Origin of the sequence: Rhizobium sp. BK275 (assembly GCF_014193555.1) — a bacterium.
Classification (GTDB): domain Bacteria; phylum Pseudomonadota; class Alphaproteobacteria; order Rhizobiales; family Rhizobiaceae; genus Rhizobium.
On the sequence record NZ_JACHZL010000008.1, the window covers coordinates 343016 to 400686 of the forward strand.

50 protein-coding genes and 1 riboswitch (2 of these 51 running past the window's edge) are annotated in these 57671 nt (G+C 60.4%); of the genes, 22 read left to right on the forward strand and 28 right to left on the reverse strand.

What is annotated here, in order from left to right; genetic code table 11:
* On the forward strand, positions 1-516 hold the 3' portion of the coding sequence (locus tag FHT82_RS25130) for an ROK family protein (protein WP_183735408.1). The gene continues 396 nt to the left of window position 1, outside the view; only the last 516 of its 912 coding nucleotides appear in the window; the start codon falls outside the window, past its left edge; it ends in the stop codon at positions 514-516.
* 58 nt (positions 517-574) lie between these two features.
* On the opposite strand, the gene FHT82_RS25135 is transcribed toward FHT82_RS25130, so the two are convergent.
* The 5 genes from FHT82_RS25135 to FHT82_RS25155 all read right to left on the reverse strand — a co-directional run bounded on the left by FHT82_RS25135 (position 575) and on the right by FHT82_RS25155 (position 8266).
* A complete protein-coding gene (locus tag FHT82_RS25135; RefSeq protein WP_183735474.1) occupies positions 575-2488 on the reverse strand; it encodes a family 20 glycosylhydrolase in 1914 nt (637 codons plus the stop codon).
* Between the two features lie 227 nt (positions 2489-2715).
* Entirely contained in the window at positions 2716-5862 is a 3147-nt protein-coding gene (locus tag FHT82_RS25140; RefSeq protein WP_183735409.1) for an efflux RND transporter permease subunit, read from the reverse strand.
* Positions 5863-5887: 25 nt separating this feature from the next.
* The gene (locus FHT82_RS25145) at positions 5888-7027 is read right to left on the reverse strand and encodes an efflux RND transporter periplasmic adaptor subunit (protein ID WP_183735410.1); all 1140 of its coding nucleotides are present in this window, start codon (positions 7025-7027) and stop codon (positions 5888-5890) included.
* Positions 7028-7076: 49 nt separating this feature from the next.
* Positions 7077-7685 (reverse strand): TetR family transcriptional regulator, encoded by a 609-nt coding sequence (locus FHT82_RS25150; RefSeq protein ID WP_183735411.1) that lies wholly within the window; start codon positions 7683-7685, stop codon positions 7077-7079.
* 149 nt (positions 7686-7834) lie between these two features.
* A complete protein-coding gene (locus FHT82_RS25155; protein ID WP_007820406.1) occupies positions 7835-8266 on the reverse strand; it encodes an OsmC family protein in 432 nt (143 codons plus the stop codon).
* A 189-nt stretch (positions 8267-8455) separates the two neighbouring features.
* Here FHT82_RS25155 and FHT82_RS25160 point away from each other — a divergent pair, with 189 nt between their 5' ends.
* The 4 genes from FHT82_RS25160 to FHT82_RS25175 all read left to right on the forward strand — a co-directional run bounded on the left by FHT82_RS25160 (position 8456) and on the right by FHT82_RS25175 (position 11762).
* Positions 8456-9196 (forward strand): FadR/GntR family transcriptional regulator, encoded by a 741-nt coding sequence (locus FHT82_RS25160; protein WP_183735412.1) that lies wholly within the window; start codon positions 8456-8458, stop codon positions 9194-9196.
* 70 nt (positions 9197-9266) lie between these two features.
* Positions 9267-10415: a galactonate dehydratase gene (gene dgoD / locus FHT82_RS25165; RefSeq protein WP_183735413.1), complete on the forward strand. Its 1149-nt coding sequence runs from the start codon at positions 9267-9269 to the stop codon at positions 10413-10415.
* Between the two features lie 94 nt (positions 10416-10509).
* On the forward strand, positions 10510-10905 hold the full coding sequence (locus FHT82_RS25170) for a DoxX family protein (RefSeq protein WP_183735414.1): 396 nt from the start codon (positions 10510-10512) through the stop codon (positions 10903-10905).
* A gap of 77 nt (positions 10906-10982) precedes the next feature.
* A complete protein-coding gene (locus FHT82_RS25175; RefSeq protein WP_183735415.1) occupies positions 10983-11762 on the forward strand; it encodes an SDR family NAD(P)-dependent oxidoreductase in 780 nt (259 codons plus the stop codon).
* 341 nt (positions 11763-12103) lie between these two features.
* Here the strand turns inward: FHT82_RS25175 and FHT82_RS25180 are convergent, their stop codons facing one another.
* On the reverse strand, positions 12104-13321 hold the full coding sequence (locus tag FHT82_RS25180; protein ID WP_183735416.1) for an adenylate/guanylate cyclase domain-containing protein: 1218 nt from the start codon (positions 13319-13321) through the stop codon (positions 12104-12106).
* A gap of 71 nt (positions 13322-13392) precedes the next feature.
* Complete coding sequence (locus tag FHT82_RS25185; RefSeq protein ID WP_183735417.1) at positions 13393-14415, reverse strand: LacI family DNA-binding transcriptional regulator; 1023 nt, start codon at positions 14413-14415, stop codon at positions 13393-13395.
* Between the two features lie 107 nt (positions 14416-14522).
* Here FHT82_RS25185 and FHT82_RS25190 point away from each other — a divergent pair, with 107 nt between their 5' ends.
* The 3 genes from FHT82_RS25190 (at position 14523) to FHT82_RS25200 (ending at position 17622) form a co-directional block, all read left to right on the forward strand.
* Positions 14523-15710: a phytanoyl-CoA dioxygenase family protein gene (locus FHT82_RS25190; protein ID WP_183735418.1), complete on the forward strand. Its 1188-nt coding sequence runs from the start codon at positions 14523-14525 to the stop codon at positions 15708-15710.
* Between the two features lie 82 nt (positions 15711-15792).
* On the forward strand, positions 15793-16614 hold the full coding sequence (locus FHT82_RS25195) for an SDR family oxidoreductase (protein WP_183735419.1): 822 nt from the start codon (positions 15793-15795) through the stop codon (positions 16612-16614).
* 96 nt (positions 16615-16710) lie between these two features.
* Complete coding sequence (locus FHT82_RS25200; protein WP_183735420.1) at positions 16711-17622, forward strand: SMP-30/gluconolactonase/LRE family protein; 912 nt, start codon at positions 16711-16713, stop codon at positions 17620-17622.
* 10 nt (positions 17623-17632) lie between these two features.
* Here FHT82_RS25200 and FHT82_RS25205 read toward each other — a convergent pair whose 3' ends face one another.
* The 6 genes from FHT82_RS25205 to FHT82_RS25230 form a co-directional block, all read right to left on the reverse strand.
* Positions 17633-17911, reverse strand: coding sequence for a MurR/RpiR family transcriptional regulator (locus FHT82_RS25205; RefSeq protein WP_183735421.1), 279 nt, complete (start codon positions 17909-17911; stop codon positions 17633-17635).
* A 69-nt stretch (positions 17912-17980) separates the two neighbouring features.
* Complete coding sequence (locus FHT82_RS25210) at positions 17981-18730, reverse strand: ThuA domain-containing protein (RefSeq protein ID WP_183735422.1); 750 nt, start codon at positions 18728-18730, stop codon at positions 17981-17983.
* A 16-nt stretch (positions 18731-18746) separates the two neighbouring features.
* Positions 18747-19829, reverse strand: coding sequence for a sn-glycerol-3-phosphate ABC transporter ATP-binding protein UgpC (gene ugpC / locus FHT82_RS25215; RefSeq protein WP_183735423.1), 1083 nt, complete (start codon positions 19827-19829; stop codon positions 18747-18749).
* 19 nt (positions 19830-19848) lie between these two features.
* Complete coding sequence (locus FHT82_RS25220; RefSeq protein ID WP_183735424.1) at positions 19849-20760, reverse strand: carbohydrate ABC transporter permease; 912 nt, start codon at positions 20758-20760, stop codon at positions 19849-19851.
* 1 nt (position 20761) lies between these two features.
* The gene (locus FHT82_RS25225) at positions 20762-21649 is read right to left on the reverse strand and encodes a sugar ABC transporter permease (RefSeq protein ID WP_183735425.1); all 888 of its coding nucleotides are present in this window, start codon (positions 21647-21649) and stop codon (positions 20762-20764) included.
* Positions 21650-21734: 85 nt separating this feature from the next.
* Positions 21735-23027: an extracellular solute-binding protein gene (locus FHT82_RS25230; RefSeq protein ID WP_183735426.1), complete on the reverse strand. Its 1293-nt coding sequence runs from the start codon at positions 23025-23027 to the stop codon at positions 21735-21737.
* A 202-nt stretch (positions 23028-23229) separates the two neighbouring features.
* Here FHT82_RS25230 and FHT82_RS25235 point away from each other — a divergent pair, with 202 nt between their 5' ends.
* The 3 genes from FHT82_RS25235 to FHT82_RS25245 all read left to right on the forward strand — a co-directional run bounded on the left by FHT82_RS25235 (position 23230) and on the right by FHT82_RS25245 (position 27589).
* Entirely contained in the window at positions 23230-24234 is a 1005-nt protein-coding gene (locus FHT82_RS25235) for a Gfo/Idh/MocA family oxidoreductase (RefSeq protein ID WP_183735427.1), read from the forward strand.
* A 10-nt stretch (positions 24235-24244) separates the two neighbouring features.
* A complete protein-coding gene (locus tag FHT82_RS25240; protein WP_183735428.1) occupies positions 24245-25243 on the forward strand; it encodes a LacI family DNA-binding transcriptional regulator in 999 nt (332 codons plus the stop codon).
* A gap of 102 nt (positions 25244-25345) precedes the next feature.
* The gene (locus tag FHT82_RS25245; protein WP_183735429.1) at positions 25346-27589 is read left to right on the forward strand and encodes a glycoside hydrolase family 2 protein; all 2244 of its coding nucleotides are present in this window, start codon (positions 25346-25348) and stop codon (positions 27587-27589) included.
* Positions 27590-27614: 25 nt separating this feature from the next.
* Here the strand turns inward: FHT82_RS25245 and FHT82_RS25250 are convergent, their stop codons facing one another.
* The 4 genes from FHT82_RS25250 to FHT82_RS25265 all read right to left on the reverse strand — a co-directional run bounded on the left by FHT82_RS25250 (position 27615) and on the right by FHT82_RS25265 (position 31965).
* A complete protein-coding gene (locus tag FHT82_RS25250) occupies positions 27615-28730 on the reverse strand; it encodes an ABC transporter ATP-binding protein (protein WP_183735430.1) in 1116 nt (371 codons plus the stop codon).
* A gap of 3 nt (positions 28731-28733) precedes the next feature.
* Positions 28734-29681, reverse strand: a complete 948-nt coding sequence (locus FHT82_RS25255) for a carbohydrate ABC transporter permease (RefSeq protein WP_183735431.1) — start codon at positions 29679-29681, stop codon at positions 28734-28736.
* A complete protein-coding gene (locus tag FHT82_RS25260; RefSeq protein WP_183735432.1) occupies positions 29678-30631 on the reverse strand; it encodes a sugar ABC transporter permease in 954 nt (317 codons plus the stop codon). Before FHT82_RS25260 ends, FHT82_RS25255 begins: the two co-directional genes overlap by 4 nt.
* A 74-nt stretch (positions 30632-30705) precedes the next feature.
* Entirely contained in the window at positions 30706-31965 is a 1260-nt protein-coding gene (locus tag FHT82_RS25265; RefSeq protein WP_183735433.1) for an ABC transporter substrate-binding protein, read from the reverse strand.
* A 312-nt stretch (positions 31966-32277) separates the two neighbouring features.
* Between FHT82_RS25265 and FHT82_RS25270 the strand changes: the two genes are divergently transcribed.
* On the forward strand, positions 32278-33330 hold the full coding sequence (locus FHT82_RS25270) for a substrate-binding domain-containing protein (protein WP_183735434.1): 1053 nt from the start codon (positions 32278-32280) through the stop codon (positions 33328-33330).
* On the opposite strand, the gene FHT82_RS25275 is transcribed toward FHT82_RS25270, so the two are convergent.
* The 6 genes from FHT82_RS25275 to FHT82_RS25300 all read right to left on the reverse strand — a co-directional run bounded on the left by FHT82_RS25275 (position 33327) and on the right by FHT82_RS25300 (position 41537).
* Positions 33327-34574: an adenylate/guanylate cyclase domain-containing protein gene (locus FHT82_RS25275; RefSeq protein WP_183735435.1), complete on the reverse strand. Its 1248-nt coding sequence runs from the start codon at positions 34572-34574 to the stop codon at positions 33327-33329. The two genes, FHT82_RS25270 and FHT82_RS25275, sit on opposite strands and share 4 nt — an antisense overlap.
* A gap of 94 nt (positions 34575-34668) precedes the next feature.
* Positions 34669-35643, reverse strand: coding sequence for a class 1b ribonucleoside-diphosphate reductase subunit beta (gene nrdF / locus FHT82_RS25280; RefSeq protein ID WP_183735475.1), 975 nt, complete (start codon positions 35641-35643; stop codon positions 34669-34671).
* A 16-nt stretch (positions 35644-35659) separates the two neighbouring features.
* Entirely contained in the window at positions 35660-37828 is a 2169-nt protein-coding gene (gene nrdE / locus FHT82_RS25285; protein WP_183735436.1) for a class 1b ribonucleoside-diphosphate reductase subunit alpha, read from the reverse strand.
* Positions 37807-38208 (reverse strand): class Ib ribonucleoside-diphosphate reductase assembly flavoprotein NrdI, encoded by a 402-nt coding sequence (gene nrdI / locus FHT82_RS25290; RefSeq protein ID WP_183735437.1) that lies wholly within the window; start codon positions 38206-38208, stop codon positions 37807-37809. Before nrdI ends, nrdE begins: the two co-directional genes overlap by 22 nt.
* A 13-nt stretch (positions 38209-38221) precedes the next feature.
* Positions 38222-38443 carry a glutaredoxin-like protein NrdH gene (nrdH, locus tag FHT82_RS25295; protein ID WP_007820342.1) on the reverse strand — a complete coding sequence of 74 codons (222 nt, stop codon included), beginning with the start codon at positions 38441-38443 and terminating at the stop codon, positions 38222-38224.
* A gap of 260 nt (positions 38444-38703) precedes the next feature.
* A riboswitch (cobalamin riboswitch) is annotated at positions 38704-38929 on the reverse strand.
* Positions 38930-39266: 337 nt separating this feature from the next.
* On the reverse strand, positions 39267-41537 hold the full coding sequence (locus FHT82_RS25300; protein WP_183735438.1) for a heavy metal translocating P-type ATPase: 2271 nt from the start codon (positions 41535-41537) through the stop codon (positions 39267-39269).
* 71 nt (positions 41538-41608) lie between these two features.
* Between FHT82_RS25300 and FHT82_RS25305 the strand changes: the two genes are divergently transcribed.
* The 10 genes from FHT82_RS25305 to FHT82_RS25350 all read left to right on the forward strand — a co-directional run bounded on the left by FHT82_RS25305 (position 41609) and on the right by FHT82_RS25350 (position 53536).
* Positions 41609-42031 (forward strand): helix-turn-helix domain-containing protein, encoded by a 423-nt coding sequence (locus FHT82_RS25305; protein ID WP_183735439.1) that lies wholly within the window; start codon positions 41609-41611, stop codon positions 42029-42031.
* 38 nt (positions 42032-42069) lie between these two features.
* On the forward strand, positions 42070-43281 hold the full coding sequence (locus tag FHT82_RS25310) for a TIGR03862 family flavoprotein (RefSeq protein WP_183735440.1): 1212 nt from the start codon (positions 42070-42072) through the stop codon (positions 43279-43281).
* 166 nt (positions 43282-43447) lie between these two features.
* On the forward strand, positions 43448-44407 hold the full coding sequence (locus FHT82_RS25315; protein WP_183735441.1) for a helix-turn-helix domain-containing protein: 960 nt from the start codon (positions 43448-43450) through the stop codon (positions 44405-44407).
* Between the two features lie 168 nt (positions 44408-44575).
* Positions 44576-46084, forward strand: coding sequence for an aldehyde dehydrogenase (gene adh / locus FHT82_RS25320; protein ID WP_183735442.1), 1509 nt, complete (start codon positions 44576-44578; stop codon positions 46082-46084).
* A gap of 73 nt (positions 46085-46157) precedes the next feature.
* On the forward strand, positions 46158-46553 hold the full coding sequence (locus tag FHT82_RS25325) for a DUF779 domain-containing protein (protein WP_183735443.1): 396 nt from the start codon (positions 46158-46160) through the stop codon (positions 46551-46553).
* Between the two features lie 88 nt (positions 46554-46641).
* Positions 46642-47241 carry a DJ-1/PfpI family protein gene (locus tag FHT82_RS25330; protein WP_183735444.1) on the forward strand — a complete coding sequence of 200 codons (600 nt, stop codon included), beginning with the start codon at positions 46642-46644 and terminating at the stop codon, positions 47239-47241.
* 18 nt (positions 47242-47259) lie between these two features.
* The gene (locus FHT82_RS25335; protein WP_183735445.1) at positions 47260-47610 is read left to right on the forward strand and encodes a ribbon-helix-helix domain-containing protein; all 351 of its coding nucleotides are present in this window, start codon (positions 47260-47262) and stop codon (positions 47608-47610) included.
* Between the two features lie 182 nt (positions 47611-47792).
* Positions 47793-48926 carry a calcium:proton antiporter gene (locus tag FHT82_RS25340; RefSeq protein ID WP_183735446.1) on the forward strand — a complete coding sequence of 378 codons (1134 nt, stop codon included), beginning with the start codon at positions 47793-47795 and terminating at the stop codon, positions 48924-48926.
* Positions 48927-49127: 201 nt separating this feature from the next.
* Complete coding sequence (locus tag FHT82_RS25345; RefSeq protein WP_183735447.1) at positions 49128-50327, forward strand: efflux RND transporter periplasmic adaptor subunit; 1200 nt, start codon at positions 49128-49130, stop codon at positions 50325-50327.
* Positions 50328-50368: 41 nt separating this feature from the next.
* Positions 50369-53536: a multidrug efflux RND transporter permease subunit gene (locus tag FHT82_RS25350; protein ID WP_183735448.1), complete on the forward strand. Its 3168-nt coding sequence runs from the start codon at positions 50369-50371 to the stop codon at positions 53534-53536.
* A 13-nt stretch (positions 53537-53549) separates the two neighbouring features.
* Here FHT82_RS25350 and FHT82_RS25355 read toward each other — a convergent pair whose 3' ends face one another.
* From FHT82_RS25355 to FHT82_RS25375, 5 genes are all read right to left on the reverse strand, one after another.
* Positions 53550-53876 carry a hypothetical protein gene (locus tag FHT82_RS25355; RefSeq protein ID WP_183735449.1) on the reverse strand — a complete coding sequence of 109 codons (327 nt, stop codon included), beginning with the start codon at positions 53874-53876 and terminating at the stop codon, positions 53550-53552.
* Positions 53873-54661: a DUF2092 domain-containing protein gene (locus FHT82_RS25360; RefSeq protein ID WP_183735450.1), complete on the reverse strand. Its 789-nt coding sequence runs from the start codon at positions 54659-54661 to the stop codon at positions 53873-53875. Before FHT82_RS25360 ends, FHT82_RS25355 begins: the two co-directional genes overlap by 4 nt.
* A 154-nt stretch (positions 54662-54815) precedes the next feature.
* Entirely contained in the window at positions 54816-55604 is a 789-nt protein-coding gene (locus FHT82_RS25365) for a hypothetical protein (protein ID WP_183735451.1), read from the reverse strand.
* Positions 55605-56137: 533 nt separating this feature from the next.
* Positions 56138-56920, reverse strand: a complete 783-nt coding sequence (locus FHT82_RS25370) for a FadR/GntR family transcriptional regulator (protein ID WP_183735452.1) — start codon at positions 56918-56920, stop codon at positions 56138-56140.
* A 195-nt stretch (positions 56921-57115) separates the two neighbouring features.
* Positions 57116-57671, reverse strand: partial view of a substrate-binding domain-containing protein gene (locus FHT82_RS25375; RefSeq protein WP_183735453.1) — the 3' portion only. The gene runs 431 nt beyond the window's last position; only the last 556 of its 987 coding nucleotides appear in the window; its start codon lies off the right edge, out of view; it ends in the stop codon at positions 57116-57118.

Sequence of the window (57671 nt, forward strand, 5' to 3'; positions counted from 1 at the left end):
GGCGGCATCGTCTCCGATGGTCGCCTCATCAATGCGTCAGGCGGATTTGCGGGAGAATGGGGCCACGGCCCGATTATCGCGTCGCAGGCAGGCACTCCGCCGGTCGCCATTCCCGCTTATGCCTGCGGCTGCGGCCAGAAAGGCTGCGTCGATACCGTCGGCGGCGCACGCGGCCTGGAACGCCTGCACAAGACGCTGCACGATCTCGACCTCTCCAGCGAAGAAATCGTCACCAACTGGCGCAAAGGCGAGGAAAAGGCCAACCGCACCATCGACGTCTATGTGGATCTCGTCGCTTCGCCGCTGGCGCTCGCTGTCAACATAACGGGCGCAACGATCGTGCCAGTCGGCGGCGGCCTATCGAATGTCGAACCGCTTCTCGCCGAACTCGATCAGGCAGTGCGTGCCCGTATCCTGCGGAAATTCGATCGGCCGCTGGTGGTGCGCAGTGAATGCCGCATCGAACCCGGTCTGATCGGCGCAGCGCTTCTGGGTCTGAAGGCCGAAGCAGCCTGAAGCAATTCCAGCAAAAGTGTGCAGCGGGTTTGCGTCCGGAATTGCGTAATAACCAACTTTAAAGCTTCGGCCACATCCTGACGATCGCGGCGAAGCGCAGCCAGTCCTTTCGGAGTGTCGGGGTCCAGGCAGCTTCCGCAACCGCCGACAGCCGCGGGAAGACCAACCGGTTGAAATAGGCCCTCGAGACGAAATTTTCGCCCCAGATGCAAGCCTGGATGCCACGCATCCGCTCTCTCAACTCCTCTGGGAACTCGCCCTCGGGTTCGTATGCATAGGTCTTTTCCGGTGGCGTGAAACCAGCCCAACTCGCACCCGGCTCTCCCCAGCCTTCCGCCTGGGCCATATCGAGATAATAGGCCTGCCCCGGCGTCATGACGATATCATAGCCCTCGCCCGCCAGCTCGATGCCGACCTCCGGCTTCTCCCAGGCCATCAGCAGCGTGCCGTCGCGATCGACGCCGCCGCCATGCGAGACCTCGTTCCAGCCGGCAAGCTTCTTGCCGCGTTCGGCAAGCATGGCCTTGATCCGCCGCATGAAATGCGACTGGAGCTCGGCCGTGCCGGCAAGCTTTTCCTTCTCCATCAATGCTTTGCAGGCCGGTGAGGCGAGCCAGGAACCATGCGGCACCTCATCCCCGCCGATATGGAGATAGTCGAAGGGAAAGAGTGCTGCCACCTCGTCGAACACCTTGCCCAGGAATTCATAGGTGAACTCAATCGCCGGATTGAGCGCATTATTCGGATAGCCCTGCACCGAGCGGTAGCTGCCCGGCGCCTCCTGCCCATCGACAAGCTTTGGCAGAGAAAAGAGAGCGGCTGCGCTGTGCCCGGGAATATCGATCTCGGCCACGACATCGACATGAAGTGCAGCGGCGTGAGCGACGATCCGGCGCGCGTCGTCCTGCGTGTAATATCCCGATCGCGGTTCGGCCCCGTCACCAAGCTGCGGCACGAGAACCTCATCCGGCCCGCGTTTTGCGCCGATCTCCGTGAGCTCCGGATAGGCCTTGATCTCCAGTCGCCAGGCCTCATCGTCGGTCAGATGCCAATGGAAAATGTTGAGCTTGTTCCAGGCGAGGATATCGATCAGCCGCTCGATATCCTCGACCGGATAGAACTGCCTGCTGACATCGAGATGACAGCCGCGCCACTCGTAGCGAGGCTGGTCGGCAATATCGCCGAAGACGGGAAACTGGAAGATCTCGGCATCCCGGCGCGCACCGTGCAGCAATTGGGCGAGGCTGATAAGCCCGTAGAACCGCCCTGCCGCATCATCCGTGGCGAGAATGATTTCCTGTGCCGTGAAGCGTAGTTCATAAGCGGTCGGCATGATCGAGGATTCCGTCTCGAAGCGGATCGGCCGACCACCCTGGACCGGCTGCAGCGTGAAAGGCACGTTGTCGGCGGGAAAGAGTCGTTGGTAGAGTGCCCGCACCTTCGCCACCGCCTTGATATCTTCGGCGCGCGAGCTGGCCGCCGGATAAAGCGCGACGGGCGGCACCTCGTCCGGCCGCATTGATAGGGAGAGCGGCCAGGGCAGCAGCGAAAACGGCTCCGTCACCTCGCCTCTCGGCAGCAGCTCAGGCAATTCGCCGCGCTCTGCGCCATCAAGCATCAGATCGCCGAAGCTGACGGGGACATGCCGGCCATCGGCAAGCGTAAGATAGGCGGATTTGATGCCCGCCGTGATGTGCTTCGGGCCATTCGCCAGCCCCTCCACAGTAAACTGCCAACTGTCGCCAGGCTTGAGCGTGAGCCCATCAGGCGGAGAATACTCATGAAAATTCGCAACGCGCCGATTGAGCACGGCACGTTCCGCGGCATGTCCGTCCGCCACGCGGGTGAGCGAAGTATAGGCGAGCGTAAAACCGGAGAGCGGTTCGTCAGAAAGGTTGAAGAGCGTGAAAGTGAAGCGCCCGAAACGTCCTTCGACCGGGCTCCAGCTCGCTTCTAAACGGTAATCGGCCACAGTCATATCCTCCCTCCAACGAATATAGGGCGATCTTTACTCCCGTTTAGCGCCCCCGTCTCCTCGACGGCAGCATCCTGTACGCCGATGGCGTGCGCGGCGACCACATGCTCTGGCAGACGCTCTACTACCGCCGCAAGCACGAAGGCCCGAAACAAAAGATGAGTGAGACAAAGGATGAGTGAAACAAAAATGGCGCGGCCTCGACCGCGCCATGCGCCATTGTCTCATTCGGCTGCCAATGCCGGCGGATGATGGATGTCACCATCCGCCTCTTCCTGGTTGGCATTGGCATGTTCGTCATTCCCGGCCTTCGGCTCACGGCCGAAGAACAGAGCGTAGCCGGCCGGCAGTACGAGGATGGTCAGCACGGTGGCGACCAGGATACCGCCCATCATGGCGTAGGCGAGTGGACCCCAGAAGACGCCGCGCGAGATCGGGATCAGCGCCAGCACGGCTGTCAGCGCCGTCAGCATGATCGGCCGGAAGCGGCGGACGGCAGCTCCGACGATCGCCTCCTGCCTGTACATGCCCGCCTTGATGTCCTTATCGATCTGGTCGACGAGGATGATCGAGTTGCGGATGATGATGCCGAGCAGCGCGATGACGCCGAGGATCGCCACGAAGCCGAAAGGCGCACCGCTGATCAACAGGGCCGAGGCGGCACCGATGATGCCGAGCGGGCCGGTGGCGAAGACCAGCATCGCCTTGCCGAAATGCTGCAGCTGCGCCATCAGCAGGATCATGATGACGACGAGCATGATCGGCGCCTTGGCGGCAATCGAGGCCTGGCTTTCGGCCGAATCTTCGGCACCGCCCTGGATCTCGATCTTGTAGCCGGCCGGCAGGCTGTCGCGCAGATCCTTCATGTCGTTGTACAGCTTGGTCACGACGTCATTCGACTGAACATTATCAGGCAATGTCGCACGCACGGATATGGTCGGCAGGCGGTCGCGCCGCCATTCGACGCCTTGTTCCATTGACGGCACGACCTTGGCGATCTGCGAGACCGGAACGAAACCGCCGAAATCCGTCGGTACATAGACCGAGTTGACGGCTGAGAGCAGCGAACGGTTGGCATCCGGCTCGCGGGCGACGATCGACACCGTCTCCTCGCCGTCGCGGAAGTCGTCGAGCGGCGCGCCGGACATGGCGGTCTGCAGCATCTGGCGGACGCGCTGCGAGGTGACGCCAAGCGCACGGGCACGGTCCTGGTCGATGACCAGCTTCATCGCCGGCACCGGCTCCAGCCAGTCGTCATGAACAGCGCCGAGCATCGGGTCCTTGGCGAAGCGTTCCTTTACCTGATCGGCGATCTCACGCACTTCCCCACGGTCCGGACCCATCACGCGCATCTGTACCGGCCAGCCCGTCGGCGGGCCGAGGAACAGACGGTCGACCTTGCCGCGGATGGATGGGAAATCTTCCGCAAGGATCGTCCTGAGCTTGGTGATGAGGCGTTCACGGGCCGGCTCGTCATTGGCCATGATCAGGAGCTGCGCATAGTTCGGGTTGCTAAGCTGCTGGTCGAGCGGCAGGAAGAAGCGCGGCGCGCCTTCGCCGATATAGGTGGCGATGAACTTCTTATCCGGATCGTCCATCATCTTGGCTTCCAGCGCCTTGGCCTGGACTTCCACTTCCTTGATGCTGGTGCCCTCGGGCAGCCAGAGATCGACGAGGATTTCCGGACGCGAGGACTGCGGGAAGAAGTTCTGCGGAATGAACTGGAAGCTCCAGAGGCTGGCAACGAAGGTGGCGAGCGTCAGCACAACCACGATGACGCGATGGCGCACCGCCCAGCCGACCGTATGGCGCAAGCCGCGATAGAAGCGCGTGTCGAACACGTCATGATGCTCGCCCGCATGATGACGCTGCTTCAGGATCATGTAGCCGAGCCACGGCGTGAAATAGACCGCCACGAACCATGAGGTCACCAGCGCGATACCGACCACATAGAAGAGCGAACGCACATATTCGCCGGCCGTCGAGGCCGCAAAGCCCACCGGAATGAAGCCGGCCGTGGTGATCAGCGTACCCGTCAGCATCGGGAAAGCGGTCGAGGAATAGGCGAAGCTCGCCGCATCGATCTTGACGAGACCTTCCTCGAGCTTTCGCTCCATCAATTCCACGACGATCATTGCATCGTCGACGAGCAGGCCGAGCGCGATGATGAGAGCGCCGAGCGAGATGCGCTGCAGGTCGATGCCGAGTTCGTACATGATGGCAAAGGTCGCAGCCAATACCAGAGGAATGGCGATGGCGATGACAAGACCCGAGCGCCAGCCGATTGACAGGAACGAGACGATGAGCACGATGGCGAGCGCTTCGCCGAGCGCATGCATGAATTCGCTGACTGCATCGGTCACGACGTCAGGCTGGTTGGAAATCTGATCGACCGAGACGCCGTAAGGCAGCGAGTCCTCGAAGCGTTTGTAGGTCGCGTCCACGTCCTTGCCGACGTCAGTGACCTTGAAGCCCTTGGCCATGACGACGCCGACCTGCACGCTATCGTGCCCGTTATACCGGTACTTGCGCTGGTAGGGATCTTCGAGGCCGGAGGTGACGGTGGCGATATCGCCGAGGCGCGTCACCTGATTGCCGGAGCGCAGGCGCAGTTCGCGGATATCTTCTACCTTGTGGACATTGCCTTCGACCGAGATACGCACCGAACGTAGACCGGTATCGACATTGCCCGCGGGGTCAACGGCATTCTGGCCCTTGATGGCATTCTGAAGGTCGGGAATCGTCAGCCCGCGCTCGGCGAGCGCCTTGGAGGAGACGTCGATATAGATCTTCTCCGGCTGATCGCCGATGACGACGGCCTTTTCGACACCAGGCGTCGTCAGCAGCATGTCACGCGCCTGGATCGCGTACTTTTTCAGCTCAGGATAGGAATAACCGTCGCCGCTGATCGAATGCAGCGTGATGAAAGTGTCGCCGAATTCGTCGTTGAAATACGGGCCGAGCAGGCCCTGCGGCAGGTCGCCGCTGATATCGCCGACCTTCTTGCGCACCTGGTAGAAGGCGTCTGCCACCTGGGCGGAATCCGTATCACCCTTTACCTGCACGGTGATGATTGTGCTGCCGGCACGCGTATAGGACTTCACCCAGTCGAGATGCGGGGTTTCCTGCAGCTTGCGCTCGATCTTGTTGGTGACCTGGTCTTCCATGTCCTGAAGGGAGGCCCCCGGCCAGAGCGCCTGGACGACCATGACGCGGAAGGTAAAGTCCGGATCTTCCTTCTGGCCCATGCGTGTCAGGCCGAGCACGCCGGTGATCAGGATCAGCCCGAACAGGAAGCGTGCGATGCCCGGATGGCCGATCGCCCAGCGCGAAAGATTGAAGGGCCGCTTTTCAGTGGTGTTGGCGTCCATGATCCTGTTCCCTCTCCCTATTCTTTCAGCGGACGGTTGCGTCCGTATCGGCCGAAGCCGATTGCTGATCGGGAAGCTTGACCTTCAGGTTTTCGCTCATGAATTGGGTACCGGCGGCAACGACGAGATCGCCATTGTCGAGCCCCTTGGTTACGCGCACGCCATCGCCGGTGAAATCGGCGACCTCGATGCCGCGGGAATGCACGGTTGCCGTTCCGCGATCGACGGTCCAGACGACCTTCCTGCCGTCCTTCTGCGCCAGCGCGCTGAGCGGGATGGAAACGTAGGTATCCATATTGCTGACATCGGCCTCGATCGTCGCCGTCATGCCGAGCAGCACACGCGGATCGTTCGGCAGGCTGACACGCACGGCGAAGGTACGCGACTGCTGATCGGCGCTGCCTGCGACCTCGCGAACGGTGCCGTCAAGCACAAGCTTGTCATCGGACCAAAAGCTCGCCTTCACTGTCTTGCCGGGCTTGAACTGGGCGATATCGTTTTCGGGCACCGCGATCTGTACTTCCTTCTCGCCATCGACGGCAACGGCAACGACGGGCGTGCCGGATCCCACGACCTGTCCGACATCGGCATTGATGGTGGTCACGATACCGCGGTGGTCAGCCTTGAGTTCCGTATAGCTCACCTGGTTCTTCGCCTGATCGAGCGCGGAAGCGGCAGCGTCACGGCTCGAAATTGCCTGATCATGGCTGAGAGAAGCCTGCTCGACCTGTGATTTCGGCGCGACATTCTTGTCGAACAGCTGCTCGGCGCGGCGGTTGGCGATATCGGCCGTCTCGACGGCCTTTTCGGCAGCGGCGAGGTTGGCCTCGGCAGTCTTCACCGCAAGCTGATAGTCGGTCGAGTCGATCCGCGCGAGAACGTCACCCGGCTTCACCTGCTCGCCGATATCGACGAGACGCTCGGTGATCTTGCCGGCGACGCGGAAGCCGAGGTTCATTTCGGTGCGCGCCCTCACGGATCCGGAATAATCCAGTGTACGGGTATCGCTAGCCTTGGCGATCTCGACGACCTTGACTGGCCGGATAACGTCCTTGACCTCCGCCTTTTCTTCCGTGCAGCCGGCGACGCCAAGCGCGACTGCGCTTACGAGCGCGAGGCTCATGACGGACGGCATGCGGTTGCTGAAGGTCTTGAGCGAAAACATCTTTCGCACTCCTGATCGTTTCGGGTTTTCTTGACGGTTTTTGCCGCGCTTATTTTCTGAGTGCCCTGATCGCAAATTCGATCAGTTCGTCCACGGCCGCCCGGTTTGTCTTGGCAAGACATTGGGCAACCATTTGCGGGTGGCAGAGATTGATGGTCGCCGCTCCGAAGCAGCGGGAGGCGACCTCGGGGTCCTGGTCGGCGAATTCACCGGCAGCGATGCCGTCGCGGATAACGTCGGCAATCAATGCGTGAATGGAGTCGATGTGCTTCTCGATAACATGCCAGTCGCGTTCGATCGCGACGATCACCATCTCATGTACTTTCTGCTGATCGAGCATCATGTCGAGCGTCAGCTGGTACTGGCTGCGCACGTACTGGCGCAGCCGGTCGGAAGCGCTGATCTTCTGATGGCAGATATTGGCCGCAAGCTCATAGCTCATCGCCAGCATGCGTCCGCAGATCGCCTGGTGGATCTCAACCTTGGAGGCGAAGAAACGGTAGATATTGGCAGGCGACATGCCGAGGTCGCGGGCCACATCCGCGACGGTCGTCTTGGAATAGCCGTAGTGGCGGAAAAGCCGCTCGGCCGCATCCAAGATGCGGGTGATATTTTCCTGCCGTGTGACGTCCAGAGTGGTTTCCGCGATGTCATTCATGGTTTCAGGCCTGATATTTTACGACTGACGAATTTTGAATTTCGTCAGTCGTAAAATATCATCCTTCACTTGTCAATGATTTTGCGATGCAAATAAAATGCCGCAGCCTGGGCAGGCTGCGGCATCGGAACGAAAACAGGCTTGAAAGATCAGACGAGCTTAACGTCGAGCGTGATCGGAACGGCGGACAGCGCCTTGGAAACCGGGCAGCCGGCTTTCGCCATCCCGGCGAGCTCTTCGAACTTCGCCTGGTCGGCGCCTGGAATGCTGCCCGACAGCGACAGGTGGATAGCGGTAATGGCAAAGCCGCCTTCGACGCTTTCCAGCGTCACCTTGGCCGAGGTTTCCATATGGTCGGCCTTGAGGCCGGCTTCGCCGAGGATCAGCGACAGCGCCATGGTGAAGCAGCCTGCATGGGCAGCGCCGATAAGCTCCTCAGGGTTCGTGCCGGCAATGCCTTCGAAGCGGCTTGCAAAGCCGTAGGGATAATTGCTCAGCGCGCCGCTCTGGGTCGAGATCTGCCCCTTGCCGTCCTTGAGACCACCCGACCAATGGGCCGAAGCTGTACGATTGATCTGCATGCCGTCCTCCTGTTTCGATTGATTTTCGAAGCGTTGCGCCGCTCCACCGCGAAGGACACTCTGCCCTTACGACCGGCAATATAGTCCTCTATCCGCGGAAGACGACACCAGATTGAATGACAATCATCATACAAGAAGATTGCCTGTGTATGATGATTGCTTTAGAAGACGGGTCACGAGGAATTTCCGATGCAATCAGCACCGAGACGCGATGAAAAAGCCTCGGCGCCCGAGCGCCGGCCGCGCGTCCGCCGTAACGTCACGGCGGCGATCGCCGGCGATATCTGCGCCAATCGCTATCCCGCCGGCACGCTGCTGCCGCGCGAAAACGATCTCTGCGACCTCTATGGCGTTAGCCGCACCGTCATCCGCGAATCCCTGAAGGTTCTGGAATCCAAGGGGCTGGTGCGCGGCAGGCCGCGCATCGGCACTACCGTCTGCGACAAGGACGAATGGAACATCCTCGATCAGGATGTGCTGGAATGGATGGGACCGCATCTCGGCGATTTCGACCTGCTTGCCAGCATCCTCGAAGCCCGCCGCACCATCGAGCCGGCTGCCGCCGAATATGCTGCAAGCCGCGCCAGCACGCAGGAAATCGCCGATCTCGAAGAGGCCTGGCAGCGCATGCAATCGGCGAGCGACGATTCCGAGGCCTTCACCGAGGCTGATCTGCTCTTTCATACGGTGCTTCTGAAGGCGAGCCACAACCAGGTCTTCCACCGCCTCTCCAGCGCCATCCATGCCGCCCTGAAATTTGCGCTCCATGCCTCGAATGTCGCGATGCCCGATCACCGCGAGGCACTTGCCCTGCATGGCAAGGTGGTCGAGGCACTGCGCCTGCGGGATGCGTCGGGCGCGCGCGATTGCGTCAACCGAATCCTCGACCTCGCCAAACGCGACCTCACCGCCGCCGGCCGGACGAAATAACCGAACTCAGAACAATATCGGCGGCTCGGCCGCTGATGGGAACACGAAGCGAAACGAAAGCACGATTTCCATGAAGATCACCAAACTGACCACCTATATCGTCCCGCCGCGCTGGTTGTTTCTGAAGATCGAAACCGACGAGGGTATTGTCGGCTGGGGCGAACCTGTCGTCGAAGGCCGGGCGCTGACTGTCGAGGCGGCCGTCCACGAACTCGCCGACTATCTTGTTGGCAAGGATCCCTTCCTGATCGAAGACCATTGGACAGTGATGTATCGCGGCGGCTTCTATCGCGGCGGCGCCATCCATATGTCGGCGATATCGGGCATCGACCAGGCGCTCTGGGACATCAAGGGCAAGGCGCTCGGCCAGCCGATCCATTCGCTGCTCGGCGGCCAGGTGCGCGACCGCATCAAGGTCTACTCCTGGATCGGCGGCGACCGCCCCTCCGACGTCGCCCGCAATGCCAAGGACGTCGTCGCCCGCGGCTTCAAGGCCATCAAGCTCAACGGCTGCGAGGAAATGCAGATCGTCGATACCAACGAGAAGATCGATAAGGCGGTGGAAACCATCGCCACGATCCGCGAGGCGATCGGCCCGCATGTCGGTATCGGTGTCGATTTCCACGGCCGCGTCCACAAACCCATGGCAAAGGTTCTTGCCAAGGAACTCGAACCCTACAAACTGATGTTCATCGAGGAGCCGGTTCTCTCCGAACACCGCGAAACCCTGAAGGAAATCGCCAACCATTGCTCGACACCGATCGCGCTCGGCGAACGCCTCTTTTCCCGCTGGGACTTCAAGTCGGTTCTCTCCGACGGCTATGTCGATATCATTCAGCCGGATCTGTCGCATGCCGGCGGCATCACCGAATGCCGCAAGATCGCTGCCATGGCCGAAGCCTATGACGTGGCGCTCGCCCCGCATTGCCCGCTCGGTCCGATCGCGCTTGCCGCCTGCCTGCAGGTCGATGCCGTCTCTTACAATGCCTTCATTCAGGAACAGAGCCTCGGCATCCACTACAACAAGGGCAACGACATCCTGGATTACATCTCCAACAAGGAAGTCTTCCAGTATGCCGACGGTTTCGTCTCCATCCCGCAAGGCCCCGGCCTCGGCGTCGAAGTGGACGAAGCCTATGTCATCGAGCGCGCCAAGGAAGGCCACCGCTGGCGCAACCCGATCTGGCGCCACGAGGACGGCAGTTTCGCCGAATGGTAAGCGAAAGGGCCGCAAAAGCGGCCCTTTTTCATTCGCCCTGTCGGATAACGGACAGCTTGTCCGTCATAGTGGAAACTCAAAGAGGAGATTTCACATGTCCAGAGCAATCGCAATCCTTATTGCCCGCATCATCTTCAGCTTCATCTTCTTCATGGCGGCCGGCTTCAAATTCGCCGACATCGGCGCGACGGCAGCCTATATCACCGCGGCCGGCTTTCCGGCGGCGACATTCTTCACCTGGATCGCTGCTTTCTTCGAGACCGCGCTGGCGCTCGCCTTCATATCAGGCGCCTTCTTCAGCGAGGCCAGCCTGCTTGCCGGCATCTACGTGATCTTCCTCGCCTTTTCCTTCCATGGTCCGTCGCTCTGGCAGCAGAACCAGGCCGAGTTCGGCTTTTTCGTCGATCACTTCAGTTTCCTGGCGGGCCTGCTCTTTGCCGCCGTTCACGGACCGGAGAAATGGGCGCTGCGTCACAGCGTTCTGAAATAGCCGCCATCGCCCCGAAGTACGGAACCAAGAGCCGCCCTGATCATTGCCTTACCGGCAACCGCAAATAGGAGCGGCTCATGGAGTTGCAGGGAAAGACCGCATTGGTGACCGGCGCGGGCTCCGGCATCGGCAAGGCAACCGCATTGAAGCTCGCGGCCGAAGGCGCAAAGGTTGCGGTGCTGAGCCGCACCGAGAGCGAGGTGCGACAGACCTGCAAGGAGATCATCGCCGCCGGCGGCCAGTCGATCGAGCTGACCGCCGATACCAGTGACGAAACCCAGATGCGCACCGCCATCGGAAAAATGACCGAGACTTTCGGCGGCATCGACATCGTCATCGCCAATGCCGGTATCAATGGCGTCTGGGCGCCGATCGATGACCTCAAGCCCGACGAATGGGATCGGACCATGGCCGTCAACCTGCGCGGCACTTACATGACCCTGCATCTCACCGTGCCCTATCTGAAGATGAACGGCGGCTCGATCGTCGTGGTCTCCTCCATCAATGGCACACGTACCTTCACCACGCCGGGCGCCACCGCCTATACCGCAACCAAAGCCGGTCAGGCCGCAATGGTCCAGCAACTCGCGCTCGAACTCGGCAAACATGGCATCCGCGTCAATGCCGTCTGCCCCGGAGCAATCGAGACCAGCATCGCCGCCAACACCACCACACGTCATCGCGAAGAAACCGAAGTACCCGTCATCTGGCCGGAAGGCGAAATCCCGATCACCGGCGGCAAGGCGGGGTCGAGCGACGATGTCGCCGAAACGATCCTCTTCCTGGCCTCCGAGCGTGCCCGGCATATTACCGGCACGCCCGTCTGGATCGATGGCGGACAAGGATTACTGCGCTAGGAGCAATTCCAAGCAAAACTGCGCAGCGATTTTACGTCCGGAATTGCGTTAAAACAAGAAGATAGAGCCATTCTGGCGAGCAGCGAACATTGCTTGGCTCAAACGGATCAGTCCATCGCTCAGGCAATGAATTCGAGCCGCTGGGCATACCTCTGGCCAACAGGATCATCGGCAGAGTGCATAGGATGCATGGCTTGCATAGTTTTTTTATTACCTACGCGGAGAAATGTCAGACATCCATATGACACACAACGAATCTGACATTTCCCAGTAAGCGTAGAAAACTGCCTATGCACCCCCTGCACCCTATGCAGGCCCTGAAACTGAATGGGTCTTGCTGGTCAGCCGTTCAACCGCGCGCTTTCCAGCGTATAGAGCAGCTGCGGGCGCTTGACCCCACGCAGTGCATAGCGGCCGATACAGGCGAGAAGATTGCGCTCCGACTCGGGGATCGCCGCCTCGAAATCCGACGACATCAGCACGTTGAGATCGACCGACCGGCAGATCGAGGCAATGCGGCTCACCTCGTTGACGGCCGGGCCGATGACCGTGAAGTCCAGGCGGTCCTGGCTGCCGATATTGCCGTAGAAGACATCGCCGATATGCAGGCCGATATAGACATCCGTCGTCGGCCGCCGGTCCACTTCGCGTACGGCGTTGAGTGCTGCAAGCTTCTGCCGAAGCAGGCGCTCTGCCTTCAGTGCCGCAGAACAGCTTTCTGCCGGCTCCTCGCCCTTGAAGATAGCAAGCACCCCGTCGCCGATCAGCTTCAGCACGTTGCCGCCGGCCTCATGGATCGCGGTGATCACGGCCTCGCTATATTCGTTGAGCAGCGGAATGATCTCTTCCGGCGGAGAATTGTCCGAGATCTTCGTGTAGTTCAAAAGGTCGGAGAACCAGAGGGCTGCCGAAATGCGCTCGGTCTTGCCGCGCGAGATCTTGCCGTCCATCACCTGGCGCGCCGCATCCTCGCCGAGATAGACCTCGGCGATCGTGCGGGCGATACGGGCGAGCGCCACGCATTTGATTGCCAGCCCCAGCACCGGCACCAGTTTGCGCAGGATCGCAAGATCCTGATCGGAAAAGCCTTCCGGATGTTTGGTCGAGAAATGCGAGAAGAAGCAATCCATCTCGCCGATCGTGCCGGCCTCGGCAAAGCGATGCGCCATGGCGACGTAATCGGTATGACCGAGCTTATAGATCTGATCCAGCATGATGAAATCGGTCGGATCACCGAAGCCGATCCTGCGCCGCACCTCTCGATCTCCGCTGGTCCAGAGATGGTAGAAGGCCGACCGACGCCAGGTATCCAGCCCCTGACCCTCGCTCGAAGGGCCATATTCGAATTCGCCCTCGAAATCCTCGACACTATCCCAGCGAAAGGCGCGGCCTTCATGCACGGGGTGAAGCGTGTCCATCAGCGCCATGGCGCGATCGAGCCGCATGCCGGCATTGCGGCAGGCTTCGCAGAAGCCGGCAAGCAACTCAGCTTCGGTCGCACCGTTCAGCCCCTGTTCCGTCACCCATGCTGCGATTGTGCCGACGTCGCTGTGATCCATGCGCTCTCCTCGCTGTCCGCAAGCTGTAGCGTGAATCTGCCGCAGATGGAAAGACAATCAACCCGAACAGACTATTGGCTCGTCGGCATATTATAGGGCGTAACGATTTCGACGGCTGAAAATGACGCCGGCGCCGTCCGGATGACAGGGGTTACGCGGGCCATGATCGCGCGGAAAGCCGAACGCGCATCGGTTCTGAGATCGTGATGCAGCACGAAATCGATCCGCCGTTCCCCAAGCAAGACGCGATTATCAGCATCGAGATCATGCGCCACGAAGACCGAGATAGGCCGGCCTGCAGCCTCGAAGGCGGCGAGCACCGCGCGATTCCCGCCGCCGACCGAATAGACGGCGTTGATCGAGGGATCATCGGCAAGGGCTGCGGCAACGAGCGTGCCCGTCGCCGCATCGGTGCCATGCCCCTCGCTGACTTCGATGATGCCGATCAAGGGATAATGGGCGCGGATCACCCGGCGAAAGCCGATCTCCCGCTCTTCCTCGCCCCTGAACCGGCCGCTTGAGAGCGTCACCAGCGCCTTGCCGCCGGAAGCGCCGAGCAGCCGGCCGATGAGATAGGCCGCCGTCTCCCCCGCCGCCCTGTTGTCAGCGCCGGCATAGGCTGACCGCGCAGAATTCGGCAGGTCGGTGACAAGGGTGACAACAGGGATATCGGCAACATCGAGTCTTGCAACGGCTGCGACAATCTCAGGCACATCAGGCGCCTTCAGCACGATGCCATGCGTGCCGCGTAGCCGGATCCGGTCGAGAAGCTGCACCAGTTCCGCCGCCCGCATCACTTCCGCGAAATGGAAGCGGCAACGGAAAACCGTCGGCAGGAAAGTCGCAACCTCCGTTTCGAAGGCAGCCCGCACCGCCGTGCTGAACCTGTCAGGCGTCTCCATGACGATATCGATCGTAAGCTTGCGGCCGGCTACGTCGGCGCCCGCCTGCTTTTCCAACTCGGCAATAGCTGCCTTTACCCGCATCTCCGTCTGCCGCCGCACGCCGGGCCGGCCATTCAGCACCCGGTCGACGGTCGCCGTACTGAGGCCGGCCTGGAAAGCGATATCCTTGACGAGGAAGGGATGGGCCATGGCCGTCGTTACATCTTGGTGTTCTGATGGATTTTTGATGGATTCCTGATCTACATCAGGATCGCCGTCGGCGTATAGTCCCTTCATCGGACATGGAGGAGCACCCGATGAAATCAGACAACCAGCAGAAACTGCGCGCCGACCGTGTCTGGCTGACCGAAGACGCCTGCGACCTCAGCGATTTCCGCGCGCTTGCCGAAAAGACCACTGTACTGGCCGATTATCCGACGGCCGCAGCCGTCGAAAAGAACGTGCTGATCTATGACAGCCGCAAAGTGATCGAGGCGGCCTCGACGCTGGAAGGCCGTCGCGCCGTTCTTGCCGAAATCTGCGAAGCCTTCGGCGTCGGCCCCGGCGTCGTCGTCTTCAAGCACGCCTATGAGGATACCGGCATCATCGACCGGGCGAGTGCGATCTTCGACGAGATCATCGAGGAGCAGCACCGCAGCTCGACCGGCGGCGGCGATCATTTCGCCAAGCCGGGCGCCAACGACCGCATCTGGAATTCGCTGGAAAAGCACTGCCTTGCCGACCCCGAGAATTTCGCCCGCTACTACGGCAATGCCATCGTGGCGCTGGCAAGCGAGGCATGGCTCGGCCCGCACTACCAGATGACGGCGCAGGTCAACCGCGTGAACCCGGGCGGTGCGGCGCAATCGGCTCACCGCGACTATCACCTCGGCTTCCAGTCCTCCAAGGTGATTGAGCAATTCCCGGCCCATGTGCACCGCCTCTCGCCGGTGCTGACCCTGCAGGGCGCCGTTGCCCATTGCAACATGCCGCTTGAAAGCGGCCCGACGCTTTTCCTACCGCACAGCCAGACCTACGAGCCGGGCTACCTCGCCCTCAAGCGCCAGGAATTCAAGGATTATTTCGGGCAGAACCATATCCAGCTGCCGCTGGAAAAGGGTGATGTCGTCTTCTTCAATCCCGCCCTCTTCCACGCCGCCGGCACCAACCGCTCGAAGGATATCAAGCGCGTGGCGAACCTCTTGCAGGTCTCCTCGGCTTTCGGCCGGGCGATGGAAACGGTCGATCGCGAGCGCATGAGCGCAAAACTCTTCCCCGCCCTCAAGGCCCTGAAAGCGAAGCTTTCGGCCGGCGAGATCGCCAATGCGGTGGCCTCCTGCGCGGAAGGCTATTCCTTCCCGACCAATCTCGACCGCGACCCGCCCCTCGGCGGCCTTGCGCCGAAGACCCAGGCGCAGCTTATGCATGAAGCGCTTTCGGAAAACTGGAGCGACGAGGCGTTCACCAAAGCCCTGGCCGAACAGGCAGCCAGGAAGCTGAGCTGACGCCGCCATCACCACGCCACCATCCCAGAGCCCCTTACCGCCGGTAAGGGGCCATTCGCATGTCATCAGGAGGAAAAGACATATGAGCACGGATTACGCCCGCCTCGACGGCAAGATCGCCATCGTCACCGGCGGCACACAGGGCCTCGGCGCCACGATTGCCCGTCTCTTTGCCGAACGCGGCGCCAAGGGCATCGTCATCTGCGGCCGCAACGAGGCCAAAGGCAAGGCGAAGGCCGAGGAGATTTCGTCCAGGACCAGCGCGAAGGTGGTCTACGTCAAGGCCGATCTCGCCAAGGTCGAGGATGCGCAGAAGGTCGTCCATGTCTGCGATCAGACCTTCGGCCGCGTCGATGCGCTGGTCAATGCCGCCGCCATCACAGACCGGGGCACGATCCTCGACACCAGCCCCGAACTCTTCGATGCCATGTTCGCCATCAACGTCCGCGCCCCCTTCTTCCTCATGCAGGAAACGGTGAAGGTCATGCGTCGCGAAAAGATCGAGGGCACCATCGTCAATATCGGCTCCATGTCCGCCAAGGCCGGCCAATCCTTCATAGCAGCCTATTGCGCCTCCAAGGGTGCCTTGGAAACGCTGACCAAGAACACCGCCTACGCGCTCCTGCGCAACCGCATCCGCGTCAATGGCCTGAATATCGGCTGGATGGCCTCCGAGGGCGAAGACCGCATCCAGAGGGAATTTCACAAGGCCGACGATGACTGGCTCGCCAAGGCGGCCGCAAGCCAGCCCTTCGGCCGGCTGGTCGATCCGGAGGAAGTGGCCCGCGCCTGCGCCTATCTCTCGTCGGGCGAATCCGGCCTGATGACCGGCTCCGTCATCTGCTTCGACCAATCGATCTGGGGCGCTTATGACGGTTCGCCGCATCCGGTTGCGGCACTTTAAAATACTTTAGAGCCCGGCGCTTTCTCCTGCCGGGCTCTGGCAGATTCAACCGTTTCCCGCTACGAAGAAGCACTATTGATCTGGGAGGAATCGGGCATGGCTGGAAGCGAGCTTTATGACGTCAGGGACGAGCGTTTTCGCGCGCTGATCGCCGGCAGCGCGGTGCTGGAGGAGCTTTACACGGGCTGCCGCTGGGCCGAGGGGCCGGTCTGGTTTTCCGATCTGAACTGCCTGATTTGGAGCGACATTCCGAACGAACGCATGATGCGCTGGGTGCCGGATGGCTCGGTCTCCGTCTTCCGCTCGCCTTCCAATTACGTCAACGGCAACACTCGCGACCGGCAGGGCCGCCTCGTCTCTTGTGAACATGGCGGCCGTCGCGTGACCCGCACGGAGCCTGATGGACGCATCACCGTGCTGGCCGACAGCTACAACGGCAAGCGACTGAACTCCCCGAACGATGTCGTGGTCAAGTCCGACGGTTCGATCTGGTTCACCGACCCGAGCTACGGCATCATGTCCGATTACGAAGGCCACAAGTCGCCCGAAGAGCAGGAAAGCCGGAACGTCTACCGCATCGATGCCGCGACCGGCGATATCGAAGCCGTCGTGACCGACTTCATCCAGCCGAATGGGCTGGCCTTCTCACCTGATGAACGGCAACTCTTCATCGCCGATTCCGGTTCCGCCAATCATGACGTCCCGCGCCACATCCGCGTCTTCGATGTCGTGGATGGCCGCAAGCTGACAAACAGCCGCTACTTCTGCTCGATCGACAGCGGCATACCGGATGGTTTCCGTTTCGATGTCTCCGGCAATCTATGGACGAGCGCTGCTGACGGCGTGCACTGCTTCGCGTCCGACGGGACGCTGCTCGGTAAGATCAAGGTACCGCAGACCGTGTCCAACATCACCTTCGGCGGCCCGAAGAAGAATCGCCTCTTCATCACGGCGACACAATCGCTCTACTCGATCTATACGACGACCAACGGCGCACAGTATCCGTAAGGCCTGACGATTATTTCTGCGCCGCTGCCCGTAGACCCTGCTGGAAGACCTGCTTCATTTCGGCAAAACCATCAAAGCCGAGATGATGCGCGAAACGGATGACGCTGGTCTGCGAGACATTGCAGCGCTCGGCAATCTTCTGGCTGCTTTCGAAGGCGAAGACATCGGGCCGCTCGGCGGCAAGCCTCGCCAGCGCGTCGAGCCGCTGCGGCAGATCGCGATGGATGGAAACCCAGAATGCCTTGCTGAGAAAGGCATCTCCATCCGCCTTCATCGAAACGGTCTGCATTCCCTCCTCCATCAAATATCGCCGCGGAAGCCAGGGCCATCATGGCCCAGCCCCCACAGAAGGAACTGTTTAAGCCTTTGCCTTATCGGGCCGGCCGTGCAGCGGCTCCTTGCGGTGCCAGTTTTCGAGGATGCGCCCATCCGTGTGCTTCTGTTGCGCCCAGCGGATGCCGTTCGAGATGACCTTGTGCACCGTCTTGTCGTGATAGATCGGATAGGTCTCATGGCCGGGGCTGAAGAAGAAGATGCGCCCGCGCCCGCGCTGGAAGGTGCAGCCGCTGCGGAACACTTCGCCGCCGGAATACCAGGAGATGAAGACCAGCTCATCCGGCTGCGGAATGTCGAAGGGCTCGCCATACATTTCCGAGGCATTGACCTCGAAATAGGGCGGCAAGCCCTCGGCGATCGGATGCGAGGGGTTGACCACCCAGACGCGCTCCAGATCGCCCTCGGGCGTCTCACGCCAGGAGAGATTGGCATTTGTGCCCATCAGCCGGCGGAAAAGCTTGGAGTGATGGCCGGAATGCAGGACCAAGAGCCCCATGCCCTTCAGCACCCGCTGCTGCACGCGGTCGATCAGCCCGTCGCTGACCTCTTCATGGGCCATATGTCCCCACCAGAGCAGCACGTCGGTATCATTGAGCACGGAATCCGGCAGGCCTTCATCCGGATCGTCGAGCGTGCCGCGGCGGATCTCGAAATCGGGATGGGCGATACCGGCGGCAATCGCGCCATCGATACGGTCAGGATAGATCTCCTGGACCTCCTTGTGAACCTGCTCGTGGCGTCCTTCGTTCCAGATCGTGACCTTGATTGTCATGTCATTCCTCGATGTTTCAAGCTTGGGCCGAACGGACGACCCGGCCGGCGGAATCAAACAGATGGCAGGCGGCGCGCTCGGCTGTGAGCGAGACGCGATCGCCAGGACGGATGGTCATGTCGCCCTCGGCGCGCACGACGATCGGCTGTTGTTGAGAACCGACCGTCAGATAGGTCTCGACGCCGAGCCGCTCGACGATGACGACCTCGGCCGAAAAATCGCCCTGCCCTTGCTGTGCGAGCTTCAGATGCTCCGGCCGGATGCCGAGCTTCGCCTCGCCCTGCGGGACAGTGCCATTGTCATCCGAGAGATCGATCGCAAGGCCGAACGGGCTTTCCAGATGCACCTTGCCGGCATCCCGGCGCGTTGCCGTCATCGGCAGCACGTTCATTTTCGGCGAGCCGATGAAGGTCGCGACAAACTCGTTTTCCGGCTGATGGTAGAGCTCCATCGGCGCACCCTGCTGGGCGACGACACCCTTGTTCAGAACGACGATACGATCGGCCATTGTCATCGCCTCGACCTGGTCATGCGTGACATAGACAACGGTCGCCTTCAGCTCGCGATGCAGGCGCTGCAGCTCGGCGCGCATCTGCACGCGCAGCGCCGAATCGAGATTCGACAGCGGCTCGTCGAACAGGATCAGCGACGGCTTCTTGATGATCGCACGGCCGATCGCCACGCGCTGGCGCTGGCCACCGGACAGTGCTCCCGGCTTGCGGCTGAGATAGTCAGTCAGTTGCAGGATCTCCGCGACGCCTTCGACCTGCTTCTTGATTTCGGCTTCCGGCACCTTCTTGAGGCTCAGCGAAAAGCCGATATTTTCAGCGACCGTCATATGCGGATAGAGCGCATAGGACTGGAATACCATGGCGATGCCGCGCTTGTCCGGCGGCACGTCGTTGATGCGCTGGCCGTTCAGCACCAGATCGCCCTCATCGATGCCTTCGAGGCCGGCGATCATACGCAACAACGTGGACTTGCCGCAGCCCGACGGGCCGACGAACACGGCGAATTCGCCATCCTCCACCGTGATATCGACGCCCTTGATGACTTCGAGCGCGCCGTAGAATTTGCGAACGTTTCTGAGATTGATCATTCGTTTCTCTTTCTTGATCTCAGCCCTTCACACCGCCCGAGAAAGTCTGGACGAGGAAGCGCCGCGCAAAGCCGAAGGCGACGACGGCAGGCAGCAGGTAAATGAAGGCGAGCGCCGTCAGCAGGCCGTAATCGATCTCGTTGATGCGCAGGAAGGCGCGGAAGAGGCCGAGCGGCAGCGTCTGCAGCTCTGGCGACGACAGGAAGATCAGCGGCAGCAGGAAATCGCCCCAGGCAGACATGAAGGCGAAGAGACCGGCGGCCGCCAGACCCGGCATGGCAAGCGGGATCAGCACGCGGCGGATGCGCTGCATCATCGTCGCCCCGTCCATGACGGCCGCTTCCTCATAGTCGCGCGGCAACCCGTCGAAGAAGGTCTTCATGATCCAGAGCGCAAGCGGCAACTGCATGGTGGCGAGCACCAGCATGATACCGAGATAACCGTCGATGAACCCGGTCCAGCGCATGATATCGCGGGCATAGCTTCCGAAGATCGGCCGCAGGATTGCAGCCTCCCCATTGTTCAGCGTCAGCAGGAACTTGTAGAGCGGCACGACGAGTGCGGTCGGCGGCAACACGCGGATCAGCAGGATCGCGTAGAGGAAGGGCAGCTTCCACCAGGCCCGCGTGCGCGACAGCGCATAGCCACCGAGCCCCGCCAGAACCATGACGATAAGCGTCGCTCCGCCGACCACGAAGAGCGAGTTGAACAGCCACTTCGCCCCATCCTCCTTGGTGAAGACGCGCACATAGTTTGCAAGCGTCCATTGCTCCGGCCAGCGCAGGAAGAGCTGCGCATTGCCATCGAAGGAGGCGAGCAGCACCCAGAAAAAGGGCACGGCGCAGAAGATCGAGATGATCGACAGCGTTGCATAGGCGATGAGGTCGGAGCGGGTCTTGTTGGCACCTTCGCTCGGGGAAATAGCGGTCATGTCAGACCTCCACTTTCATGGCTCGGACATAGCCGATGCCGAGGATCAGCGAGATGATGAGCGCGACGACCGCGACCGCAGCACCGTAACCGAGCTGGAAGGCCGTGAAGGACTGGTTGTAGATGTAGATGCTGACGACCTCCGTCGCCCCGCCCGGCCCGCCGCGCGTCAGCGCGTAGACGAGACCGAAGACGGCAATGGTGGAGACGGCCGAAATCAGCATGTAGAGCAGGATTGTCGGCATCATCAGCGGCAGGGTGATGCGGCGGAACATCTGCGACGGTGTCGCGCCGTCCATGCGCGCCGCCTCGTAGATCTCGGCGGGGATGGTGCTGAGGCCCGCCGTAAGCAGGATCATCGCGGTCGCGATACCGCGCCAGGTGTTGACGATGATGATCATCGACAGTGGGAAGGCGTTCAGCCAGTCGGCCGGATTGATGCCGAAGAAGGCAACGATGCGCGAGAGCGTCGCATGTTCGCCGCCGGCCAGCATCGAGATCCACATGAAGCCGGCAACGACTTCCGGGGCGGCATTCGGCAGAAAAATAATCGAAGAGAAGAACTGGCGGAAACGGATCGGCCGGCGCAGCGCCATTGCCGAAATCAGCCCGAGCACGAACTGCCCGATGACGGCAGAACCCATGACGAAGACGAAGGTGACGAACAGCGAATTCCAGAACTTTGCATCGTTGAAGAGGCGCACATAGTTGCGGATACCGACGAAGCGCGGCCGCAGGGCCGCAGCTCCTGTCAGCGCCTCATTGGTGAAGCTCAGATAGACGGAATAGAGGGCGGGATAGATCACAAAGGCCAGAAGCAGGACCAGCGACGGCAGCAGAACCAGCAGGAGTTGGCGCTCGGTTCGCTTTTCATGAGAGTTTCGGGCCATTGAAGCTCACAACCTTATCAAATGAAATCGGAAAGACGCGGCGAGAATGCCGCGTCCCCGTCTTGGCGGGAGGAAGATAAGCGGCTTACTTGACCATATCGTCGCCGAGCGTTTCCTTGACGTAGTCGACAAGGATCTTCTGGGCGCCGGCCGCATCGGTTTCCTTGCGCAGCAGGGCTTCGATGGCGCGTGCCACACCTTCGGCAACCGTGCCGAAGCCGGAAGCCTGCTTCAGGAAGACGCCGTTTCCAGCAGCAGCATGGATCGGAACGAGTTCCGTCAGCTTCTGGAATTCCGGATCCTTGGCGGCATCCTTGCTGGCCGGAATGTTGCCGATGCGGGCAGCATAGGAAACCTGTGTTTCGACCGAGCCGATTTCCATCAGCGCCTTCTTGGCCAGTTCCACATTGGCGGACTTGGAGTTGACGGCCCACGGAGCAGCGAGGTTGGCAAGCACGTACTGGCCGCCGCTCTGACCCGGAACGGTCCAGGTGCCGACGATCTTGGTCACGTCAGGGATCGGGTTCTTGCTCTCGCGACCCCAGTCGAAAATGTAGCACCAGGAACCGCAGGTGGTGGCGGCAAGCTTGCCGGCCGGGAACATTTCATACTTCGGCACGACCCAGGGCTCCGGTCCGAGCAGCGGCTGCACCGGCATCAGGTCCTTGTCGATCAGCGTCTTGTAGACGTTGAAGACATCCTTGACACCTTCGCCGTTCAGGTCGAGCTTGCCATCGGCACCGACGAGCTGCGGCGTCTTGGAACCGACGAGCAGGTGCTGGAAGCCTTCGTCGAAGGCGCCGCTGCCCCAGGAAACGCCGGCCGGGAAGAGTAGGCCGTAAGAGCCGGTCTTCTGCTTGACTTCGGCGGCGCGATCCAGGAGCTCCTGCCAGGTCTTCGGCTGCTCGGTGGAGATGCCAGCCTTTTCGAGAACATCCTTGCGGAAATAGATTTCCTGAATGCCGAGCATGAACGGCATCACATAGGTTTCGCCGTCAGGGCTGACAGCAAGCTGCTTGGCGACGTCATAGAGGTTGGCGTAGCCGTCCCAGGCCTTGAACTCGGTGGAAACGGGCGCGAGGTAGCCGGCTTCGACCATGTCGGCAACGGCAGCCGTCGTCGGGATGGAGAAGAGGTCGGGTGCGTTGCCGGCGCCGAGTTCGGTCAGGAGCTTGGTGAGATAGTCCTTGTCCGGCGCCGGATATTCGACGACCTCGACGGTCACGCCATATTTTTTCTCGATCCGCTCGACGGTCGACTTCATCGCGTCGATGCCGGCCTGACCGTGATTGGCGATACGAATTGTTTCAGCATGGGCCAGCGTCGAAACCGCGCTGAATAGGATGGCGCACAGGCCACCGATAACCGTCTTCTTCAACGGAAGTCCTCCCTTTTTTAGAGCCACGGCGCCCTCCAGCACCGGCGAGGAAAATGTACACGCATTCTGAATGCTGACAAGATGATTTTTAAAGCCGCAACCAACTCAAATATATAATGTTGATTTTATTAAGTTATTTATAACTTGCACCAATGGTGACGTTTGTGTAATCGTTTGCACAACGATATCAGGGAGGATTTCGATGTCTCAGAAATTGCGCCTCGGCGTCATCGGCGCCGGCTTGAAGGCGGCTGAATATGCTCAGAGCTGGGCGAAGATGCCGGAAATCGAATTCGTGGCGCTCGCCGACACGACGGAAACCTCCAGAAAGCGCCTCATCGACGTCTGCACCGCGGCCGGAGCACCGGAGCCGAAAAGCTTCGAGGACTACCGCGACATGCTCGCAAAATGCCGTAGTGAACTCGACATCATCTACGTCTCTACCCCGCACGCTTTCCATGCCGAGCAGGCGACAGCCGTTGCCGAAGCCGGCCTCGATCTCTTCCTCGAAAAGCCGATGGTCACGACCGTAGCAGAGGCCGAAACGCTGATCGCGGCGCAGAAGAAAAGCGGCGTCACCATCGTCACCGCTTTCCAGGGCGGCCTTTCGCCGCTCGTGCTCGAAACTCGCAAGCGGGCTCTTTCAGGCGAATTCGGCGACCTCATCGCCATTTCAGGTATGATCTGGGAAAGCTGGTCTTCCAACTATGACGGCCACTGGAAACAGCAGCCGGAAATTTCCGGCGGCGGCTTCATGTTCGATACCGGCGCCCACATGATGAACACCGTCTGCCTGCTCGCCAATTCCGATTTCGACAGCGTGTCCGCCTATATGAACAACCACGGAAAGAAGGTGGATATCGCCACCGCCGTCTCCGCCCGCCTGAAGAATGGCGCGCTCGCGACGCTGACGGCAGCCGGCGAAGGCCCTCCCGGCTGCGCATCCTACATCACCTTCTTCTATTCCAAGGCGATCGTACGCATCGATGCCTGGGGCGGCTGGCGCGAGATCAGCATCGGGCGCACCAGCGAGCCGCGCGAAGAGGCCGAGATTCTCGGCAATCCCATGAAGAATTTCCTCGCCATCCGTGCCGGAACGATGGAAAACTCCGGCTCCGTTGAAATGGGTCTCAGATTCGCTAGGCTCTGGGATGCAATCAAGGAATCGGCAGCAGCCGACGGCACCCCCGTCAGGATTGCCGGATAGGCGCAAAATAATGAGCGGAACGAACAGACGGCGGATCACCTCGAAGGAACTGGCGAAACTCGCCGGTGTGTCCTCCGCGACGATTTCGAGGGCTTTCTCGCCGGATTCGCGGATCGGCAGCGCCACGCGTGACCGCATTCTCGCGGTCGCCCGCGAATACGGCTACCAGCCGAACGCGATCGCCCGCTCGCTGAACAACCAGCGTTCGCGCCTCGTAGCCCTCGTCGTCAACGCCATAGGCAACCCTTGCGAGGCCGAGGAGCAGCAGCTTCTCGTCCACCGCCTGCAGGCCCGCCAGCTCCTGCCCATCATTCTCTGCTGCGCCGACCATTCGGACCGCCTGCAACTGATGCGGCTTGCCTCGACCTACCAGGTGGATCACGTCGTCATCTTCTCCGACATGGTGTCGATGCAGGATGCGGTCGACATCTTCCACACCACGAAGCCGATCATCGTTTCCTTCGAACCGCTGGAAAACGAGGATGTCTCCAACATCCGCATCGATGGCGCCGTTGGCGCCGGTGAGATCATCGACAAGATCGTCAGCGATGGCAAACGGCGCTTCGCCTATCTCTCCGGCACCAAATCGAGCTGGATCGACAAGCTGCGCCGCAAGTGGTTTGCAGACGCTCTGGCGCGTCACGGCCTTGCCTTCGAGGCGGAAGCCTTCGGCGACTATTCCTACGATTCCGGCTTCAAGGAGGCCGTTCTCTTGCTGCATCGTTCCAAGGTCGATGCCATCATTTGCGGCAACGATGTGATGGCGATCGGCGCGCGCGATGCCGCCCGCCGCGTGCTGGGAAAGAATACGCCTGGGGATATCGCCATCGTCGGCCAGGATGGCATTGCCATGGCCGCCTGGGACTGCAACGACCTGACGACGCTGAGCCTCGACCACGTGTCCTTCATGGACGCGGTCGTCGAGGTGATCGAACGCCATGAGGCCGGCGACGAGGGTCCGCACAGCATTACGCTTGCCTGCACACCCCGCTGGGGTTCGACCGCCTGAGAGGCGGCTCCAGCCATTCGCATCGAGGAGGAATATCGATGATCACCCTTTCACGCGCCGCCGGGCGCCGCCTCTTCCCTGCAGCCTGCCGGGGAGCCTGAGATGCGTTCCGTCGTTTCCCTCAATGAATCCTGGAGCTTCCACGAAGGCTTTGGCCAGCACCTGACCGAGGCTTTCGACGGCGACCATATGGTCAGCCTGCCGCACACGGCCGTCGAGCTGCCCTTCAACTATTTCGACGAGAAGCGCTATCAGCGCGCCTTCACCTATCAGAAGGTGCTGCGCTGGCTGCCGGAATTCGAAGGCCGCGAGGTCTCAATCCTCTTCGATGGCGCCATGGCCGACAGTGTCGTCTATCTGAACGGCGAAGAGATCATTGCCCATAAGGACGGCTATACGCCCTTCGAATCCCGCCTGACCAGCAAACTCATCAAGGGCGAGAACCTGATCACGGTCAAGATCGACGGCAGCGAGAACCCCGCCATCCCGCCCTTCGGCGGTCGCATCGACTATCTCACCTATGCCGGCATCTATCGCGACGTCTGGCTGAAGGTCACCGACAAGGTCTCCATCCGCAATCTCAAGATCGAGACCCACGACGTGCTGTCCGACATGAAATCGGCGACCGTGCGCATCGATATCGCCAACCCGCAGAGCCTGACCTATGCGGCAACCATTACCGCCTCGCTGAAGGATGCAAGCGGCATCATTCTCGCAAGTGCCGCCGGTGAGACGATCGGCTCGGTGACGACCCTTTCCTTCGGCGGCCTGACCGGCATCGAACTGTGGGACCTGGCAAACCCGGCGCTCTACGAAGTTGTCGTCGATCTCAGAACCGAACACGGCTCAGACAGAACTTCCGCTCATTTCGGCTTCCGCACCGCCAAATTCACGCCGGAAGGTTTCCTGCTCAACGGCCAGCCCGTAAAGCTGCAGGGCCTCAACCGCCATCAGGCCTATCCCTATGTGGGCTACGCTGCCGGCCGCTCCGCGCAGGAACGCGACGCAGACATCATGAAAAAAGTGCTGAAGTGCAATATCGTGCGCACTTCGCACTATCCGCAGTCGAAATGGTTCCTCGACCAGTGCGACCGCATCGGCCTGCTCGTCTTCGAGGAAATCCCCGGCTGGCAGCATATCGGCGATCTCGACTGGCAGCAGGAATCCATCGAGAACGTGCGCCGCATGATCGAGCGCGACTGGAACCATCCGTCGATCATCATCTGGGGCGTGCGCATCAACGAGTCGCTCGATAGCCACGACTTCTATACTGCGACCAACCGACTGGCCCACGAGCTCGATTCAACGCGCCAGACCGGCGGCGTTCGCTACCTGACGGAAAGCGAGCTTCTCGAAGACGTTTATACGATGAACGACTTCATCCTCGGCAATGAGGAACTGCCGGGCGCCAATCGCCCACGCACGGCGCTTCGCGGCCAGCAGGAAAATACCGGCCTCTCCTACAAGGTCCCCTACATCATCACCGAGTTCAACGGCCACATGCATCCGACCAAGATGTATGATGCCGAGCAGCGCCAGGCCGAACATGTGCGCCGCCATCTGGAAGTGCTGAACGCCGCCTATGGCGATCCGGACATTTCGGGTGCGATCGGCTGGTGCATGTTCGACTACAACACGCACAAGGATTTCGGCTCCGGCGACCGCATCTGCTATCACGGCGTCATGGACATGTTCCGCGAGCCGAAATTCGCGGCCTATGTCTATGCCAGCCAGTGCGACCCTTCGGATGAAATCATCATGAAACCGGTCACGTTCTGGGCGCGCGGCGAACGCAGCATCGGCGGCGTGCTGCCGCTGATCATCCTGACCAATTGCGACGAAGTGGAACTGACATACGGCTCGCTGACAAAACGTATCGGCCCGGACCGTGAAAACTATCCGCACCTGCCGCACCCGCCAGTCGTGCTCGACCACCGCCATTTTACCCAGGACGAACTCGGCCGCTGGGGCCTGGAATGGATCGACGGCGAATTCACCGGCTTCATCAATGGCGAGCCCGTGGCCAGACTGACACTCGCCGCCGATCCGCTGCCGACCGCACTCGAAGTCGCGCCCGACAGTACCATGCTGAAGGCGCGCGAGCGCGATACGACCCGTGTCATCATCCGCGCACTCGACCAGCGCGGTCAGCGCCTGCCCTTCCTGAACGATGCGGTAACGCTGACGGTCAAAGGCCCTGCCAAGATTGTCGGCCCGACGACCGTACCGCTGCAGGGCGGGACGACGGGCTTTTGGCTGGAAGCGACGGGCCTGACCGGCGAAATCGCCGTCGAAGCGACCTCAAGCCACTTCGCACCGGTCACGATCTCGGTGGCGGCGGTCTGACTGCGGCCAGAGAATATTTTGCTGGCTAAGCGATCCTCAACTGGCTGGCCGGATCGAAGAACACCGCCTTGTCGAGATTGAAGGCAAGGCGGGTATTCTGGCCGGGCAGGATGCCGGCATCGGCGCCAAGGCGCGCAACCACCGACTTGCCGCCGAGTTTGGTGACGGCGAACGTATCGGAACCGGCAGGCTCCACGACCTCGATGGCACAATCGCCGTGGACGACGGACTTCGCCTTCCGATCGGCTCCGTCGATATCGGTCAGCGCTTCCGGGCGAATGCCGAAGATCACCTGCTTGCCGGCATAGCCGGTCAAGTTGTTGGTCCCGGCATTGACCGGCAGCTTCAGCGGTTCGCCATTCGGCCGTTCCAGCGACACCTGCAGCCCGCCGGCACCGTTTTCAACGGTGGCGTTCAGCAGATTCATTGCCGGCGATCCCATGAAATCGGCCACGAAGACATTGGCGGGGCTGTTATATATCTCGGCGGGCGTGCCGAACTGCTGCAGCACACCGTCCTTCAGCACGGCGATCTTCGTTGCCAGCGTCATCGCCTCGATCTGGTCATGGGTGACGTAAACGATCGTCGTTCCCATGCGCTGGTGGAGGCGTTTGATTTCCGTGCGCATGTCGACGCGCAGCTTCGCATCGAGGTTGGAAAGCGGCTCGTCGAAGAGGAAGACCTGCGGGTTGCGCACCAGAGCGCGGCCCATCGCCACACGCTGGCGCTGGCCGCCTGAGAGCTGCGAGGGCTTGCGATCGAGCAGATGGCCGATCTGCAGCATGTCGGAGACCTGCTTGATCGCCTTCTCGCGCTCGTCCTTCGGCACGCCGCGGATTTCCATGCCGAAGGCGATATTGCCGGCAACGGTCATGTTCGGATAGAGCGCGTAGCTCTGGAAGACCATGGCGATATCACGCTTGGATGGGTGCAAACCGTTGATGGAGCGGCCGTCGATGCGGATTTCGCCCGAAGTGATCGCCTCCAGCCCGGCGATGGTGTTAAGCAGCGTGGACTTGCCACAACCTGACGGGCCGACCAGCACCAGGAAGCCACCCTTCTCGAGTTCCAGGTCGATCCCCTTGAGAATGTCGACGGCGCCGAAGCGCTTCTTGAGACCGGAAATTTCAAGGAAAGCCATGGATCACCCTTTGACGGCGCCCGCCATCAGACCGCGCACGAAATAGCGGCCGGCGAGGATGTAGACGATGAGCGTAGGAACGGCTGCGATCATCGCCGCAGCCATGTTGACATTATATTCGACCACGCCGGTCGAGGTATTGACGACGTTGTTCAGCGCCACCGTCATCGGCATGGAGTCGCCCGTACCGGCATAGGCCGAGGCGAAGAGGAAGTCGTTCCAGATATTGGTGAACTGATAGATGACCGTCACCACGATGATCGGCAGCGAATTCGGCAGCATGATGCGGCGGAAGATCTGAAAGAAGCTCGCCCCATCGACCTGCGCCGCCTTTACCAACTCCGTCGGAAAGGCCTCGTAGAAATTGCGGAAGAACAGCGTCGTGAAGCCGAGACCGTAGACGACATGCACGAAGACGAGGTTCACGGTCGAATTGCCGAAGCCGAAGCTCAGGCCCGTGAGATTCTGCAGCGTGGTACCAAAGCGGCCGAGCGCGCCGAGAATGGTCGCCATCGGCAGCAGCACCGATTGGAACGGGATGAAGCAGGCAAAGAGCATCAGACCGAAGACCAGCGTATGGCCGGGGAAGCGCCACTTGGTCAACACATAGCCGTTGAGCGCACCGAGAATGGTCGAGATGGCAACTGCCGGCACGACCATCTTGATCGAGTTCCAGAAGTAACCCTTGATACCGGCGCAGGTGAGGCCGACACAGGCCTCGCCCCAGGCCTTGAACCAGGGATCGAGCGTCGGCGCCTGCGGCAGCGCAAGCATATTGCCGTTCTGGATCTCGTCCATCGTCTTGAACGAGGTCGTCAGCATGACAAAGAGCGGCATCAGATAGAGAATGGCGAAGATCAAGAGCAGGCCGTAGATGATGATGCGGCCGACCCAGCGGCCGCTATTGCCGCCGTGCGAACTCGCGATATCAGAAGAGGTAACGCTGCTCATCGCGCCTTCTCCCTCAGTTCGGAATAGAGATATGGAACGATGATCGCCGAGATGGTCATCAGCATGATGATGGCGCTCGCGGAACCGACAGCCATTTCATTCCGCTTGAAAGTGTATTCGTACATGAAGTTGGACGGCAGCCATGCCGAACCGCCGGGGCCACCCGATGTCAGCGCCACGACGAGGTCGTAGGATTTGATCGCCATATGCGCAAGCACGATGAAGGCTGACAGGAAGATCGGCCGCAGCATCGGAATGACGATCCGCCGGTACATCTGGAAGGGCGACGCGCCGTCAATCTGCGCCGCCTTCATGATTTCACCGTCGATGCCGCGCAGGCCCGCAAGAAACATCGCCATGACGAAGCCCGAAGCCTGCCAGACACCGGCGATGACGACGGTGTAGATGACGAAATCCTTGTTCTTGATCCAGTCGAAGTGAAAGCTCGTCCAGCCGAAATGATGCAGCGTCTGCTCGAGTCCGAGGCCCGGATCGAGGAACCATTTCCAGGCAACGCCCGTCACGATGAAGGACAGCGCCATCGGATAGAGGAAAATCGGCCGCAATATGCCTTCGCCGCGAATCTTCTGGTCGAGAAGGATTGCCAGCAGCAGGCCGAGCCCAAGGCAGATGAAGATATAGAGGAAGCCGAAGATCCCCATATTGGTGATCGACGTGTACCAGGAGGACGGCGGGTCGCTCTCGAAGGTCCAGCGCCAGAGCCGTTGATAGGCGCGCGAGCCGGTCAGCGCATAGGACGGAAAGGTCTTGGAATTGGTGAAGGAAAGGTAGGCCGTCCAGACGATGAAGCCGTAAACGAAGATCACCGTGATGAGGAAACTCGGCGCCAATACGATTTTCGGCAATGCATCCTGCAGTCGGCCGCGAATGGACGTGCGGGTTGAGGGCTTCGACGTCAGGACCGGATCCGTGGTCGCAACTGTGCTCATGTGATCATCTCCTCCCCGCGCAGCAGGGGCCGTGGCTTCCCCGCAAGCGCGCGGGAAAGCCTTTGTCGTTAGAATTAGCGAGCGTCGTCGATAGCCTGGACGAGCTGGGTAACAGCTTCGTCGGAGGTCTTGATCTGACCATGGACGAACTTCGAGACGACATCCTTATAGGCGTTGGCGATCGCCGGAGGAGCACCATAGCCCTGAGCGAGCGAGCCGAACAGCGTGCCGCCTTCGTTGGCAGCCTTCAGGTCGGCAATGCCCTTCTTGCCGCAAGCGTCGAAATCCGTATCCGGTACGTCGGTACGGGCCGGAACCGAACCCTTGACGACGTTGAAGGCGGACTGGAAGCTCTTGGAAAGCGTTGCTGTGGCGAGCGCCACCTGAGCGGCCTTGCGGTCGTCAGGAACGTTGAACATGCCGAACATGTCGGAGTTGTAGACCACGCTGCCGTCGGTGCCCGGGAAACGGTAGCACAGGAAGTCGGTATCAGGGGTCTTCTTGGCGGCAACGAATTCGCCCTTCGCCCAGTCACCCATGACCTGCACAAGAGCATCGCCCTTGATGACCATGGCGGTCGCCAGGTTCCAGTCGCGGCCCGAGAAGTTCGGATCGACGTACTGGATGATCTTGGCGAGGTTATCGAAGGACTTCTTCATCGTGTCGGACTTCAGCGATTCCTCGTCGAGGTCGTTGAAAGCCTTCTTGTAGAATTCCGGGCCACCGGTCGACAGCACGATGGAATCGAACATCGTGGCTTCCTGCCAGTTCTGACCGCCGAGCGCGAGCGGGATGACGCCAGCTGCCTTTGCCTTGTCGAGCAGCGCGATCAGGTCGTCGAAGGTCTTCGGCTGCGTGCCGCCGATCTTGTCCATGACCGACTTGTTGATCCACAGCCAGTTGACGGAGTGGACGTTGACAGGTGCGGCGACCCACTTGCCGTCATAGACGGAGAACTTCTGCAGTGCTGCCGGAACGGACTTGTCCCAGCCTTCCTTCTTCGCCGTCTCGGTCAGATCGCCCATGACGCCAGCCTGAGCATAATCGAGCACGGTATAGCCGAGCATCTGAGAAGCGGTCGGATAGGTGCCTGCGGCAACCATCGCCTTCAGCGCGGTCATGGCTGCGTCGCCGCCACCGCCTGCGACCGGTACGTCCTTCCAGGCAAAACCTTCCTTGGAAAGGTCCTGCTTCAGCACGTTGAGCGCCGCGGCTTCGCCGCCCGACGTCCACCAGTGCAGCATCTGAACTTCCTTGACGTCAGCCGCGTGAGCGCTGCCGAAACCAGCCATCGTCACGACAGCAAGAGCTGCCGAGCTCAAAAACTTGCGCATGAATATCCTCCCGTTCGTAAGTGGCGGCGAGACCCACCTCGCCTGCCGGATGTCTTCCGCCGTGAGGGCGGCCAGGCACCACATACACCGCACCTCCCAGTGCGGGTAACAATTTAAAACGTTATAAACGCGGCCACGTCAAGCCCTTCCTCGACTCCCGAGAAAAATATGATTAGTCCGATAAATATTGATTTTATTTATATTTTTTCTGTTCGGTTAAGATGCCGTAAAAATTTAAATCGTTTGCATTGATTGATTGCGTGCCGTTTTCATCGTGTTATTGTAGCCGCGGCCCAGCATGGAATGTCCCCAGTGACCGAATCGTCCCAACTGCAACGCGGTGAAAATCCGGATGGTGCGCAAAAACGCAGCAAGCCGACCTTGCGTACCATCGCGACATTGACCGGCCTTGCAGTGACGACGGTTTCGCGCGCACTCAGCGACGCGCCGCAAATATCGGTTGAGACGCGCGAGCGCGTCCATCGCATTGCCCGCGAGATCGGCTACCTGCCCGACCGGGCTGCTCAGCGCCTGAAGACAGGCCGCACCAATGTCATCAGCATCCTTCTCGATCCGCATCAGGAAGTGGTCGGCTTCGGCACCGCGATCATGTACGGCATTGCCAAGGCGTTGAAAGAGACATCCTACCACCTCGTCGTCGCCCCGAACTTCCTGTCGACGACGGACCTCGAAGCAGCGGAATATATCGTCCGCAACAATTTCGCCGACGGCCTGATCTTCACGCGGACAGAACCCTTCGATGCGCGGGTGCGGATGCTGCAGGAAGTCAGCTTCCCCTTCGTGTCTCACGGGCGCACCGAATTTTCGACACCGCATGCTTATGTCGATTACGACAATTATGCCTTCGCCTACGAAGCCACCCGGCGTCTGATCGTCAAGGGCAGGAAGAAGGTCACCGTTGTCATGCCGCCGAAGCGGCTGACCTTCAGCCAGCACATTCTGCATGGTTTCATGACCGCCGTGCGCGAGGCCGGCGTCGCCTATGAGATATCGGAAGCGGTCACGCTCGATTCACCGGCCAATGAAATCAGAGATTTCTTTCGGGCGCGTGCCGCGGCGGCCGATGTTCCAGACGGATTCGTCTGTCCAGGCGAAGTTTCGGCGCTGGCGCTCGTCACCGCCATGAATGATGTGGGACGCGTTCTCGCTGATGACTACGATATCGTCGCCAAGGAGACCTCGCATCTCCTGACGCATCTGCAGCCGAAAATCGAGACTATCTATGAGGACCTGGTCGAGGCGGGCGAACATCTCGGCCAGATGCTTCTTCAGCGAATCGGCAATCCGGCAGCGGAGAGCCAGAGCCTGCTCCTGCCGCCGCAGATCAATTTTCCGGTGGCCTAAGCTGCGTCACGACCGGCTGTCGGCTTTTCGCGGAAAGCGAAGACTTCGACCGGCTCCCCAAGCCCGCGCAGAGGAAAAGTGCCGAGATTGTCCATCTCTTCCGTGCAGGTCGCCATCTCAACGAAAGCGCGAGACAAAAGTACCGGCCGCTTGACCTCCTTGGTCAAGGTTTCAAGCCGCGAGGCGACGTTGACTGCCGGGCCGATGACAGTGAAATCCAGCCGTCGACGCGAACCGATGTTGCCGTACATGACGTCACCGACGTGGACGCCGACACCATAGCGCAGCGGATCACGTCCCAAACGCTGATGTTGCTCATTTAGTTTCGCCATCGCCTCCTGCCCTTCACGGATCGCCGTCAAGAGATCCTCGCAGGCCGAAGGCTTCGACAGCGGGAAGATGGCAAGCAATCCATCGCCCATGAATTTCAGGATTTCACCGCCGTGCCGTTCGATCGGATCGGACATGGCATCGAAATAGTCATTGAGCAGCTGGATGACGTCGTCGCGCGGCCAGAGATCGGAGATCGCCGTGAAATCGCGCAGATCGCAGATCATAATCGCCGCGCCGACGGTCGTGCCGCTGCCACGGGTGATGACGCCGGAGAGAATCTGTTCGCTCGCATGCGGCCCGACATAGGTCTGCAGCAGCGTGCGCGCCATGATGTTCTTGAGCCTGATCTCGCTGACGAGAGTGAGAGCCGGCAGCAGATCGCGCAGGAAATCCACGTGTTCGCCGGTAAAACCGCCTGGCCTATTGGTGGAGAAGGTAACGACGTGGCGCTTGTCGAACGTATGATCGATCGGCCAGGCAACATATTCCGTATAGCCGTCGTCTCGCAATTCCTGGTAGAAGGGATAGTCGTCGCCCTCCCATAAATCCTCAAGGTTCTTCCGCACCTCGTTGGTGCCGCTGTGGATCTCGTTGACCGGGCTGTTGAGGAATTGCGGCGTGGTTTCCACCCCGTAGGCAAAGGTGTTGATCTTTGCCTCTTCCATGCCTTCCACCCATAGGATACGGGCGCCGATCCATTGCGGATGGTTGGTGCGGAAATGCAGGCTGGACCGCGTCACCGGCACGCCGACTGCCAGCAGCCGCTTGCACATCTCTACCAGGATATTGTCGATGAAACGCTCGCTGCGGGTCTCGTTGATCAGCCAGTCGAGAATTCGGCGCCTGCGGATTGGCCAGACGCCTTCGGCAGCTTCGCTTGCCGGATCAGTCGCTTCGAAAGAGGGCCTCATAAAAAAACTCCCGCTACGCCACATTCAACGAATACATCGCGCTGAATGTGGGCGATAGCGGGCCGAATGATAAGAGGCTTCGTAAAGATAAACCTCAGAAATCCCAGTCTTCGTCCTCGGTCGCCACCGCTTTGCCGATGACATAGGAGGAGCCGGAGCCCGAGAAGAAGTCGTGGTTTTCATCGGCATTCGGCGACAGCGCAGATAAGATCGCCGGATTGACCTTGCAGGCTTCGGCCGGGAACAGCGCCTCGTACCCGAGGTTCATCAGCGCCTTGTTGGCGTTGTAATGCAGGAACTTCTTGACGTCCTCTGTCAGGCCAACGCCGTCATAGAGCGCTTCGGTATATTTCGCTTCGTTGTCGTAGAGCTCGAGCAGCAGGTCGAAGGCAAAGTCCTTGATCTCCTGCCGGCGCTCTTCGGAGAGCTTTTCAAGTCCACGCTGGAACTTGTAGCCGATATAATAGCCATGCACGGCTTCGTCTCTGATAATGAGGCGGATCATGTCGGCCGTGTTGGTGAGCTTGGCACGGCTCGACCAGTACATCGGCAGATAGAAGCCGGAATAGAAGAGGAAGCTTTCGAGGAAGACGCTCGCCACCTTCTTCTTCAGGGGATCGCTGGACGCATAATGCTCCATGATCAGCGCCGACTTCTTCTGCAGGAATTCGTTCTCTTCCGACCAGCGATAGGCATCGTCGACATCGGGCGTCAGGCAGAGTGTTGAGAAGATCGAGGAATAGGAACGCGCATGCACCGCTTCCATGAAGGAGATGTTGGACAGCACCGCTTCTTCATGGGGGGTTGCCGCATCCGCCATCAGCTTGACCGAGCCGACACCGTTCTGGATTGTGTCGAGCAGGGTCAGCCCGGTGAAAACGCGGATCGTCAGCTGCTGCTCGGCTGTCGTCAACGTCGCCCAGGAGGGAATGTCGTTCGACAGCGGCACCTTTTCCGGCAGCCAGAAATTGCCGGTGAGGCGATTCCAGACTTCGAGATCCTTGTCGTCCTCGATGCGATTCCAGTTGATGGCGCGCACGCGGCTGACCGGCTTGAATTGCATGTTCATCATTGTCTCCGGTCGGTTAGAGCGTGCAGGAAACGCAGCCCTGCACCTCGGTGCCGGACAGCGCCATCTGGCGAAGGCGGACGTAGTAGATCGTCTTGATGCCCTTCTTCCAGGCATAGATCTGGGCGCGGTTGATATCGCGCGTCGTTGCCGTATCGCGGAAGAACAGCGTCAGCGACAGGCCCTGGTCGACATGCTGGGTGGCAGCCGCATAGGTGTCGATGATCTTCTCCGGCCCGATCTCGTAGGCATCCTGATAATAATCGAGATTGTCATTGGTCATGAACGGTGCGGGATAATAGACGCGGCCGATCTTGCCTTCCTTGCGGATCTCGATCTTCGAGACAATCGGATGGATCGAGGAGGTCGAGTGGTTGATATAGGAAATCGAGCCCGTTGGCGGCACCGCCTGCAGGTTCTGGTTATAGAGACCGGACGCCATGACCGTCCTCTTCAGCGCGAGCCAGTCTTCCTGCGTCGGGATATGAATGCCGGCATTGTCGAAGAGCGTCTGAACCTTCTCGGTCGCCGGCTTCCACTCCTTCTCGGTATACTTGTCGAAATATTCCCCCGAGGCATATTTCGACTTCTCGAAGCCCTTGAAGCTTGCGCCACGCTCGGCCGCCAGGCGGTTGGAGGCACGCAGAGCGTGATAAGTCACCGTGTAGAAATAGATATTGGTGAAATCGACGCCTTCTTCCGAACCGTAATGGATGCGCTCGCGGGCGAGATAGCCATGCAGGTTCATCTGTCCCAAGCCGATCGCGTGGCTGTCGTCATTACCCTTCTCGATCGAGGGCACCGAGGAGATATGGCTCATGTCGGACACGGCCGTCAGCGCGCGGATCGAGGTTTCGATCGTCTTGCCGAAATCAGACGAATCCATCGCCATAGCGATGTTCAGCGAACCGAGATTGCAGGAAATATCCTTGCCCATCGTCTTGTAGGAGAGGTCGTCGTTGAATTCGCTGGCCTCGCTCACCTGCAGGATCTCCGAGCAGAGATTGCTCATGCTGATGCGACCGGCGATCGGGTTTGCTCGGTTCACCGTGTCTTCGAACATGATGTAGGGATAGCCGCTCTCGAACTGGATTTCGGCAATGACCTGGAAGAATTCGCGCGCCTTGATCTTCTTCTTTGTAATACGCGCATCCGCCACCATCTCGCGGTACTTTTCCGTCACCGATATCTCGGTGAAGGGCACGCCATAGACCCGCTCCACGTCATAGGGCGAGAAGAGGTACATATCCTCATTGTTTTTGGCGAGTTCGAAGGTGATATCAGGTACGACGACGCCGAGCGACAGCGTCTTGATGCGGATCTTCTCGTCGGCATTTTCGCGCTTGGTATCGAGGAAGCGCATGATGTCGGGATGGTGGGCATTGAGATAGACCGCACCCGCACCCTGCCGGGCACCGAGCTGGTTGGCGTAGGAGAACGAGTCTTCCAGCAGCTTCATGACGGGGATGATGCCGGAAGACTGGTTTTCGATCTGCTTGATCGGCGCACCCGCCTCGCGAATATTGGTCAGGGAAAGCGCCACGCCGCCGCCGCGCTTGGAAAGCTGCAGTGCCGAATTGATGGAGCGGCCGATCGATTCCATATTGTCTTCGACACGCAGCAGGAAGCACGAAACGAGTTCGCCGCGTTGCTTCTTGCCAGCATTGAGGAAGGTCGGGGTTGCCGGCTGGAAACGGCCGGAGATGATTTCTTCCATCAGATCGCGAGCAAGCTGTTCATTGCCTCTGGCGAGCGCCAGCGCCACCATGCAGATGCGATCTTCGTAGCGCTCCAGATAGCGCTTACCGTCGAAGGTCTTCAGCGTATAGCTGGTGTAATATTTGAATGCGCCGAGGAAGGTCGGGAAACGGAATTTCTTGGCATAGGCCTGATCGAACAGATCGCGGACGAAATTGAAGGAATACTGGTCGAGCACCTCCTGCTCGTAATAGCGCTCGGTGACTAGGTAATCGAGCTTTTCCCTGAGGTTGTGGAAGAACACCGTATTCTGGTTCACATGCTGCAGGAAATACTGCTTGGCCGCCATGCGGTCCTTGTCGAGCTGAATCTTGCCCTCGTCGTCATAGAGGTTCAGCATCGCGTTCAGCGCATGATAGTCCAGCGCTTCCACTGCCTTGAGCGGTTTTGCCCCCGCATCCCGCGTCAGGTTTGTCCCCGTGTCCAAAATCGTCCCATCCCGTCTTTGACATTGGCGACATCCTCGGCAGTTCCCAGAAGCTCGAACCTGTAGAGATACGGCACCTGGCACTTCTGCGAGACCACGTCGCCGGCAAGCCCGTAGGTCTCGCCGAAATTGCTGTTGCCCGCTGCAATCACGCCGCGGATGTTGGAGCGGTTTTCCGCATCGTTGAGGAAGCGGATCACCTGCTTGGGTACGGCGCCCTTGCCACCGTCCCCACAATAGGTGGGCGAGATCAGCACATAGGGTTCGCGGATGTGGATGTCTTCAACGCCGACGGGAATGCGCGCCGCGCGTAGTCCCAGCTTCTCGACGAAACGATGGGTATTCTCGGACCGGCTGGAATAATAGACGATCAGGCCCATCGCTCTTCTCCAATCAGGAGAGGGCGCTGATCATGTCGGGACGGAAGCCCGCCCAGTGGTTCTCGCCGGCAACGACAACAGGAACCTGCATGTAGCCCATGCCGCGAACGCGATCGAGCGCGTCGGCATCCTCGGAAATATCGATGATCTGATAGTCGACGCCCAGACGGTCGAGGGCACGGTAGGTGGCGGTGCACTGAACGCAGGCAGGCTTGCTGTAAACGGTAACGCTCATCATGTTCCTCGTGATGTCAATGGATTCCGGACGCAATACTGGGATCGGGCGCCTTACGGCGTCCGGGGCAACGCTTGATGATGATCTTGCAGAGTTGGCGTTTAAACGCCTGAAATTATCCCTTGCAGGATTTGCGCGGGCGGCGGCCTTGACGTTCTCGACATAACTTCAACCCCGAAGTGCTCATGCGGACGTTCGGGGCAGCGTAACAGGACGGATAGATTCCGCTTTCATGCACGCGACCTTCCGGACATCCCGCCCGTGGACGTTTTATTCAAGGCAGGTCTCCTGGCTTACGGGTCGAAGCCCCTGCCCCAGCCTTCCCAAAGCGTCATGCCTCAGTGACCCGAAATCGGACAGTTGCTCGCCGCTTACAGTTGCGGGGGCAGCTCCGGCTTTGTCGCGCCGTCATGGCGAAACGCACCGTATTCCCGTCTTAGCCCCCGACCCTCACGAATCGAAGGAACCTTGAACACTAGATATAGTACGCGAATCCCGGTTTGCGTCAACGGATGGTTTGTGCATCGCGTTACGGGATGTTTGAAATCGCTGCATTCCTGTGAAAAACGTGGTTAACAAATGATCAAGAAAACAGGCAGTGGAGACGGCTGGGAGGAAGAGAGCAAGCCTGTAGCCGCTTCGCGATTTTTGCTTCGGGATTCATGCCCGAATCGTGATGTGGCGTCGCGCAAAAGGCACGCCTGTTGTTGCTGAGGCAGCTCCAGTTAAGGCACCGAACTGGCTCCTTGCTCCAGATCGGCGGATCCCGAGAACAGTGATGTGGCAAGCGTGCCCCTGCCGCATCACGCTGCCAAAGAAATCCTTACGTCCTTATCCGAAGAAGGCGAAGCGCGTTCATCGTCACCAGCACGGTCGCGCCCGTATCCGCCAGGATCGCCGGCCACAGGCCAGTGATGCCAAGGATGGTGGTGACGAGAAACACCGCCTTCAGCCCGAGCGCGATAGTGATGTTCTGCATGATATTGCGCATCGTCCGCTTCGAAAGGTCGATCATGCGCGCCACGTCGCCGACACGTCCATGCAGCACCGCCGCATCCGCCGTTTCCAGCGCCACATCGGCGCCACCGCCCATGGCAATGCCGACATCGGCAGCCGCAAGCGCCGGCGCATCATTGATGCCGTCACCGACCTTGGCGACGAAAAGCCCTTCGCGCTTCAACTCGCCGACAATGCGCTGCTTGTCTTGCGGCAGAAGCTCGCCGCGCCAGTCGATGCCGAGATCGCCGGCAACGGCAGCGGCCGTGCGCTTGTTGTCGCCGGTCAGCATAATGGCGCGCACACCGGCCGCCTTCAGCGCCGCAACGCCGCTCTTTGCGTCCTCGCGCGGCTCGTCGCGCATGGCGATCAGGCCGGCAGCGACGCCATCGATCAGCAGCACCGAAACACTTTTGCCCGCGCCGTTCAGGACAGCGACCTGCTCATCCTGCCCCTCATTCAGCGCCCCACGCTCACGCGCAGCCGGCGGCGACAGGAGATCGAGCGTCTCGCCGCCCACCTTGCCCGTCACACCCTTGCCCGGCAGCGCCTCAAGTTCGAAAGCCGGCGGCATAGGTGCACCATCGGCCCTCGCCCGGTTGAGGATCGCCAGCGCCAGCGGATGGCTGGAGCCCTGCTCCAGGACCGCGGCGCGTGACAGCACCTGCGCATCGGGACGTCCAAAGGCAATGATATCGGTTACCTGCGGCTTTCCCGCGGTCAACGTGCCCGTCTTGTCAAAGGCGACGGCCGTCACCTTGCCAAGCGATTCCAGAACCGCGCCGCCCTTCATCAGCAACCCGCGGCGCGCACCCGCCGAAAGCGAGGCGGCAATGGCTGCAGGCGTCGAAATGACCAGAGCGCAAGGGCAACCGATCAGCAGGATCGCAAGGCCCTTGTAGATCCATTCGCCCCAAGCCGCACCCGTCAGCAGCGGCGGCAGGATCGCCACCAGGACCGCCACGACGACAACACCCGGCGTGTAATAGCGCGAAAAGCGGTCGATGAAGCGCTCCGTCGGCGCCTTGGATTCCTGCGCCTCCTCCACCAGCTTGACGACGCGGGCAATCGTATTGTCCTCGGCAGCGGCCGTCACGCGAACACGCAATGCTGCATCGCCATTGACCGTGCCGGCAAAGACGGTCTCACCCGCCCCTTTGCGCACCGGCGTGCTTTCGCCGGTCACCGGCGCTTCGTCGATGTCGCCCTCACCAGACAGGATCGTACCGTCCGCAGAAATCCGGTCGCCCGGCCGTACGAGAATGATGGAGCCGACAGCGAGCGTTTCCGCCGGCACTTCCGTCACCTCGCCGCCCGTTTCGAGCAGCGCATTCTTCGGCACCAGCGTCGTCAGCGACTGGATGCCAGCGCGCGCCTTGCCGGCGGCTACGCCTTCCAGCAGCTCGCCGACAAGGAACAGGAAGACCACCGTCGCCGCTTCTTCGCCGGCATTGATGATGACTGCGCCGACAGCGGCTGTAGTCATCAGCATTTCGATGGAAAAGGGAATGCCGGCAAGCGCCGCCATGATGGCGCGCCGCGCGATCGGAACCAGCCCGACCAGCAGGGCGGCAATGAAGGCATAGGAAGCGATCGCAGGCACCAGATGGCCGACCGCATAGGCAACAACGAGCGCCAGGCCGGAGAAGATCGTCAGTCGGCCCTTCTTGCTTTGCCACCAGGGGCCGGTCATCGGCCCATGATCATGACCGTGCAGCCCCGCGACTTCCTCCGCACCGTGCGAATGTACATGACTGGAATGATCGTGATCATGATGTTCATGTCCGTCATGATCGTGGTGGTCATGGTCATGGCCGTGGTCGTGATCATGGTGCGCATGATACTGGCCGCCCTTCTTTTCCTGAGCAGGCGCCTTGCCCGTGAACGGAGCGACGGAATAGCCGAGGCCGGTCACCTTCTTCTCGATCGCCTTGAGATCGCTGCTGCCATTGTGGCGCACCGTCATCGTGCCGGCCGTCACCGAAACCGAGACGTCCTCGACCCCGTCCATACGCCTGACGGCCGTATCGATCTTCGTTGCGCAGGCGGCGCAATCCATACCGCCGACCCTGTACCGTGCCTGTGCTGCTTCGCTCACGATCTAAATCCTTGCTTGTAGGCAGCGTCCTTCCTACATCCTCTAGCGACTAGAGGTGCAAGAGGAAAATCATGAAAAAGATCACCATCGGTGAAGCCGCACGTCACAGCGGCGTCAAAGTGCCGACGATCCGCTATTATGAGAGCATCGGCCTGCTTTCCGAACCCAGCCGCAGCGAGGGCAACCAGCGCTCCTACGAGCCCGCTGACCTCGATCGCCTCGCCTTCATCCGCCACGCTCGCGAACTCGGCTTCGAGATCGATGCGATCCGCACGCTGCTGCACCTGCAGGATGACCCACACCAGCCCTGCGCCTCCGCCGATGCCATCGCCAAGGCACGTCTCATCGAGGTCGAGCAACGTATCCGCAGTCTGAATGCGTTGAGGGCGGAACTGGAGCAGATGGTCGAGAGCTGCTGCCACGGCCGCGTCGATCAATGCCGGGTCATCGAAGTGCTCGCCGACCACGGCAAGTGCGTGCATCCGCGTCACTGAGGCTTGCGCTAGGCGATCACCCGCGCCAAGAAGGCGCAATGGAACAGAAGACGATTGCGATCATCGGCGGCGGTCCCGCAGGCTTGTCGGCGGCCGAAATATTATCGGAAGGCGGCCACGCCGTCGCTGTCTATGACGCGATGCCGACCTTCGCGCGCAAATTCCTGCTCGCCGGCAAGTCGGGCCTCAACATCACGCATTCGGAAGACTACGACCTCTTCGCCACCCGTTTCGGCGATGCCAATGTCAGTCTTCGTCCCGCCCTCGATGCCTTCACCCCGGCCGATATCCGCACCTGGGCAACTGATCTCGGCACCGAAACCTTCGTCGGCTCCTCCGGCCGCGTCTTCCCCAATGTCATGAAGGCTTCGCCGCTTCTGCGCGCCTGGCTCGCCCGGCTGGAAGCCCGCGGCGTCAGCTTCTTCACCCGCCATCGCTGGATCGGCTTTGCCGACGGTGGACACAGGTTCGAAACGCCAGACGGACGCAAGACTATTTCCTGCGATGCCACGCTGCTTGCGCTCGGCGGCGCAAGCTACCCCCGTCTCGGCTCCGATGCGGCCTGGGTGCCGATGCTTGCCGATCGCGGTATCACAATCGCTCCATTCCAGCCCGCCAATTGCGGTTTTGACGTCGCCTGGAGCGATCTCTTCCGCGAGCGTTTTGCCGGCGAACCGCTGAAATCCGTCACAGCAACTTCCTCCGCAGGGACGTTTCCCGGTGAATTCGTGATTACCAAACACGGCATCGAGGGCAGCCTTGTCTATGCGCATGCCGCCGCCCTGCGGGGTCGTCTGCGTGGCGAAGGCAAGGCGTTTTTGACGCTCGACCTCACCCCCGGCCGCACGCTCGAACGCCTGTCCCGTGACCTTGCCCGACAGGATACGAAATCGAGCTTCTCCAACCGCCTGCGCAAAGGCGCCGGGATCGACGGCGTGAAAGCCGCGCTCCTGCGCGAACTGACGCCGGAAGCCGATCGCAACGATCCGCAGAAGCTCGCCGCCGCCATCAAGGCCCTTCCGATCCCGCTTCTGCGCCCGCGTCCGATCGCCGAGGCCATCTCGTCCGCCGGCGGCATCGCCTGGAGCGAGGTCGACGAGAGCTACATGCTGAAACATCTTCCCGGCGTTTTTGCAGCCGGCGAGATGCTGGATTGGGAAGCGCCGACGGGCGGATATCTGCTCACAGCCTGTTTCGCCACGGGCCGCGCCGCGGCGAGAGGCATCGAAAACTGGCTCAGCCGAAGGTGAAGGCAAAAGTTTACACGCCGGATTGAACCGCAAGGCGTGCTGTCTCAGAAATGCGACACTTCGCATCCGGCAAATTCGATCCATACAATCCGCGGTCATGCCGGCTTGATTGCAAAGCCGCCATATTTACATCAGAATATGCGCAAGTTCCGTGGGAGGAGCCTTCATGCACGAACAATCCGCACATGCGGAGCATGTCTATACGTGCGCCCAGCAAAACTCTGCTGCGGCCAGCTCGCCGATCGTGGCTTCATGGCGCCGCTGCATGACCATGTATCAGCTGGCGCCGGAGGAAAAACGTGCGCCCCTGCGCCTGACAGAACAGGAATTCCGCCTTGCGCGGGAACAATCCGAGCAGTTGATCGCCGATGCCCGTGACGAACTCGACCGTCTCTTTGCGACGGTGGGCAAGGCCGGCTGCTGCCTGCTTTTGACCGATCGCAACGGCATTGCGCTGGAACGCCGCGGCGCCGCCGGCAATGACAAGGAATTCTACGATGTGGGCCTTTGGACCGGCTCCGTCTGGACCGAGGCCAGCATCGGCACCAACGGTATCGGCACGGCTCTCGCCGATGAACGTGCCGTCGCCGTTTTCCGCGACCAGCATTTCTACTGCTCCAACATCAAGCTGAGCTGCACCACAGCCCCGATCCGCGATCATCGCGGTCTGCTTGCCGCCGCGCTCGACATTTCCACCTGCCGCGATGACGTCAATGAAATGACGCTCACCATCCTGTCGCAAGCCGTGCGAGATGCGGCCATGCGTATCGAGCTCAATCTGTTCCGTTCCGCTTTTGCCGGCGCCCGTTTCGTCATGGTCCCGGCCGGCGCCAATTCCGCCAATGCACTACTTGCCGTCGACCGGCACGATCTCGTCCTCGGCGCCACGCGCGCCGCCCGTCTTGCCCTCAAGCTTGACGACAGGCATATCGCCGCCGGCATTCCGGCCTCCGATGCGCTGCACGAAGGTCGCGTTTCGCAGGAGGAAGAAATGGCAGAGGCGGAAAAAGCCGCTCTCCTGCGGGCGCTGTCGCGTACCCATGGCAACGTCTCCCAGGCCGCCACAGCCCTTGGCATCAGCCGCGCAACACTGCACCGGAAGATGAAGAAGCTCGACCTGCACTAAGACAGGGCGAAAGGTTCAATCACAATGTCGTGGCGGTGCCGAAACCTGTCGCAACTCTGCGACACTGTGCACTGCGGTATTGGCGAGCTCCACTGTTCCCCCAGGCAAAAGCGACACAGATTCCCTCCACTGGTTCGTTCCCGAACCTGTTCATCAAGGGAGGATGACATGCTTCATCAGAAAATCGTCGAGTCGCCGTTCAAGCTCAAATACGGCAACTACATCGGCGGCGAGTGGCGCGAGCCCATTGGCGGCAGATACTTCGACAACGTCACGCCCGTCACAGGCGGCAAGCTTTGCGAAATCCCGCGCTCCGATGAAAAGGACATCAACGCCGCGCTCGATGCCGCCCATGCCGCCAAGGAAAAATGGGGCCGCACTTCCACCACCGAGCGCTCCAACATCCTCATGAAGATCGCCCAGCGCATGGAAGACAAGCTGGAGCTTCTGGCCCAGGCCGAAACCTGGGACAATGGCAAGCCGATCCGCGAAACCATGGCGGCCGACATTCCGCTCGCCATCGACCACTTCCGCTATTTCGCCTCCTGCATCCGTGCCCAGGAAGGCACGATCGGCGAAATCGACCACGACACGGTCGCCTACCACTTCCATGAACCGCTCGGCGTCGTCGGCCAGATCATTCCCTGGAACTTCCCGATCCTGATGGCGACCTGGAAGCTGGCGCCGGCGCTTGCGGCCGGCAACTGTGTCGTTATCAAGCCCGCCGAACAGACACCCGCCTCCCTGCTTCTCTGGGCAGAAATCGTCGGCGACTTGCTTCCGCCTGGCGTCCTCAACATCGTCAACGGTTTTGGTCTGGAAGCCGGCAAGCCGCTCGCTTCCAGCCCGCGCATCGCCAAGATTGCCTTCACCGGCGAGACGACGACAGGCCGCCTCATCATGCAATATGCCAGCCAGAACCTCATCCCGGTCACGCTGGAACTCGGCGGCAAGTCCCCCAACATCTTCTTCGCTGACGTAGTAGCCGAAGACGACGATTTCTTCGACAAGGCGCTCGAAGGTTTCGCCATGTTCGCGCTGAACCAGGGCGAAGTCTGCACCTGCCCGAGCCGCGCTCTCATCCAGGAATCGATCTATGACCGCTTCATGGAACGGGCGGTCAAACGCGTCGAAGCCATCAAGCAGGGCAACCCGCTCGACCCGGCAACGATGATCGGCGCTCAGGCCTCCACCGAGCAGATGGAAAAGATCCTCGCTTACCTCGATATCGGCAAGCAGGAAGGCGCGCAGGTTCTTGCGGGCGGCTCACGCAACGATCTCGGCGGCGAACTGTCTGAGGGCTATTACATCAAGCCGACCATCTTCAAGGGCCACAACAAGATGCGTGTGTTCCAGGAAGAAATCTTCGGCCCGGTCGTCTCCGTCACTACTTTCAAGGATGACAAGGAGGCGCTCGAGATCGCCAATGACACGCTCTACGGCCTCGGCGCCGGTGTCTGGACCCGCGATGCCAACCGCGCCTATCGCTTCGGCCGGGAAATCCAGGCCGGCCGCGTCTGGACCAATTGCTACCACGCCTATCCGGCCCATGCGGCCTTCGGCGGCTACAAGCAGTCCGGCATCGGTCGCGAAACGCACAAGATGATGCTCGACCATTACCAGCAGACCAAGAACATGCTGGTCAGCTACAGCCCGAAGAAGCTCGGCTTCTTCTGAGAAGCAGCCGATCGTGCTATCATCGAGCCTCCTCCCTTCACGGGGAGGAGGCATTGTCTTGGAGGAGGCAATCATGGAACAGACGGTCAATGGCGAAGCGCGCGTGCTCGCCACCGATGCGGCGCTCGACCTCATCAGGGAAATCCAACGGGATTATCCCAAAATCCTCTTCCACCAGTCCGGCGGCTGCTGCGACGGCTCTTCGCCCATGTGTTATCCGACGGACGATTTTATCGTCGGCGATCAGGATGTGAAGCTCGGCGAGATCGGCGGCGTGCCTGTCTATATCAGCGCCAGCCAGTTCGAGGCTTGGAAGCACACGCAACTCATCATCGACGTCGTGCCCGGCCGCGGCGGCATGTTCTCGCTCGATAATGGCCGCGAGAAGCGCTTCCTCACCCGTTCGCGCATGTTCGGCGGCGGCGAGGCCTGCGCCATCCCCGATGTCAGGGCACGCGAAACGACCTGATCCGGAAGCCCCGTGTAGTATTCCTATATTACCCGCGGCCGCGATCCTTTGTTAAAGTCCATCTGTTGGTTTTTTACGGGAGGAAGAAATGCCAGCGAGCAAGATCCTGATGATCACAGGCGATTTCACTGAAGATTACGAAACCATGGTGCCGTTCCAGACGCTGCTTGCCTGCGGCTATACGGTCCATGCAGTCTGCCCCGGTAAGACCGCCGGCCAGACGGTCGCCACCGCCATCCATGATTTCGAAGGCGACCAGACCTATTCCGAAAAGCGCGGCCATAACTTCGCGCTGAATGCCACCTTCGAAAGCGTGCGCGCCGAAGATTACGATGCGCTCGTCATTCCCGGCGGCCGCGCGCCGGAATATCTCCGCCTCAACCCCGATGTCATCAAGGCTGTCAGGCATTTCTTCGATGCCAACAAGCCGGTTGCCGCGATCTGCCACGGCGCCCAGCTTCTGGCGGCTGCCGGTGTTCTCAAGGGCCGCACCTGCTCGGCCTATCCCGCCTGCCGTCCGGAAGTCGAGCTTGCCGGCGGCACGTATGCCGATATCGCGATCAGTGACGCTGTTTCCGATGGCAATCTCGTCACCGCACCGGCCTGGCCGGCTCACCCCTCGTGGCTGCGCCAGTTCATGACGGTGCTCGACGCGGCAACGGTGCTGGAGACCAACGCCGCCGAGTGAAGCCGCGGGAGGAACGTGATGTGTGAACTCTTCATCAAGGCTGATGCCAGGCTCTGGGAAAGCACCACCCGGTCGCTGCGCATCGACGGCATGGTCACCAGCGTGCGGCTGGAGAATTTCTTCTGGTCGAAACTGGAAGAAATTGCCACCCGCGACGGCATGAACGTGGTCCAGCTCATCACCAGGCTGCACCACGAGTCGATCGATGCCGGCCATGACCTCGGCAACTTCACTTCGTTCCTCCGTGTCTGCTGCGCCCGTTATCTGGATCTCCAGCTTGCCGGCGACATCCCTGCCGACCTTTCGAGACCGATCGCCGGCCTCGACGCCCCGGAAATTCTGGGGCGGGAGAAACGGAAGTACCATTGAATTCGCCTGAAACCTGAGCGACGATTTTTAGATAGGCGGAATGCCCCTCTGCGTGAGACAATCGCTCCCAGCCGCCGCCAAACCGCACCGCTCGGTTTGCCCGGCGGCGGGGAAAGCGGAGAGGAAGATGGCAGCGATCGTGGTCGTGATGCTACGGCATTCCGTGGCTGGCGGTGGTTTCAATGACTGACGGCTCCGCATTGCACACCATCGGTTTAGCAGGCATCGTGCGCGAGGAATGGTTCTTTGGCGTCAGTGTCGCAACCAGCCTGGCTTTCCTTGTTTTCTCCGGGCCAATCTTCGCGCAGCTTTCCGAGCCACTCTGGTTCATCGTCATTTTTTTCTGGCTTTTTGCCGTTGTGCTGGGTTCCGCCCTATCGGTCGTTCGTCATGCCGATCATCTGGCGGAACAGCTTCAAGAGCCGTACGGGACCCTCATCTTGACCCTTGCGATTACCTCGATCGAAGTGATGGCGATCTCGGCTGTCATGCGGCATGGAGAGAACAATCCGACGCTCGCACGTGACACGCTGTTTGCCGTCGTCATGATCATTCTGAACGGCATGGTGGGATTGTCGCTGCTCCTTGGCGCGTGGCGGCGGGAAGATCAGCAGCACAACCTGCACGGCGCCAATGCCTATCTCGGCGTCATCGTGCCACTGGCCACCCTCAGCCTCGTCATGCCCACGTTTCTGGCCGGCCCGGATGGCCCGCACCCCTCGACGCCCAGGCAGATGTTTCTCGGCATAGTCTCGATTGGCCTGTACAGTGTATTTCTGCTCCTCCAGGCCGGCCGTCATCATCGCTACTTCGCCGATGACGGCAACCATCACGAGCAGCACATCGTCAGCATGCGGCGCCACCGGTCCGTCTGGCATCATGCGGTACTGCTGCTCGCTTATATGGTGCCGGTCGTCTTCCTGGTCGAACAGCTTGCCCGGCCGATCGACTACGTGATCGAAACCCTTCGCGCACCGGCAGCATTCGGGGGGGTGGTCATGGCGGTACTCGTCGCAACACCAGAGGCGATCAGCGCCGTGCGCGCCTCCGTCGCCAACCATCTGCAGCGAGCCATCAACATTTTCCTCGGCTCGGTTCTGTCGACGATCGGCCTCACCGTGCCGGCCATGCTGGCAATCAGCCACCTCTACGGACACCCCGTCACGCTGGGGCTTCAAGGCCCGGATCTTGTCATGTTCGTGCTGACGCTCGCCGTCAGCATCATCACGTTTTCGAGTGGGCGCACCAATCTCATGCAGGGCGCAGTTCACCTGATGCTGTTCGTGTCTTACGTGCTGCTCATTACTCAGCAGTGAATAGAAAATTCCAGGCTGGGCCATGATGGAATTGCGGAGTCATCAATCGTTTAGACGCAGCTGGATTGCATGCCATAAGCTATTGCAATTTCGGACAATCCCGCGACATAGTACCGCATGCCTGAAACACTTGGCGACTGATGGGGTCGTCACCAAGGCACGCATGAAGACCGGGACACATAGATCATCGGGGCAGCAAGAATGCGTGAGGGATTGCATCGGGGCCTGCAGATTTCCGTAACACTCATCGGCATGACAGCGCTCGCTGCCTGCGATGGAAGCAGCAATACCTACGTCCCGCCTCCGCCACCGGCCGTCCGTGTTGCGCAACCAGTCCAGGAGCCCATCACCCTCTATTTCGAACTCACGGGCAACACTGCGCCGCTGAACTCGGTCGATATCGAAGCGCGCGTCCAGGGTTACCTTCAATCGATCGATTATCAGGATGGCACGACGGTAACGAAGGGCACGAAGCTCTTCGGGATCGAGCGCGACACCTATCAGGCCCAGCTTGATCAGGCCAAGGCATCCCTCGCATCGCAACAGGCATCCCAGGTTGGCGCCAAGCAGGAGTACGATCGTCAGGTCAATCTGATGAAGCAGCAGGTCACGACGCAGACAGCCGTCGACAGCGCCAAGGCGACGCTCGACGAGGCCAACGCGCAGATCCTCAATGCGCAGGCCAATGTCGAACTTGCAACGATCAATCTCGGCTATACGGAAGTGATTGCCCCCTTCGATGGCACGGTGACCGACCACCTTGTCGATATCGGCACGCTCGTCGGCGTCTCAGGCCCCACCAAGCTCGCCAGCATTGTTCAAACGGACCCGATCTATGCGTATTTCAACGTCAGCGAAACCCAGGTGCTACTGATCAAGGATATGTTGAGAAAGCAGGGACGCACCTTCAAGCAGACGGATCTGCCGAGCATCCCAGCCGAACTCGGCCTGCAATCTGAAGAAGGCTACCCACATAAGGGACATCTCGACTACGTCTCGCCGCAACTCGATGCATCGACCGGAACGCTTCAGGTCCGGGCTCTGTTCGATAACAAAGACAAGGCCATGCTGCCCGGCCTCTTCGTGCGCGTTCGCGTACCGATCGGCCAGAACGAGAAGGCGCTGCTCGTGCGCGACGATGCGATCGCCACCAACCAGCTCGGCAGCTACCTGCTCGTTCTCGGCAAGGACGATACGATCGAGCAGAAACAGGTGAAGGCCGGCCAGCGCGAAGGCGCCCTCCGCGTCATCGAATCCGGCCTCGAACCCGCCGACTGGGTCGTCATCCAGGGCATCCAGCAGGCAATCCCAGGCAGCAAGGCTGCGCCCGAGAAAATCGACATGAAACCGCAACCGGCGGCGGCCGGCACCGATGCAAAGGCTACGACGACGACGCAGTAATTTCGCCACAACGCCTCATCTGAACGTCCAAGGGCAACAGCATGATCTCGCGCTTCTTCATCGAACGGCCGGTGCTCGCCAATGTTCTGGCGTTGGTCTTTGTTCTCATCGGCGCGGTGGCTCTTTTCCAACTGCCAGTGGCGCAATATCCAAATGTCGTTCCGCCGACAGTGCAGGTGACGACCCGCTTTCCGGGCGCCAGCGCCAAGACGCTCGTCGATACGGTGGCGCTGCCGATCGAGCAGCAGGTCAACGGCGTACAGGACATGCTCTACATGCAGTCCACCAGCGCAAGCGACGGCACCTACTCACTGACCGTGACCTTCGCCATCGGCACGGATCCCGATCAGGCACAGGTCCTGGTGCAAAACCGTGTTGCGATCGCCATGTCGTCGCTTCCGCAGTCGGTGCAGGTTCAAGGCGTCAGCACCCAGAAGAAATCGACCGCCATCCTCGGCTTTGTCACTCTGACCTCACCGGACAGCCGCTATGACAGCCTGTTCCTCTCCAATTATGCGGTCATCAACCTCCAGAACGAACTTGCCCGCCTGCCCGGCGTCGGCAACGTCACGGTCTTCGGCGCCGGCCAATATGCCATGCGCATCTGGATGGATCCGAACCTGCTGCAGGCCCGCCGGCTGACACCGCAGGATATCGTCAATGTCGTACAGCAACAGAGCCAGGAGGTCACGGCCGGCCAGATCGGCATTCCGCCGGTGCCCCAAGGACAGACGTTTCAATACACGCTGAACATCAATGGCCGGCTGAACGACGCTGTCGACTACGAAAACATCATCGTCAAGGTCGATGGCTCGGACGGCGGCCGGGTAACGCGCATCCGCGATATTGGCCGGGTCGAACTGGGTGCGCAGACCTATAGCCAGACCTTCATGCAGAATGGCCGACCGGCTGCGGGCATCGGTATCTCCCAATTGCCGGAAGCAAACGCCATCGCTGTGGCCCAGGCAGTCGATGTAAAGATGGCGGAACTGGCCAAGGCCTTCCCGCCAGGCCTCGAATATCATCTCCCCTTCGACACCACGAAATTCGTCAAGGCCTCGATCAACGAAGTCTATGTCACGCTGATCGAGGCAGGCGTTCTCGTTCTTATCGTCATTCTGCTGTTTCTGCAGGACTGGCGAGCCATGCTCGTGCCGGCAACGACCGTTCCGGTCACCATCATCGGCGCTTTCGCCGCGATGGCGGCCTTGGGCTTCACCGTCAACCTCTCCACTCTGTTTGCAATCGTTCTCGCCATCGGCATCGTCGTCGATGACGCCATCGTCATTGTCGAGGGTGTCGCGAGACATATCGAGGCGGGCATGTCCGGCAGGCAGGCGGCCGAAAAGGCGATGGACGAACTGCTCGGCCCCGTCATCGGTATCACGCTGGTGCTGATGGCCGTTTTCATTCCAGCCGCCTTCCTGCCGGGGCTGACGGGCCAGCTTTACCGCCAGTTTGCTCTCGTGATTGCCGCCACGGCGCTGATCAGCGCCATCAACGCCGTGACGTTGAAACCGACGCAATGCGCCCTCTGGCTGCGCGCGCCGGTGCCACCCGAGAAGCGCAACTTCGTCTATCGCGGCTTCAACCGGATCTACGACTGGGGCGAACACGGATACGTCCGGCTGATCGGCTCGATGACGCGCCACGCCGTCGCGATGGTCGTTCTTGCGCTGGCGATGATGGGTGTCGCCGTCTGGGGGCTGACACGCGTGCCGACTGCATTTCTGCCAATTGAGGACCAGGGCTACGTGCTGATCGGCGCGCAACTGCCGGATGGCGCATCCAAGGAGCGCACCGATGCCGTCATGGCGGATGTCGGCAAAATCGCCCAGGAGACACCGGGCGTCGATCAGGTCCTGACGATCAGCGGCATATCCGTTCTCGATAACAATGCCAGTCTGCAGAACGCCGGCGTGGCTTATGTCGTGCTGAAGGACTGGGATGAAAGGCTGAAGGAAAAGGGCCAGGATCTTCTGTCCATCTACCAGCATCTGAACGGTGCGCTGCAAAACGTACTGGTCGCGAAAACCCTCGTCATCGTGCCGCCCCCCATCCAGGGCGTCGGCAATGCCAGCGGCTTCACGATGCAAGTTGAGATCAAGAATGGTGTTTCCGACTATGCACTGTTGCAGTCCCTTACCGATACGATTGTGAAAAATGGCGAAGCCCAGTCATCGCTGCAAAGGCTGAGCACGTCGTTCCGCTCGAATGTGCCGCAGCTTGAGGTCGTGGTCGACCGTATCAAGGCCGAGACGTTGGGCGTCACGGTTGGACAGGTTTTCTCTGCGCTGTCGGGCTACGTCGGATCGAGCTACGTGACACAGTTCAACAAGTTTGGCCGCACGTTCCAGGTCTATGCCCAGGCATCTCCGGAATTCCGCGTCAGCCCTGACGATATCCGCAATCTGGAGGTCAAGGCCGGCGATGGCACGATGGTGCCGCTCGGAACCGTTGTCGATATCAAGCCGATGCAAGGCCCCTCACTGATCAGCCTCTACAATCTCTACCCGTCAGCAACCATCGTTGGCGGACCTGCCGCCGGCTTCAGCTCCGGCCAGGCACTCAACGTCATGGAGCAGATTGCCGACCAGACCTTGCCGACGGGAACCGGCTATGAGTGGACGGCGCTCTCCTATCAGGAAAAGGCGGTCGGCGGACAGATCTACTATATCTTCGCGCTCGGCATGCTGCTCGTCTACTTCGTGCTCGCGGGTCAATATGAAAGCTGGATCCTGCCGCTTGCTGTGCTTCTGGCTGTCCCGCTTGCCCTGCTCGGCACCGTCGGCGCGTTAATGGCGGCGGGCGTCGCCAACAACCTCTACACCCAGATCGGCCTGATCCTTTTGATCGCTTTGGCATCGAAGAATGCCATTCTCATCGTCGAATACGCCCGAGAAAAGCGAGAGGAAGGCATGGAAATCCTGGAAGCGGCCGTCGAGGCTGCCCGCCTGCGCTTCCGACCGATCCTCATGACATCCTTCGCCTTCATTCTCGGCGTCCTGCCGCTTGTCCTCGCGACGGGGGCCGGCGCATCCGCCCGCAAGTCGATCGGCATATCGGTCTTCAGCGGCATGATCGCATCGACCTGCCTTGCCGTGTTGTTCGTTCCTTCCTTCTACGTCGTGCTGCAGCGCTTTGAAGAGTTCAGAAGGCGCCGCGGCAAAGCTCCTGCAGTGACCGATGCGGAAATGACGGCACAATAGGCTGGCAAGCAGCCTATTGCACGATTACCTGCACATAAACCCCGCCGCTCTTGGCATAGTAGAGGCCGCCGCAGCGATAATAATAGCCGCCATAATAAGGGCCATAAATGCAGCCTGGAGGCAGCACGGCAATCGTCGTCGCCGTGCGCCGGACCACGCGGCGTGTGGTGCGACGCGCCACCCCCGCATAGGAGAGCGGCGTCAAGGGACGGCCGATGACCGCCTCCGCCGGTGTGGCAAAGCCGATCGACAGCGGTAGTGGACCTTCTTCCAGGCGAAGATCGGTAAAGGTCATCACGCTGGCAAGGCAGAGGGCGAAAAAGAGCTTGCTGCGGGTCATTGCATATCTCCTGTAACGGCGGGCGCCGGAAGCTCATCGATAGATTGGAGTTCACTCAGATCCACGGTCTTCGCAGTGGCCGGGATCTCGATATTGTAAGAGGTGGCGGCAACATCCGCCCCGCTTTTGAAGTCGCTGATCTCAAGCGTATATTGCGGCGCCTGGACGACGTGTTTGCTGGTGATCACATAGCGCCGCGGTATCGGCTGCGAACCCGTCTGTATCCAGATCTGCCAGTCGAGTTCCGGTGTGCGGAACGTCAGATATTCGCATTCCACACCGTCGATGAAGGCGCTCGAGATGTGCTTGGCCTCGGTCACGTCGGACATCAAGATGTCATAGACGTGAGACGAGAGCAGATCGGCGCCTGGCGCTTCCACGCCGGCATCGGCGAGCCTGTCGATCAGATCATCGAGCGAGCCTTTGCCCTCGATCTTCGCATAGGCATCGAGGTTCTTGCCATGCACGGTCAGCGTCGAACCGTCGAAGCCGACATCGATATCGGCAAAGCCTCCGGTCCGCGTGACACGCAGTTTGTCGGGCCGGGTGATATTGGCTGTACCCGAACTGACAAATTGCAGCTTCTCGAAATCCGGGGTTACAGCTTCGAGCGATGACTGGTAGTTGAAGGAGATGGTCTTCTGCGCCACCAGAAAATCGGACATGGCCTTCAGAAGATCTTTTGCATCATCCGCCCATGCATGGGTTGGTAGTACAAGGCCGCCAGCAACAGCGGAATAGCTCAGTATTCGTTTCAATCGCGATAGATGAGAAGTCGATGACATGGCAATTGCCTTTCACTTGTGTCGTCATTGAATTCATCGAATGCGGGGATTTCGGATCGTGCTGCGACAACAGCGGAATGGCGGTGCGGACCCATCAGGAGAATGCCTGAGAGTTCAGGCATTCCCCAGTGAACCCGAGCGTTTTGGAAGGCCGCTACAGTCCCGAGGTCAGCACCTTGTGACAGGCTGGTGATACGCGCTGCAGATTGTCCCGCAAGCACGAGATGACCCGCCCGCCGCCGATCGGCACCATCCGGCAAAAGGCCCGGAAATCCGGTCCGCAGGTCTCGCGCACGATCATCATTTCCTCGCGCGGAGAGAAGACGGGCATGGCGGCCGGCCGGGTCGCCGGCGGTGCGGTAGCCGTGGCAGCACCTGCACCGGTTGCTGGCGGCCCTGCTGCACCGATGGCCGCGACCGCCTGCTGACAGGGGGCCGACAGACCGGCACTATGCTGCTGCAGACAGGAGAGCGCCGCTTCGCCGCCTGGGGCCACACCGGAGCATTGCGCCATGAAATCGGAGCGGCAGGCTGACTTGACGGCATCGCGCTGCGCCTCGGTCGGCTGAGCACCGGCTGCCGGGGCAGGCGTCGCCGCATCTGTTGTGACAGGCGCCGTTTGAGCTGGCTCCGCGGATGTCGATTTGGGTTTGGCCGTTATAGCCGAGACAGCCTCGCGGCAGGCGGCGGAGAGTGTGGAATCACGTTGCTGCAGGCAGTTCAGCGCCTCCATGCCTCCCGGCTGCACGCCAGAGCATTGTGCGATGAAATCGGATCGGCAGGCTGATCTGACCGCGCTTTTCTGCTCGTCGGTGGGTGCCTGCGCGATAGCGATCCCAGCGAAAAGACTAGCCGCACAGACGACGCTGAGCGCCGATAATCCGAAGATCAAACGGCGCCTCCCGCGCCGCTCCGCTCTTAGAGAAGATGCACATTCTCGCATTGTTCCCCTCCCTGGAAAGCTCATCGATTTACGGCATGAAAACAAATACCTCAGCTGAATGAGACAGCAGGACCTCGAAAGGGTCGATGAAGGTCGCTAAACGGAAATTGTGGAACGTCCACTCGCCTTTAAATTTAGCACATTCGAATTTTATAGACTAGGCTCGAATATCCGGACAAGGATTAACGCACTATGCTTATGGGTTAGCCGCGGGATGCATTCTGCGCTGCTGGCAGGCGATAATAACATCGGCTATCTATGCTTTATACCAGCGTGGCTCTGTTTGAAGTAACCTCCAGCTCACTGGAAACGACGCCAGAATCTCATGGCCCATTGCTGCCTCAACACCCGAAAATTTTGCAAAGGCAGAGGCGCGCCTCGACCCGTGCTAAATCGTCGTTCCGCTGCCAACAAAGAAGCCCGCTTTTGGCGGACCTGTTTTTGGCTTCTATTGCGGGCTTTGCACTATACACTGTCGAAGATACGCACGCGCGACTGGCGGCCGCCTCCACAGCCGGGCAGGATGCAAACTTCTATCGTGACCACCGTGCTATCAGTTGGTCTGTATTTGCCAGCACTTTGCGGACTGCGTTGCGCGCCATGTTCGGTCGCTGCAGTCGGATGCTTTTCTCAATATTTTCATGTAGTCTCAGTACATACAGCAGGTCATCCTCTTCGCGCGTGATATAGGCGAAGAGATGGTTCAGCGCCGATTCGATCAATGCGCCGAGCGGCACCAGCAGATCATTTCCGGTGGCGCGCAAGATCGCGATGTGAAATCGGGTATCGGATTCTGTTCGCTGCTGGAGTGACGTCGCCTGACCCATGTCATGCAGGGCCTGACTGATCGCGTTCATTTGCTCCTCGGTTCGGCGCTCCGCAGCAAGCGCAGTCGCTTCCGGCTCGATCATATGCCTGAGTTCTTGCACGGCCCTCAGAAACGATTCCCGATCGGGAGATGCGGCATACCAGCCCAGCACATCTCGATCCAGCAGGTTCCAACGTTCCCTAGGTTCGACCCAACTGCCGATTTTTGGGCGGGAAGCAAGCAGGCCCTTGGCCATCAGCATCTTGATTGCTTCGCGCACCGCTGACCGGCTGACGTCAAAGACTTGCGACCATTTTGCCTCGTTTGGCAGGATCGTGCCGGGCGGATAGTCACCGCGCACGATCCGGAGGCCGATCTCGCCTGCCAAAGACACATGAACACTCGCCCCAGTCATGCGGGGAGCATTTGGGCGCCTTGTAGTGGCTGAACGGTCCGCTCTCGCCACCTCGACCAAAGTCGTCGGCTTCCCCGATTTCTTGTCAGGCATTTATTTCTACTGCCTCAGCATTCTTTCGACTGTCTGCACGTCTGATCAAAACAATCGTAATAACGAGGAAGTCGCCTGCGATTGAGTCCGGCCCAAAGCGCGGAATTCAGGGCGCGTCAAGCCCTGCAGATCTTTCGATCCGTCTCGTGGAGGCAGCCGGCGCACCCTTGTACCGGGTGCGCCAAACCGCGAGCGCTACTTTTGAATGCAGGTATCGACTGTGTCCTTCGTGCACTCATCAAGCCCGGTGAAGACCGGATCTTCAACTGCCTTGCCGGCAATCAGATCCATCATCACGGAAGGTGCTTTGTAACCCATCTCGAACGGCCGTTGGCCGACGAGCGCGGTCACCAGGCCTTCTCTCGCGATCGCAACCTCGTCACCGATCGTGTCTGCCGCACCGATGACGAACTCGTTGCTGGCAATCTTCTCAGCCATCGGCTTGAACAGATCGCGATAGGGTTGCGGTGCGCCGAACAAGGGCCAGCCGCCCATGATGCCGAATGCATCGAGGTCGGGATTGGCCGCGAGGATATCGGTCATTGCCTGCACGCCTTTGGCACCATCGTCATTGGTAAAGACCGGGCAGCCGGCGACTTCCGTCCAGCCACCCTCGCCTTTCAATTCCGTAAGGCCCTTCTGGCCAGTGAGCGTGTCACGCATACCTTGCGCGCGACGCAGAATATTGTCTGCTCCCGGATTGCCTTCGATCGTGCAGATCTTGCCGCCGTTCGGCTTGGCCTTCTTGATG

Coding starts and splice junctions, on each gene's coding strand:
- FHT82_RS25140 (WP_183735409.1), bottom strand. CDS start 5,862: ATGGACGCCAACACCACTGAAAAGCGGCCCTTCAATCTTTCGCGCTGG.
- FHT82_RS25145 (WP_183735410.1), bottom strand. CDS start 7,027: ATGTTTTCGCTCAAGACCTTCAGCAACCGCATGCCGTCCGTCATGAGC.
- FHT82_RS25150 (WP_183735411.1), bottom strand. CDS start 7,685: ATGAATGACATCGCGGAAACCACTCTGGACGTCACACGGCAGGAAAAT.
- FHT82_RS25155 (WP_007820406.1), bottom strand. CDS start 8,266: ATGCAGATCAATCGTACAGCTTCGGCCCATTGGTCGGGTGGTCTCAAG.
- FHT82_RS25160 (WP_183735412.1), top strand. CDS start 8,456: ATGCAATCAGCACCGAGACGCGATGAAAAAGCCTCGGCGCCCGAGCGC.
- dgoD (WP_183735413.1), top strand. CDS start 9,267: ATGAAGATCACCAAACTGACCACCTATATCGTCCCGCCGCGCTGGTTG.
- FHT82_RS25170 (WP_183735414.1), top strand. CDS start 10,510: ATGTCCAGAGCAATCGCAATCCTTATTGCCCGCATCATCTTCAGCTTC.
- FHT82_RS25175 (WP_183735415.1), top strand. CDS start 10,983: ATGGAGTTGCAGGGAAAGACCGCATTGGTGACCGGCGCGGGCTCCGGC.
- FHT82_RS25180 (WP_183735416.1), bottom strand. CDS start 13,321: ATGGATCACAGCGACGTCGGCACAATCGCAGCATGGGTGACGGAACAG.
- FHT82_RS25185 (WP_183735417.1), bottom strand. CDS start 14,415: ATGGCCCATCCCTTCCTCGTCAAGGATATCGCTTTCCAGGCCGGCCTC.
- FHT82_RS25190 (WP_183735418.1), top strand. CDS start 14,523: ATGAAATCAGACAACCAGCAGAAACTGCGCGCCGACCGTGTCTGGCTG.
- FHT82_RS25195 (WP_183735419.1), top strand. CDS start 15,793: ATGAGCACGGATTACGCCCGCCTCGACGGCAAGATCGCCATCGTCACC.
- FHT82_RS25200 (WP_183735420.1), top strand. CDS start 16,711: ATGGCTGGAAGCGAGCTTTATGACGTCAGGGACGAGCGTTTTCGCGCG.
- FHT82_RS25205 (WP_183735421.1), bottom strand. CDS start 17,911: ATGCAGACCGTTTCGATGAAGGCGGATGGAGATGCCTTTCTCAGCAAG.
- FHT82_RS25210 (WP_183735422.1), bottom strand. CDS start 18,730: ATGACAATCAAGGTCACGATCTGGAACGAAGGACGCCACGAGCAGGTT.
- ugpC (WP_183735423.1), bottom strand. CDS start 19,829: ATGATCAATCTCAGAAACGTTCGCAAATTCTACGGCGCGCTCGAAGTC.
- FHT82_RS25220 (WP_183735424.1), bottom strand. CDS start 20,760: ATGACCGCTATTTCCCCGAGCGAAGGTGCCAACAAGACCCGCTCCGAC.
- FHT82_RS25225 (WP_183735425.1), bottom strand. CDS start 21,649: ATGGCCCGAAACTCTCATGAAAAGCGAACCGAGCGCCAACTCCTGCTG.
- FHT82_RS25235 (WP_183735427.1), top strand. CDS start 23,230: ATGTCTCAGAAATTGCGCCTCGGCGTCATCGGCGCCGGCTTGAAGGCG.
- FHT82_RS25240 (WP_183735428.1), top strand. CDS start 24,245: ATGAGCGGAACGAACAGACGGCGGATCACCTCGAAGGAACTGGCGAAA.
- FHT82_RS25245 (WP_183735429.1), top strand. CDS start 25,346: ATGCGTTCCGTCGTTTCCCTCAATGAATCCTGGAGCTTCCACGAAGGC.
- FHT82_RS25250 (WP_183735430.1), bottom strand. CDS start 28,730: ATGGCTTTCCTTGAAATTTCCGGTCTCAAGAAGCGCTTCGGCGCCGTC.
- FHT82_RS25255 (WP_183735431.1), bottom strand. CDS start 29,681: ATGAGCAGCGTTACCTCTTCTGATATCGCGAGTTCGCACGGCGGCAAT.
- FHT82_RS25260 (WP_183735432.1), bottom strand. CDS start 30,631: ATGAGCACAGTTGCGACCACGGATCCGGTCCTGACGTCGAAGCCCTCA.
- FHT82_RS25265 (WP_183735433.1), bottom strand. CDS start 31,965: ATGCGCAAGTTTTTGAGCTCGGCAGCTCTTGCTGTCGTGACGATGGCT.
- FHT82_RS25275 (WP_183735435.1), bottom strand. CDS start 34,574: ATGAGGCCCTCTTTCGAAGCGACTGATCCGGCAAGCGAAGCTGCCGAA.
- nrdF (WP_183735475.1), bottom strand. CDS start 35,643: ATGAACATGCAATTCAAGCCGGTCAGCCGCGTGCGCGCCATCAACTGG.
- nrdI (WP_183735437.1), bottom strand. CDS start 38,208: ATGGGCCTGATCGTCTATTATTCCAGCCGGTCCGAGAATACCCATCGT.
- nrdH (WP_007820342.1), bottom strand. CDS start 38,443: ATGAGCGTTACCGTTTACAGCAAGCCTGCCTGCGTTCAGTGCACCGCC.
- FHT82_RS25305 (WP_183735439.1), top strand. CDS start 41,609: ATGAAAAAGATCACCATCGGTGAAGCCGCACGTCACAGCGGCGTCAAA.
- FHT82_RS25310 (WP_183735440.1), top strand. CDS start 42,070: ATGGAACAGAAGACGATTGCGATCATCGGCGGCGGTCCCGCAGGCTTG.
- FHT82_RS25315 (WP_183735441.1), top strand. CDS start 43,448: ATGCACGAACAATCCGCACATGCGGAGCATGTCTATACGTGCGCCCAG.
- adh (WP_183735442.1), top strand. CDS start 44,576: ATGCTTCATCAGAAAATCGTCGAGTCGCCGTTCAAGCTCAAATACGGC.
- FHT82_RS25325 (WP_183735443.1), top strand. CDS start 46,158: ATGGAACAGACGGTCAATGGCGAAGCGCGCGTGCTCGCCACCGATGCG.
- FHT82_RS25330 (WP_183735444.1), top strand. CDS start 46,642: ATGCCAGCGAGCAAGATCCTGATGATCACAGGCGATTTCACTGAAGAT.
- FHT82_RS25335 (WP_183735445.1), top strand. CDS start 47,260: ATGTGTGAACTCTTCATCAAGGCTGATGCCAGGCTCTGGGAAAGCACC.
- FHT82_RS25340 (WP_183735446.1), top strand. CDS start 47,793: ATGACTGACGGCTCCGCATTGCACACCATCGGTTTAGCAGGCATCGTG.
- FHT82_RS25345 (WP_183735447.1), top strand. CDS start 49,128: ATGCGTGAGGGATTGCATCGGGGCCTGCAGATTTCCGTAACACTCATC.
- FHT82_RS25350 (WP_183735448.1), top strand. CDS start 50,369: ATGATCTCGCGCTTCTTCATCGAACGGCCGGTGCTCGCCAATGTTCTG.
- FHT82_RS25355 (WP_183735449.1), bottom strand. CDS start 53,876: ATGACCCGCAGCAAGCTCTTTTTCGCCCTCTGCCTTGCCAGCGTGATG.
- FHT82_RS25360 (WP_183735450.1), bottom strand. CDS start 54,661: ATGTCATCGACTTCTCATCTATCGCGATTGAAACGAATACTGAGCTAT.
- FHT82_RS25365 (WP_183735451.1), bottom strand. CDS start 55,604: ATGCGAGAATGTGCATCTTCTCTAAGAGCGGAGCGGCGCGGGAGGCGC.
- FHT82_RS25370 (WP_183735452.1), bottom strand. CDS start 56,920: ATGCCTGACAAGAAATCGGGGAAGCCGACGACTTTGGTCGAGGTGGCG.